Here is a 56,609-nt window from a genome sequence, read left to right on the forward strand (position 1 = left end):
ATCGCGGTGAGTCGGCGGCGCCAGGAGCGTCCCTCCCCGCCGACCGGCGGAGACGACTCCCGCTCGTACCTCTCAACGGAGCCGGGCTCTGAAGAACTGCCCATGAGACACCCACCTGTTCTGGACGGTCGGCCCGATGCCGTACCGGCCGGCAGAGACGGCAAGCACCCCCGGCCACCGCCGTACGCGGGAGAGGCAGGGAACGCCGTGGACGTGACAGCCCGTCACCGTGCGGTGGTCTGGTCGTCAGCCGCCCTGGCAGCGGTCCGTCAGCCGCCGACCTTAGGGAGCGCCCCTGTGCCTGCCGTGCACCACGCCACCGGGCGGCCCGGCAGCCACCCCAACGGCAGGGGGGCGGCCTCGCCGGACCGAGCGCGTCCGGGACGCCAGGGGTCAGACGTTTCCCGGCGGACCTCCCGTATGCCGACATGCCGACGTTGTGACTGAGCGTCGGTGGGCCGCACTGAACACCTGAGTCGGCTGCACCCCCGTGCAGCGGACAAGTGGTCGTCGTTCGCAGGGAGTAGGACCAGCGCCCCAGGCATCGAGCACGGATGCTGGCTAGCGTCAGCGTCATGGAACCCCCACGAATGGCTCGTCGTGCGATGGCCGAGCGCAGGCGCGACACACTGGAACGGCTCGATGGAGAGCGGGACGTATGGGTGTCGACGGCTCATCCTGATCACGGCCCGCACCAGGTGCCCCTGTGGTTCTCCTGGGACGGACGGGCGTTGTGGATGTGTACGGGCGAGACTTCCGTGACCGCGCGCAACGTACGCGAGGAGCCGCGCGTGCGCCTGGCGTTGCCGGACACCTTCGATGTGGTGCTACTGCAAGGGGAGGCGGAGTGCTTTCCCGACCGGGACGTCCCGGAGGCCGCCGCAGATGCATTCGCCGGCAAGTTCGGATGGGACCCGCGCACGGAGGAGGGCCCTTATCTGTACGTGCGCGTGGTGCCGAGGACCGTACGCGCCTGGCGCGGTGAGCCGGAACTGCTGGGGCGAGTCATCATGCGCGAAGGAGCGTGGCTGTAGTGGCCGCAGTCGTCCTGGCCGGGCGCTCTCTCCTGTGATGCCGATGAGCAAGGTCTTTGCTGAGCACCGAAGGACCAACTGACCCGCGGAGCCCGCCCCGCAGCGGCGGCACGTACGCCGGTGCACTGATTCGCTTCGCGCATTCCGCCACCTCGCGAACCGCATGGCGCCGGGTCCCCGCATTCCCTACGAGACCACCCCCCCGGCCCGGCTGCCTCCATCGGGTTGTCACCAGTGGGACACCGGGGGACCGGCACACGCTCGATGATGCGCAGGAGGATCAGCGCAACCGTGCCTCGGTCTCCCCCGCGCCGTCGATCCGGCTCTTGATGGCGTCCGCCGCGTGGGGGGCGTCGGTGGAGACGATGGTCTTCCCGGCGCTGTCGTAGACGGTGACGTTACGCAGGAAGGCCTTGGGGTGTTTGTCGTCGCCGGGTTCGGGCTTGGTGATGGGGGATTGGGAGTACCAGGCGCCCCAGCCGGGGTTTCCGGCCAGAGTTACCACGGTGCCCTGGGTGGTGCCGCTGAGTGTACGAATCCGAACCCCGGCCGGGTCGCCGTCGCCGACGTAGCCGCCGGACAGCCATGCCCGGTGGTCGCCTTCGTCGAGGCCGGCCAGGTTCGCGCCGGTCTTGCCTCCGGACAGTTTGTTGCACCAGGGCGTGGGCTCGAAAGAATGCTGCAGGCACTGCTTGCCGTCCTTGGTGAGCCACATCGTCAGATTCGGCGCCACCGTGACCCTCTCACCCGGCGCCACCACCTTGACGGATCCCTTCTTCGCTGTGCCCGCAACGGCCTTGCCCGCGTGCGTCGTGGTCGCGGCAGGAGAGGCCCACGCAAAGGCCGCAGTCGGCACACCGGCCATGAGGCTCACCGCACACGCGGTAACCAGGTACTTCTTCATCCCGTTCATGGATGAACACTCCTTGCTGACGAGGTCCGATCAAGCGGAGGGGCGCCTCTCCACCCCCTACAACGCCATGTCGGTCCCTCCCGGGTGACACGTGTCCCCAGGTTTCTTGCAGTCGCCTTCCGCAGGCAGGTCAGGGTGGGCAGCGAGACTCCATGCCGGAGGTACGGCCGCCGGCCGTACACCAGGGCAAGCCCCACCCGGCCCACCGGCCTCTACGGCGCCGACGCGGTCACCGGGGCCGGCCTTCACCACCGCGGGCATGCGTCCCGCCGGGACCCCGGCGAGGGTCGTTGATGGCCTGCATGAGGACGCGCCCCAGGAAGGCCGTACGCATGGTGCGTACGGCCTTCCCATGCCCGGGTGTTCGGGGATGTCACATTCGGGGGTTGCCGTCTCGTTGTACGAGGTACAGGCAACTCTCGATCAAGGAGTGGATGATGAACCTCGCGCTGTGGATCGCCGCCGGACTGCTGGCCGCAGTAGCCCTGACCGGTGGCATCAGCAAGGCATTCGTGCCCAAGGAGAAGCTGGCTGCGGCCAAGGGCGGGGGATGGACCGAGGACGCCGACGTCCGCTTCGTCAAGACCCTCGGCGTCCTCGAGCTCCTGGCCGCGGCGGGCCTGATCCTGCCAGCCGCGCTCGACATCGCACCGTTCATGGTGCCGGTGACTGCCGTCTGCTGGATCCTGCTGATGGTCGGAGCGATGATCACCCACGGCCGACGCGGCGAATTCACCTTTGTGGTGCTGAACCTGGTCTATCTGGCGCTGGCGGCATTCGTTGCGTGGGGCCGCTTCGGCCCAGAGTCCTTCACCGGCTGACCCTTAAGGTCGGTCCACCGGTCCCCGGCTCGACAATCCTGTGTCGTTCACGCGGGCACGCACGGCCTTTCGCGGCCGGCCGCGTCGAGTAGCAGATTCGCGGTCGCTGTCGCCGCGCCGGTGGGCATCGTGTCGGCCAAGGTCCTCGCTCGTGCTCAGGTCTCGGGGGTCAGGGTCGTGGTGAGCGCGGCCGACAGGGAGTCGTAGGTCGGAGTCGGTCCGTCGTGTGCCGCGCCGATGCCCAGCTCGGGACGGCCCGCGCGGCCCAGGAGCTGGTCCGCGACTCGGGTACCACCGCCTGAGGCGCGCCGGCCGGAGCAGCCGTCGTCGAGGTGCCGGCGCTGCCGTGGTGCACGACGGCAGCCACCCGGCGGCGCTGTGGACGACAGCCTCCTCGCGAAGCGGCGCCCGGCGCGTACGCCTGCACGTCGGGCAGAACTATCTCCGCCTGGGCGCGCGCCGCCTCAGGGCTGAGGCAAAGTTCGGCCATTCACTCCGGATGCCGGGCAGTCGGATTCGTTCGCCGCAGGCCCTCATCGGTCAATTCGACGCTCTCGAAGCGTTCGTGAAGGTTCCATTCCATCGCATCCTGAACGTCAGGTTCGTTGATCGCGATGCCGTCCCGGTCGAAATCAAAGAACAGCGATACGGGCGTCATGTCCTCGACCCCGAAGAACGACACATGGCCGCTACCGTCACATTCTTTGGCGGATGCCCCCGCGAAGATCAGCGGAAGGCGGTAGTCGCAGAATGCGTCATAGTCGCGAAAGGATCCATTCACGACGATGTCGCCATGGTCGCTCAGCGACAGTCGGTTGACCTCGAGGAGGTCGGGTGCCGGATTGACGCGTAGGTGGTCCAGCAGAGCACTGACCTGCGAGTCCCGCCTCAGCTTCCGGGCCTCCAGAAGATGGACGCCCGGGGTTCCCTCGTCATCCACCGCCTGCCTCCACTCCACGATGTCCTCGGCTGCGATCTCGTAACCGACACTGCGCAGTTGATCCAGCGCCTCTTCAAGAGTCGAGGTGTCCTCGATGATCAGATCCGTCAGCAAATCCTCGTCGAACTCGTCAAAGTTCTCCGAAAAGGAGGGGAGGAGTTCGAGTTGCGCCCGTTGCTGAATGAGGACTTTCTCTTTCCATGCCTTGAAGTCCCCGCTGGAAGTAAATTTCACCTGCATTTGGAATTCTATGTTGAATGCCATGGTCTCATTCCTGAGAAGGTTCGGTCGGGTCGGACCTCTTCCGGTCCTCATCCCGCAGTCGGCAAAAGAGCATGAGTTCATCGGTCTTCGGGGCGATGCGCAGCTGACCGTGCCCAGCACCCTGGCGAGGGGATGGGGCCGGCGGGCGTGTTGGTTCCCCTCGACGGAGAAGTCCTCCAAGTCGCCCCACTGTTGCCGGGTCCGCAGAGCAAGCTGAGCGACAACTGGGCAACAGTCCCGCAACCCCCGCTGGTCTCGGCACGGCACGGGGTGTGAGGGTGAGGTGCATGAAGTCTCGCACCGCCTTGTCCTTGCCCACCTTCGCCGTCTGCGCTGTCTGTGTCGTGCTCGCTCCACTCTCCGGATGCGGCAGTGGGGGATCGGACCACGAGCCGTCCTCCTCGGGGGGCGGGACTTCGGCTGCCGGGGTGCCCGGCGCACCCACCGGAAGCCGGTCGCCGGCCCCCGGGAAAGGGTCCAAGGACCCCGAGGACATCAACGCCGACGGGTACCGCGACCTCGTGATACCCGTCGGCGTCGGCGGCGACCCGGTCAACCCGGGCGGCGACCAACGGATCGCTGTGATCTACGGCTCGGCAATGGGACCCGACCCCTCGACGCGTACGGTCTACGGGCGCCGCGACCTGGGCTTGCCCGAGCCGGCGGAGGGAACGGCCCGGCGTGACGCAGTCCCCGCGGATGGGATGGTCACCGCCGATCTGGACGGTGACGGCTTCCCGGACTTCGTCACGACCGTCGAGGGCAAGCACGTGGACGACGAGCAGGTCTCCGCTCCACGCACCGTCCCGTACGTGACCTGGGGCGGACCCAACGGGCCCAAGGAAGGCACCGAGGCGGCCCCGGTGGGGCTGCCGTCGAGCGCGTCGAAGCTGGGCCTGGAGTCCGTGGTGAGCGGCGACTTCGACGGGGACGGGCATCACGACCTCGCGTCGCTCGCGCAGAACCACTCGTCCATGGTGCTGCTGTACGGCCCGTTCTCGCGGTCCGGTGCGCCGACGCGTACCGACACCGGACTGCCATGGTCGGACGGTGAGCTCGTCGCGGACGACATCGACCCGTCCGGCAGCCCGCGGGTAACCTCCCTGCTGCTCCACGGCACCAGCGACGGTGAGCAGTCCGGCAACACCCTCTACCCGGCCCGCCGCGGCAGCGGCCCGTCCCCGAACGGGAAACGGTTGCGCCCCGGGAACGCGCACGCATTCGGTGACTTCGACGGCGACGAGCTCCGCGACGTGGCCGTCGGGGACGATGGCAGCCGCAACGACGAGCCCGGCTACGAGACCGAGGCTCCTGACGTCGACGGGTCGCTCTCCGTGTATCCCGGCGGTGGCGGCAAACCGTTCACGCACCGGCTGCCCGACGTACCCAAGGGCGCAGGCAACGACTACGGGCCCGGCCGATTCGCGGCCGCCGATCCGGACGGAGACGGCCGCGACGGCATCCTGGTCGCCACGTACAAGGGCGCCACACTCATCGACGGCGACAAGCGCACCACGGTTCTGCGCGAAGGGCCCGCGAAGGCGGGCGGCAAGAAGACGGCCGCGAAATGGCGGCACGCCCGGCCCGCGGGAGCCGCCGACTTCGACGGTGATGGCAAGGACGAACTGATCCTGCACTGGGCGCCAGGCCCCATGTTCGGTCTCTACGGTGAACGGCCGACGCACTGGTGGATCACCGACGGTACGACGTCTCGCGACAAGGCGTCCTTCACCACGAAGGGGTTCGTTCGACGCGCGTCCTGAGTGCTGCCCCGGCCGGTCACGAGCGAAGCCGAAGACGGAGGGCAGCAACAGTCGCGGTTCGGGAGCCTTGCGCTCGTTGGTCAACGCGGATGGCACCGGTCCGGAAGCGTTTGGGCGCATGAGCCGTTCGCTCGACTTCGTACGCGTCGCTCGTTGAATCTGCGGCGTTTCGCGGGGTGTTGGAGTCCGGGGCGATGAGCCGTTTCGGAGATCGCCAGGGACAAGGGCTGGAACGGCAGAGGGTCCGCACGTACCTGGTCGGCCCCGGGCCCCGGGCTCCCCGGGGCCCTTCGGAAAGAGTCCCGGGGATGTGGTGTCCGGCGTCGGCTTCTCCCGTCCGTCGGGCGACCCGCGCGCCCAGTCGCCTCGGCGATCGAGTCCTCGTTCAACTGCCCGCAGAACGGCCCCCGCTGCCGTAACGGCGGGGGCCTGTGACGATGACTTGCCGAGCGGCAACGATCCTTGGCTGTCCGCACCGCACTCCCCGGTGAAGGCCTTCCGGCCGGCCGCGCGCCCGGTCCTTCTCACTCCTGTGAGGTGGCTTCCGGGCCGACGTCGGCGTCGATGCCCGATGCGTGTGTCTGTCCGGCGTGGCGGGAGTGGGCGACGATGTTCTGCAGGGCTTCCACATGCTGCTCAAGAGCCTTCAGGCCGTCGTCGGCCAAGTTGAGCCAGGTCCGCGGGCGCTTGCCGACATACCCCCGCTTGATGTCCACGTAGCCCTTGTCGCCGAGTTTGCTGATCTGCTTGGACAAGGCGGAGTCGGACAGGCCGACCGTGTCCCGGACGAAACCGAACTCCACCCAGCGGGTGGACGAGAGCAGCGACACGATCGACAGCCGGGTCGGGTCCACCAGCAGCGGATCGAGATCGGCATCGGACACTACAGACCCTGCTTCCGGGTCCGCGTACGATCCAGCAGCCACAGTTGCAACTTCTGGCCCAATCGGGCGAAGGGGAACGCCAGGGCGGTCAGCACCAGACCCAGCAGGCTGTGCCAGTAGGGCACATGGTCGTGAAGAAACCCGGTGCTCCGCGATCCGATGTAGCCGCCGGCGACCATCACGACGGTGAAGATGCCGAGAACGATCGCAATGTAGGCCCCGGGCAGGTTCCGCAAGCCCGTGGACCGGTGGCCCAGCAGCGCTGCGCCCTTGCGGGTCCGGGACGCCAGCAGGTATGTCCACATCACCCCCGCGAAGACCAAGTACGGGATCGGGCCCGGGTCTTGGAACACGTCGTACGACGCGAACCACGCCACCGCCAGGACCGCAAACATGATCTGCACCCAGCGCGCCTCCTGCCGCCCGGCAAGCGCCTCACCCTGCCGCTGCCGTATGCCCTGCAATGCCTGAGCAGCCTGGTCCTGGGTCGGTCGATCGGACACGAACGCCTCCTGATTTTCCAAAGAGGAAGTCTCTTTCCTGACGGGAAAGATAGTCTCTCGTTTCCTGTCAGGCAAGTACTTGCCGGAGTCGCTCTTGACGCGGATCGCCTGGGGTTCCGGCTCGCTCGGCGCCGCTGGTTGGGCCCCGTCATTCACGTTCGGCGGCGTTCGGCGGTTGTGCGTTGGCTTCCGGTAGGCCCGTGTTCCGTGGTGGTCGCGGGGGTCAGTTCTGGTGGAACGTGATCGCGGGCAGGGTGGACCATCGGGGAATCGGCCAGGCCACGGCGACGGCCCGGCCGATCTCGGGTACCTTGAATCGGCTGCGGGCATGGAGCGTCATGGCGAACCGGATCCGTCGACCGGCGATGGCGTGCACGGCCGGACATCTTCCTCCGGTCCGGCTCGGATGATCCGTAGGAACCGCCGGGCATCGCACCGGAAGGAGATGGATGAGCCGGTCGGCCTCCGGCCCTGTGCGGTCGTGCGGTCGTGGGTGCGGTCCGGCCTCGTGACCGCGAGCCGGTACTGAGCACGGAGCTTGCGGGAGGCCCCCGGCGAGCCACTGCAACGCCGGGGGCCGCCGCGCCAATGGGGTCCGGTGCGAGCCACACTCAATGCCGGCTGCGCCTCGAGAGTGTGTGTACCAGGCCGATCATCCGGTCAGCAGCGTTGTGGGGTGGCGGGGTCACTGCCACCCGTTGACTCGTCGTCGTTCCTTTCGCGACAGCCCTGAGAGGTATCGCGTGGACAGGCGGGACGGTGATGTGTGGTTCACGGTTCGTCTCCCTCCTTGAGGGGTGATACGCCGGAACCATAGGTGTGCCGACCCGTCAGGTCCTGGGGACCGGCTACTCAGATTCCCGCAACGCCGCAGGTCCGCGTCCGCACCGTGACATGGCACTGCGCTCGTCACGCCGACCTGCTCAACGTCGCAATACATCGAGGTGAACCCGTCACGCTGGACGCCTGGCCCGACTTCCACCGTGCAACGCTCGCGTTGAAGTGCACGGGACTCGGCGACCGTCAGCTGTGCCTGGCGGCGCCGTCACCGCGTCACCGATGGGCGGGCCGGGTGGGCAGGTCATGGGCGGCGCCGATGAACGTATCGTCGACCGTGATGTGACGTGGAAGGCGCAGGCCCCGCATGCCGTCGAGCGCGGCCTCCGCCTGGAGCTCTTGAGCGCCGGCTGATGAGGTTGCTCGCACCGGGACAGCCGACAGTCGTTGAGCCTCAGGAGGATGCCCACGGAGATCACGACCCGGCGAGTTCGCGCACCACCGCCATGTCGCTGAAGGGGAGCAGTTCCTCGCCCACGATCTGGTACGGCTCGCTGCCTTTCCCTGCGACGAGGACGATGTCGTCCGGCCCCGCGGTGGAGAGGGCGAAGGCGATCGCCTGGCGGCGGTCGGTGAACCGCTCGAACGGTGTGCCGGTCGCGGTGAGTCCGGGGGTGATCTGGTCCAGAATCGTCTCGGGGTCTTCCGTGCGCGGATTGTCCGAGGTGAGGACGCACAGGTCGGAATGAGTACCGGCGATTTCCCCCATCTCGGCGCGCTTGGTGATGTCCCGGTCCCCGCCACAGCCGAAGACGGTGATGATGCGGCCCGAGGCGAAGCCGCGGATGGTGGCCAGGACCTTGTCCAGGGAGTCGGGGGAGTGGGCGTAGTCCACGATCACGGACGTGCCGCGCGGGGTCTCGAAGCGTTCGAACCGGCCGGGGATCGCAGGCATCCGGCCGAGTGCCGCCACCAGTCCCGCCAGGTCGTGCCCGAGGGTGTGGCAGGCCGCCACGGTGGCCAGTGCGTTGGACACGGAGAAGCGGCCCGGGATGGGGATCGCCGCCGCGTACTCGCGGCCGTCGTGGAGCAGGGTGAAGCGTGTGCCGGAGGCGTCGACGAAGAGGTCCGTCGCCCGGTAGTCCGCCTCGGTGTCGAGGGCGTACGTGGTCACCGCGCCGGGCATCATCGCCTGGATTCCGGCGCCAACCGGGTCGTCGGCGTTGACGACCGCGTGTCGGCACAGGCCGTCGAAGAGGCGCAACTTGGCGTCCCGGTAGTTCTCCATCGTTCCGTGGTCGTCCAGGTGATCCTGCGTCAGGTTGGTGAAGACGCCGACATCGATGAAGGAGCGGTCGACGCGGTGAGTCAGCAGGCCCATGGACGTGGCCTCCAGCACGACGCTCTTGGCACCGCGGTCACGCATGCACCCCAGCAGGTACTGGAGGTCCGGCGACTCCGGCGTGGTCAGTACCGACCTCGGCATCGGGATCATTTCGTCCCCGATCCGGCTGCCGGCCGTTCCGATGACCCCGACTTCGGCGCCCTCGGCGATCCGCAGGACGGACTCGACCATGTAGGACACCGACGTCTTTCCGTTGGTGCCGGTGATCGCGACCATGTCCATCTGCCGCCCCGGCTCGCCGTGGTAGCGGGAGGCGACGATCGCGGCCGCGGTCCGCGCGTCCGGCACGCGTACGGCGCACACGTCCGCGGCCGACGCCCATACCGACGCCGGAAGATCCGGCGCTCCTCCGTCGACGAGCACGGCCGCCGCACCGCGTGCGAGGGCCGGTCCCACGGAATCGGGGCCGCCCCCACGGTGGCCGGGCACCGCGATGAACAGTGAACCCGGCGACACTCGGTGGGCGTCGAAGCATGCTCCCGCGGTGATCCTCGTCTCCGCACTGCCCTGCAGAACGTGGTGGTCGTGCCCGGCCAGCAGCTCGCTCAGCTTCATGTGATCCCTTAGAACGTGGCTCGACCGACGTGCGGCCGTTGCCTGGCGGCAGCGCCGACGGCGTGCCGGCAGCTGCGGTGGTGGTGGTGGTGGTGGTGGTGCTGATCTGCCGCGGTGGTCTGCGGAGTTGATGTCGGAAGTTCGGCGGGGGCATCCGACACAAGCGGGACGCGATGCCCTGCAGGCAGGGTCATGCGGCGTTCACGGAAGACGAGCCGGCCACCAGGAACGAGGGCACGGGCGGGGGTGCCCCGGACAGGAGCGCGGCAGGGTCGGGAGCCGGGCCGACCCCGGGCCGGGGCAGGAGCAGGGGCCTGGGGGAGAGGTCAGGGGCAGAGGCCTGGACGGTGACCGGAACAGGGCCCGGGGAGGCGGTTGAGGGTCGCTAGCCGTGGCCGTGCAACGCCGTGCGGCCGGTCTCAGGCGCCTCGACCTCGACTGCACTCGACGGAGCGACGGCTACGGCACCGGCGGCAGCGGGGCACCGTACGCAGGAGGTCTGCCGCACATACTCCCTGATCGCACCTGTGCAGCCCATGGGGTGAGTGTACGGGTCGCCTCCCACATCTGACGGGCGAGCCCTCTTCCCCCTCTCCCGTGGCGTGCTTTCCCGGACCGAGAGGGGTCTCACGCCCGGGGCGCGACCCGCCGACGTGACAGGCAGCGTGAAGCCGGTGTGACACACCGCGGCGGGGTGAGGGCGGGTGCCACCGGCGGATCACGCAACCGCCCCTGCGGCGCGATGCCGTCATCCGTGACCGCCTGCGTTCCGGCCCGGCACGTCCAGTGCACCGCCCCCAGGGGGCTCGGCTCATTGGACGGCGGGTGGACGGCGCGTTGGGTGCCGGGGGATGACCGGCCCAAACGGGACATATCCCCTCCGCGATAGGAATGGGACAGCCGCGCCCTGCCGTCCGGGTAGACAGAGCGACTCCTCGCCGAGGGCGACCTCTGCGTCTCGAAACGGGCGGTCGGCTGCGCGGGGCATGCCCACGGCTCTGCCGATTGCCCGGATCCCCGGGTGGCCCGGTGCGCGGCGAGCGCCTGAACTCGTCAACCGGTTCGGCGAACCCTCCACCCAAGTTGTCGGAATCCAGCCGGAGTCGTGCGGCCGTGATTCCGCAACATCATGGAGCGGTGGGTTCAGGCTCCGGGATCGACAGCGCCCAGGTGGCCATGGATTCGAGCACGTCTCGCAGGCCCTCGCCGAGCGGGGTGAGCCGGTACTCGACGCGTGGGGGGATCTCCGGGAAGGCGGTACGGGTGACGATGCCGTTGGCCTCGAACTGGCGCAGCCGACTGGTCAGGGTATGCGGGCTGATGCCTGGCAGGGCGTCGCGGAGTTCGGTGAAGCGGCGGGGGCCGGGCAGGAGTTCGCGCACGATCAGGGTGGCCCACGGGCCGCCGAGCAGCGTGAGGAACCTGGCGACGCCGCATTCGGGGAGTGGAGTGGTCACGGTGTGAACCTATCCTATTAGTGCAGTTGAAGTAACTGGTGCACCTCGTGCACTAATTGGGCTCATGAGCTACGTGATCCATGGCGCCACCGGCGCCCAAGGTGCCCCTGTTGTTTCCGCCCTCGCCGCCGCGGGCAAGCCCACGGTTGCCCTCACCCGCAACGCGGACGCCGTCGTGGACCGCGCACACGTCGTGGCCGCCGACTACTCCTCCACCGCGGAGCTGGCCGAGGCCTATCGCGGCGCCGAGGGCGTGTTCGTACATCTGCCGTTGGGCGCGGAAGAGGACCGTCGGCGCTACGCCCGCAATGTCGCCGCCGCGGTCCGCGAGGCCCGGCCCTCGCGCGTGGTGATCTCCACCAGCGGTGCTGACGGCAGCTCACGTCAGGATCCGACCGGCAGTGCGGTCTCGACGCTGATCAGCGGGCTGGACGACAGCGGGGTGTCCTACGCGGTCATCGCACCCCGGCTGTTTCTGGAGAACCTGCTCCTTCCGCCCGTCATCGAGGCGGCCCGCGAGCAGGGCGCGCTGCGCTACCCGCTGCGGGCCGATTTCCCGGTCTCGTGGGCCTCACACCTGGACATCGCCGACGTCGCGGCTGCCCTGTTCGACCGCCCGGATGTCACCGGAGTGGTCGCCGTCGGGCAGTACCCGGCCATCACAGGACCGGACCTGGCCGAGGCGTTCAGCGCCCGGCTCGGACGAGACGTGGCCTACGAGGCGATCACCCCCGCAGCCTTCGGTGAGTCCATCGCACCCCTGATCGGTGAAGGTGCCGCAGCCGGCGTCGCGGGTCTCTACCAGGCCCTCGGCGCGCTTCAGGACAACGCGATCGCCCCCGAAGGCTCCGCCCAGAAGTTGCTCGGTGTGACTCCCCGGACCACGAGCCAGTGGCTGGCCGACGTAGGCCTGTGAGAACGCCTGACGGAATGATCCTGGAAGCGGGTGCTGTCCCCGCCGGTCCCCGGCTCGACGATTCCGTGTGGTTCACACGGACACGGGTGGCGCGTTGTTGTCGATCAACTCGTCCCGGGGGCGCAGCAGTTCCTTCTGGCCGTCCAGAAGTCCCTTGCGCGCCGTGCTCTCTCGGTAGGTGAGGCGGCCGATGTCGGCCATCAGACGGACGGACGGACGAGCCGGAGCCGGGTGTGGTTCGCGATCATCAGCCAGGTCTTCCGGTCGCCCGCTTCCGGCTCCCGCAGCCGGGGGCGGGGGTCCAGCCCAGCGTCCGCTTGAACAGTCGGAGTGTGTGCTCCAGGTCGAACCTGCGGTACGGCCTGCCAGGTCTGGTGGACGTCCGCGTTGGTTGCGCCGGTCTTCGATGGCCACGAACCACACCGCCGGCGCCTCCCGGTCCTTCGACAGGTGCTCGACCTGTCGCCGGATCAACGTGCCATGAGCCAGCGGAAGTTCGCCTCCATGGTCGAACCAGGCGGGCCCTGGATCAGCCGGGTCAGTCGGGTTCGACCCGGTTACACGCCTTTCGGGGCGGTCGGTTCGGGCCCTAGGTCCGGCTTGGCGAAGCGGAACTCCGGGCCGTGCGTGGGCGGTGGGCCGCCCTCGGGGCGTAGACCCGCCAGGGCTTCGGCAACCGCGTCACGCGTTCGCCGCGGATCCGTCCGACCAGCTCGACCGGCAGGTCTTGCAGGGCCCAGGCCAGGCGGGTGATGTCACAGCCGGCCTTGGTCACGATGATGATGCCCCGGTTCCCGGGCTGCCGCCGACCCGAAAGCGTGATGCTTCGGCGAACGCTCCCCCCGGAACAACATCAGGCAGCGCATGCACCCTCACCGTCTTCGTCTTGATCGGTGCGCCTCGGTCGGCGTGCATGATCAGGCGAAGGTCGCCTCAATGTCAGGTGAATGCCCAGGTGAGCGGGCTGGTTCGAGGCTCATGCCGGCACCGGAGGTCGAAGAACAAGCTCATCCCGCCTCGGCCCTCCGCTCGCCGCCACCCCCGAGTACGCGCTCGACCGCGGCCTGCGAGGCTCCGTACTCGATGAGCACGTCCGCCACCACGCCTGGGCCGGTGGCGAGCGCCAACAGGATGTGCTCGTCGCCGATGTGGCGGTCGCCTCGGGCGAGCGCGGCCCGCAAGGAGCGCTCCAGCACGGCTTTCGCCTCGCGGGTGAAAGGGCGGTGTCCGGCGGGCCGCCAGCGCCTGGGCCTCAGGCCGGTGGCCAGTGCGCCGGGCCCATGGGCGTACTCGGCGCGGGCGACGATCTCCGCGACGTCGATGCCGAGACCGGCCAGCGCCTCGGCGTCCGCCCGCGAGATCCCGCCGCGTCGACGGGCCTCCCCGAGCGCCTCCTCCAGCGCCTCGCGGCGCCGGTCCACGCCGAGCGCGGCCAGGGCGAAGGTTGCCTTGGTCCCTTCCAGGTCGAGCAGCGACAGCAGCAGATGTTCATCGGTCACCGTCTCGGCCCCGGCCCGCTCGGAGTACCCGACCGCGCCTTCCACCACGTCGCGTGCGCTTCTGGTGAACCTCTCGAACATCGTCAATGCCTCCCGTACTTCTTGTGCACGGCTTGCCTGCTGACGCCGAGCTCGCCGGCGATCTCCTGCCACGACCAGCCCTGGACGCGGGCGCTTCTCACTTGCACGGCCTCAAGCTGTTCCAGCAGCCGCCGCAGCGCGGCGACAGCCCGCAGCCCGACCCGCGGGTCACGGTCGCCCGCCCGCTCGGCGAGATCGGTTGCCTTGGTCATGCCTGTCAACCTACATTGACATGCTGCGAGCGTCAACCTCGGTTGACAGGGGTGGGGCATCTGCCAGGCGGGCCTGACGGCCCTGACTCCGGGAGGCTCTGTGAGGAGGCCATCGACAGCGACCGGGCTGGGGTCGAAGAACCGCGTCAGCGTCGAGCGCCGCACATACGACCCGCCGAGTCCCGGACCAGATGTCTCGACCGGGCCGTCCCGGCCGAGCGGTGCCCGGGGTGGGTCGCCCACGACAGCGCCAAGGAATTGCGCCAGCTCTCCCGAAGGGGCGTGTCAGTCGGCCGGTTGGAAGGAGCTGAGAAAGGCTGCCAGCGCGCGCTGATTGGCGCGAGAGTCCCAATCGGCCTCCGGAACGCTCCACTTGATCGCGTACCCGTGTCCGGCATCCACCACGAAGCCCCGATTCAGGGTGCGGTAGCGGATGTGGTCGTAGACGAAGGTCCACTCCCAGTCGGCGGCTTTCCAGCCCCGGTAGTCCACGGCTCTGATGCCGCCGATCCTGCGGTATCCCGGGATGCCCGCACGAACGCGCGCCTCCTGCTTGACCCATGCCGCCTGCGGATCGGCGCCGGGGGTGTGGGTCCAGTCCACGAGGAGCCTGCGGGGATCGCCGGGGGCGCCGAACCTGGAGCCCGAGGACTGCCCGTTGTTGCCGATCCGCTGCCAGCCTTCCGGCAAGGCGATGGAGAAGCCCTCCGGATCGGTACGGCGCGAGAATCCCTCGGGAAGCCCCGGTGATTCACCAGCCGGCGGCGACGAGGCGCTCGGCCCGGGGGACGGAGTGCCGACCGGGGGCCGCTGTGCTGCGCCACCGCGGCGGCCGTCGTCGGATCCGTCGTTCCTGAGCAGGAAGGGGATCGAGGCCACCGTGATGAGGACGACGCCCGCCGCAAGAGCCCCGAGGACACGGTTTCTGTGCCGGGAGCGTCCGGTCATCGCGGACTTCAGCGCGTGAAGACGAGACACAGGCGCAGCGGTACCCGGAGGCGCGGCCACAGCAGTACCGGGTGGCGCGGCCGGATCGGTACCCGGGGGTGCAGCCGGTGAACCCTTCTCTCCGGCGGTTGGCCAACTCGACACCCCCGCCCCGGCTTCCGAGCTGCTCTGCTGCTGCCGTTCGGCTTCATCGACAAGTCGGCGCAGGACTTTGCAGACCACGTCCTGTGTCAGGCGTTCGGCCGGATCGTCCCGCAGCAGCCCCTCGATCGCCAGCGCCAACGAGCCCTCTCGCCGAGGCGAGGGCACCGCTCCGACGCTGGGCCCGCCGTCCTGGACCTCACGTCCCTTGATCATGGTCGCGAGGAGCGCACCCACGGCCCACAGATCGGAGGAGGCACAGGGCGACTGCCCGCGGGCCTGCTCCGGCGCCCGGGGAAAGGTCGTTCCGAAGTCGCCCCGTGCGGAGTCGGGCGACCATTCGGCGGCTGCCGCCGCAACGCCGAACTCGGTGAGCACTGCACGCCCGTCCGGCCGGACGAGGACACACGACGCGTCCACCCCGCCGTGGACAACGCCTTGTCGGTGAGCGGCCCCGAGCATGTCCATCACTGCGAGCGCTGTCCGGGCCACGCGGACGGTGTCCAGGGGGACTTGCTCCTGCAGCAACTCCTCGATCGATCGCGCCCGGTACCTCTCGGTGACGATCCAGAGGCAGCCGTCCTGACAGGCCGTTTCGTAGACCTCCGGGATGCCGTCGTGGCCCAGCCGGTTGACCGCGAGGGAAGTGCTCAGAACCTCCACGGCGAAGTGGCGCTGGTCCTCCTCGGCCAGGCCGGGCGGAAGGGGAATTCTCCGCGCGGTCACCCACCGCCGGAGATGGATGTCCTGGGCGAGCCAGAGCCTTCGCGCCCCGTCCTGGTCCACCGGTTTGAGCAGCTGGTACCGCCCGGCGAGCGGTGTGCGTGTGAAGGTTTGAGGGCTAGTCATGCCTACCCCAGAACGCGTGATGGGCGCCGGATGACGCATACGTACCGTATGAGAACAAGCCAGTCCCCGAAAGGCTTCGAGGTACCCATCTGCTACCCGGACATGGGGACTTCACGGGTTGGTGTCGTGGTGATCAGCAGTCACAGCAGCAGCTTGACGGCACACATCGAGTCCTGACATCCGTCGTGGCCCTCGGCGCACTCGTCATCGCGGCGATCCACTTCGCCCGTTCGTACGCCGCGGTGCGAGAGCTCGCCGAGGAGAAGGCTTCGACGCCTTCGCCATCTTCCCCATCGGCATCGACGCCGGAATCGTCGTCCTGCTCGCCCCGCTCGGGACCGTGCGCACCGACGCTGTGCGGTGACGTGGGGGGAGCCCATCCGCAGCTCGAAGCAGGGCGCCGGTGTCGTCGGCGCGTGCGGTCGAGAGATCGTGTCGTTCTGCTTCGTGCCGAGTCGATGCATGAGGTCTCGCCCCGACGTCCGGGTCGACGTCCGGTCCGCGGCTCCGCAGGTGCGACCGCGGAGAATCATGGTGAATACGGCGGCCCCGCACGGTCAGACGAGCGGGCGCTCGTAAACGAGGAAGCCTTCGTGGCGGGCCAGTCGGTCGTAGAGAGAACGCGCTGTGGCATTGCCCGCGTGCGTCTGCCAGTACAGCTTCTCCGCCCCGGCTTTCCTGCCCGCCTCCGCCGTCGCTTCGATCAGCGCCCTGCCCACGCCACGCCCTCTGGCGGGGGGCGAGGTGAAGAGGTCCTCGAGGTAGCAGTAGGTCCCTTCGGCCCAGGTCGACCGGTGCAGGACGTAGTGGCACATCCCGACCAGCTTGCCGTCGGCCCAGGCCCCCAGCCCGCCCATGGGCTCCGCCGGGTCGCAAAGGCGATTCCACGTCAGGTCGATGATGCGGGTAGGCAGAGCATGGTCGTAGAAGTCCAGGTAGCCCTGCCACAGCGGGTCCCAGGCGTCCCGGTCCCCGGATGACAGGGGAAGCACGTCCAGGCTGGAATGAGTCGGCATGGTTCCTCGCGGTTCGGTGGCAGCGGCCGTTCAGAGAAATCGCGCTCTTGGCCAGCGACGATGGAAATCTCAGCGACCGGAGTCCTAAGAGACTCGGGGGGTTTGTTGGCGGATGTGGTCGCGGAGTTGGCGGCGGTTGGTGAACTGGAACTTGGCGTAGATGTGGCCGAGGTGGTACTCGACGGTTCTGCTGCTGATGTAGAGGCGTGCGGCGATTTCTTTGTTGGTCAGGCCCTCGCCGACCAGGTGTGCGATGTCGTGTTCGCGGCCGGTGAGCTCGACTTGGCTGAGGACCGTGGCCGGACGCGTGGTGGTGGTCTGAGCCCCCATGGCGTCCAGGTCACTCTGGCAGCGCTCCATGAAGGGAAGGGCCTCCAGGGCCGCGTAGCGCTCGCGGGCATGCTCGAGCCAGGTGCGGGCCTGCGCGGTCTGGTCGGTGGCCGCCAGGAACCGGCCGTAGGCCTGCTCCAAGAACGCTCGGTGCACAGCGTGGTCGTCCGGTGTGGCCGACAGAGTGAGACCTGCCTTGTAGTGACGGTGTGCGGCAGGCAGGTCGCCACGGGCGTGGGCGTGTTCGGCCGACAGCCAGGCCAGGCACAACCGCAGAGAAGGATAGGTGTCCGCCATGGCGGACAGCTCGGTCAGGGCGATGGCTGCCTGATCGAGGCGACCGGTGCGGAGGAGAGCTTCCACCTGCAGAGGCTTCCACAGCACCTCGCGGAAGAGTCCTGACAGCTCCATCCCCTCGTCGACGGCCTTGAGCATGGCCGGCCAGTCGGCGCGGGCCTGGGCCTCTACCGCCCAGCCGAGGAATACCTCGTCTTTGGAGTAGGGCAGTGCGTGTTTTCCGGCGGTTCTCAGTAGCTCCTGGGCACGCGCGGCGTCTCCTCGGCCGGCCGGTACCCAGGCGGCGTAGGCGGAGATGGGTCCAAGGGCGTAAGTGCGCCGACTTGTGATGGCGGTGGTAATGGCGAAGTCGGCTTGGACGGCGGCCTCGTCCCATGCGCCGCTCCAGTAGTAGGCCATGGCCAGGTAGCTGAGGGCGAGTCCCTCCAGTCCCTGACTGACCCCGCCTTGGCTCAGGCGGAGGACATGCGTCAAGTCGTCCCTGCCGGCGGTGGGCATTCCGCACAGCACCCGCGTGAGGCCCCTGATGATCAGCAGCCAGGCGTTCGCTGCGGTCACCTGGGCTGCGGGAGGTAGCGGAGCGATGCGCTCCAGTTCCTGCAGCCCGGCCCACGCTCCGTCGAGGCGGGCACGCCCCGCGGCAATGTTGCTCTTGACGATGTAGTCCACGATCGGGTCCGGCTCGTCGAGAGCGAGGACCTGCCGAGCGATCCTCAGATGTTCTTGGTGGTTGCCGCTGAAGAGGTGGGTCATCAACAGGTATGCCCCGGCGAAGGCGGCTGTCTTTCGCTCGGCCGGATCGTTCACGGTGGCCTCGAACGCCGAGGTGAGCTCTGCCTCGGCGTGGTCCAAGGCCCCGGACAGCAGGGAGTAGGTACCCATGGCTACGGAACGCAAAGGGCTTGGTGAGCACGCTTTGATGCGCGGGAGCAAGCTCTGCACCGGCACGACTTGCTCGGCGAAGAGAAGTCTTACCGCTGCGGTCAGGAGCAGGCGTTCGTGCTCCGCGCGTGTGCCGGCCAGGTCCGAGGCCCACAGCAAGAGGGTGGCGGCACGTTCAGTGGCACCCGTGACAAGGTACCCCTGCGCTGCGTCCGCCAGCTGACGGGCGAGGTCGTCGTCAGGGCCATCGGCCGCGGCCACCTTGTGCCGCCAAGCCGCGGCCTCACCCACCAGACCAGCGGCGTGGTGATGCAGTTCCCGTCGGCGTTGGGGAGCAAGCGCTTCGATGACCGCATCCCGCTGCAGGGCATGGGTGATCATCACCGGAGTGGTTGGTTCGTTCGGCCACCAGCGCATGAGGTTCGCTGCCAAAGCCGCCTGAAGGACGGTGGCAGGCCCATCCACACCCGCGAGCCGGCCGACCGTACTCAAAGGGACCCGGGTGTCGAGCACGGCCGCGGCCTCCACCAGTGCCCGGGACTGGGCGGGAAGTGCACGAAGCTGATCGTGGATACTGGCTGCCAGGGAGGTGGGTACCGGCCAGGCCGCCTTGTCGGGCTGATCGCTGCGCAGCAGGTCGGGCGGGATCTCGGCCAGCAGGCTCTGGAGGTAGAGCGGGTTGCCGTCCGTGTGTTCTCGAAGCCGGGCCACCACACTGGCGTCCGCCTCTGTTCCGGTCATGCGCCGGACCAGCTCGGCTATGGGTTCGTCCTTGAGCCCGGACAGCCGCATGTTCAGCCCCCACCGCTGATCCTCGGCGAGTTTACGAAGCTCCTCCGGCACGGGGCTGCGGGCGGTCAGCACAGTGAGAACGTGATCGGCTTCCAGCCGGCGCAGGACAAACCTCAACACTTGGAGCGAGGCCTGATCCACCCACTGGACATCCTCCACGATCACCGCGACCGACCCGCCGCTGAGCTGCAGATCATCCAACAGCCCCAACAGCTGCCCACCCACCTGAATCGGCGATGCCGCCGCCGGCGGACCCCCATCCCGCAACAGGGGATACGGCTCCCGCCGCCGTTGCGGCACCCCCGCAAGCAACTGGCTCACCGAGCCGAACGCCAGATCTGAATCCGATGCATCAGCAAAGCTACGCAACAACGACCCGGCGATGGCCCTCCGACCAGCCAGCCACTGCCGCACCAAGGCGGTCTTACCCACCCCCGCGACGCCCTGAATGAGCACCACCCACGGCTGCCCCGACCGCACCAGCCGAGCACACTCTCCCAGGCGCTCCATCTCCGCCTCGCGGCCCACAAGCAGCCGCTCCCCCCCGAGCCCCGGCGTCGAACCCATCTCGCCTCCCGGCAGGCGATCAACAGATGCATTCAGCTTACGACGTCCGCCCCATTACAGCGCGTGGCAGCTACAGCGTGTAGCAGTGGCCCTTGATCAAGCGGCAGTTGCCTGCTTCTTTGATACGGACCGTGACGAGCAGGATCTCCGTCGAGGACCGGAAGATCATCAACGGCATGGTCCGGAATCTCCTGGCGGGACCCGCCGGCCCAGGGCCCCCTGGAAGGGGTGTACACCCGCACCCGCCGCTACGCCGCATCCGGCGGGATTCCTTTGCGCAACCCTCAGCGCAACCACCGCAGAGCTGCGTCGGCGCAATCCTCGGGGCTGCTGTTGAAGGCGATGGCCGCATCGGGTGCGTGCTGCCGGACCAGGTTGACGATCTTCTCGAAGAGTTCGAGCAGCGGCTCGTGCTTGCGGATGCCGCCTCCGATCACTACGCACTCGTAGCCTGTGCGCGTCAGCGCCGCCACGATCGCCCCTTCGGGGTTCTCGTCGAGCGACAACAGGCACCAGTCGGCCTCGATACCGTGATCGTCGAAACGGGCCTGACCGCGTGCCATCGCAGCCTGGACCGGCTCCGGGTCCCAGCCCTGGAGCTTGGCGGGATCGAGACCGACCACCAGTACTCGTGCCACTGTCATCTGTTCTCCTTGTCGCGGAACGTTCCACGCGGGCGCGGTCGTTGCAGGTGCCTGCTTCCTCTCCATCGTCGCCGAGTCGCTCCTGGACCGGCTGATCAACACCAGCCACCAGGTCATCAAGCACGGCTCCAGCTACCGGCCAAACAAGTGCCGCACGAACCCCACCGACAAGCCACAGATCAACTAGTGCCGCATCAGGCAGCGTTCGCCCACATGCCGCCCTGTGGCATCGGTTCGTGCGGAGTGGCGCGCTCTACTCAGCGTCGAGTTGGTGATCGGCCCAGACGTAGCTTTCGGGGAGCAGGTCGGTGACGGAGACAGTTCGGAGGCGGTCGCCTGCGCCGACAATGACCTTCAGGACGGGGAAGTAGTCGAGAAGGACCTGACGGCACCGGCCGCACGGGGGAACAACCCCCCGGTCGCGGTCGCCCACGGCGACAATCGTGTCCAGGACGTAGACGCCCTGGGCTGCCGCCGTGCCGATGAGGACCAGCTCTGCGCAGGGACCTCCGGTGAAGTGGTAGGCATTCACCGCGGTGACGATCCGGCCGTCCGGGGCACGGGCTGCGGCCGCCATGGTGTGGTTGTCGCCCCGGCAGCGAGTGCGCGCAACATTGGCCGCGGCATGGATGAGTTCGTGGTCAACGTGGCTGGTCTGCCTGGCCATTCTCTCTGCTTTCGACGGTGTCAGGCGACGTTGGCCCGAGTGACGAGGGTGCGCAAGCGAATATCGGCAGAGTGCCTGTTCCGTCAGATGATGCAGCGGCGGATCATGTTGCCCTCCTTCTCGTGGCCGGCGCGGTCGATGCCGTCGGCGTGCAGTCGAGCTCGACGTTGTTGGCCGCGGCTCAGTTGCCGACCTGGGTGCCCTATTCGTGGGCAGGTACGGAGAGAAGGTGTTGAGAGCGATCGCGAACTGGATCCTCGCGGGGGAGAACCTGCGCAGGTAGCGGCGGAACTCTGGAAACCTCGTCCGGTTCTTCTTCGGCTTGATGTGGCCGGAGGGCCTGTCCCTACCCAGGTCGTAGGAGGCGAACAGATGACGCGGACCCCGTGCGGGCGAGTGCAGGTCGCCCGCAGGCCGAGGCCTGGGCTCCCGCACTGAGCCCTGTGCTTCCCGCCGCGCTCGGCCCACTGCCGCCAGGGTGGGCCGGAGACTCCAGGGGGCGGAATTCGTCGAGACAGAACACCACATCCGGCTCTCCGTCCTCGGGTATGGCCTTGCCGTCCGCGCGACCGCGTACGGGCGCTCGTCGCGGGCCGTTTGGCCGCGCAGTCGGGGTCGCGGGCGGACTTCCAGGCCGTAAGCTGGTATGAATTTCCGCCGATATCTGGGCGTGCGCGCATGACGGACATGAGTCATAACCAATTGTTCGTGGGCCGCCACAGTGAGTTGTTGAGGCTCCAAGAGTGTGCGAGGGAGGCACAAGGGGGCCGACCTCGGGTGGTGCTGCTGGAGGGCGGCCCGGGGATGGGCAAGACCGCTCTGGTGCGTCAGTGGTTGGACGACGAGGACCGCGGGGCGATTACGCTGCTGCGCGCGTACGGTGACTCCTCGGAGTCGGACCTGGATTTCGGGATTGTCGCGCAATTGATCGCCGGCGTGCCTCGGGAGCGAGAGGAGCGTTTTCCATCGCTGCGCGACGGCGTTCCGGCGGCCGGAGCGTCCTCGTTGCAGGTGGGCGGGCATTTGCTGGGTCTGCTGGACGACCTCGAGGCCCGTGGGCCGATCGGGGTGGTCGTGGAGGATGTGCACTGGGCGGACCAGGCGTCTCTGCAGGCCCTGGCGTTCGTGCTGCGCCGCTTGGAGGCGGACCGCGTCCTGGCCGTGCTCACCGCTCGTGGTCCTGTCCCCGAGGAGATCCGCAAGCTTGCCGTGGACCGGGAAGGGGGGCTTCACCTCACGCTCACGGGGCTGCAGGAGGATCCGATCGCCCAGCTGGTGCACCACGCCACTGGAAAACCCGCCGACGCACAGACGGCGGCCCGGTTGCGGGAACACACCGACGGCAACCCCCTCTACCTGCGCACTCTGCTGGCTGAACTGCCGGTCGAGTTGCTGAGCGGGGGACAGTCGCCGGAGCCGGGGGAGTCCTGGCCCGTCCCCGCCACGCTCGCGGATGCCGTCAGCCGTCAGCTCTGTACCTTGCCTCCCGCCTCTCGAGCTCTGGTCGAGGCCGCCGCCGTCCTGGCCGTACGCGCTCCACTGTCCACTGTTGGCCGACTGGCCGGGGTCCAGGATGCGGCCGGCGCTCTGCAGCCGGCCCTCGCGGCGAATCTGCTGCGCTGGTGGCCGAACGAGCCCACCACGCCCGTCATGATCACCCACGCCCTGCAACGTCATGCGGTCATCGAAGCCTTGGCCCCCACCCGGCGGCGGGATCTGCACCGCCGTGCCGCCGGCCTGGTCGACGCCGCTGCGACGTGGCGGCATCTGGTCGCTGCCGCCGACGGTCCCGATGATCACCTCGCCGCCCAACTGGAACAGGCCGCCGAAGGTTACCTGGCCGACTGGGCCACTGAACGCGCCGCCACCTTTCTGCTGTGGGCATCCGACCTCGCCACCACTGGCGCCGAGCGTGAACGCCTTCTCCTCACCGCAGCGGCCCGTCTTCTCTATGTCACTCGAATCGCCCGCGTCCAGCCCCTTCTCCCCACCATCCAGGCCTGCACGCCCGGCCCTCTGCGCTCGCTGGTGACGGGGGCATACGCCTTGCTCTCGGGGGATCTGGGAAAGGCCGAACAGGACTTCGCCTCGATCCTTGAAACGGCCCGAGGGGACTCTGCAGGAGACTGGGTCGCCGCCATGGCAGGGATCGGTGCGGCACTCGTGCCCTATTTCCGGGGCACCGATGGGGACGAAATGATCCGACTCTCCCAGCAGGTTCTCGCTCTGGAGAGCCTCGATCCCGCGCTCGCTTACATGCCCAAGAGCAGCCTCATACTGGGCAGAATGTTTGTTGACGGCCCTGAGGCTGCGCTCCAGGAATGCAACAGAGTCTTTCCGCTCCCTCCGGCACACCGCGTATCCCCTGCTGACGCATGGCCACTTGCGCACCGCGGAACCAGCCAACTTTGCTGCGGGATGGTCACGGCGGCACAGGAAGACATGTACCAATCGTTGCGCCTGGGGGAGGGCGGGGTCAGTCAGGGGCGGGAGGAGCAGGCTTACATGTACCTCACCGTCGCGTGCTATTGGGTCGGGGAATGGAACGATGCCGCGATCAACGCCGACCTTGCTCTCACCGCTGTCAGGACGGAACAACGCCTCTATTCGTTCGCGGATATCTACAGCTATGCGTCCTGGGTGCCTTCGAGTCGGGGCGAATACCGCCTGGCAGCGGAACTCCTGCAAGTCGCCGAACAGTACACACTGCCGTACAACGAATGTCTCCTGCACATGAGTCGGGCGGTCGAGGCCCAGGGCCGTTCCGATTACAACGCCATGCTCAAGGCTGTCGAGCGCATGCTTGAGTCGCCCCCGGGGCGGGTCGTAGGGCAACAAATGCTGTGGAGGCCCCTGCAGGTCGAGGCCCTCATCCGCACCAGACACCTCAACAGAGCCGCTCTCGCCCTCAAGCAACTCACAACGTTCGCGGAATCACTGCCTTCCTTGCACCTTTCCGTGGCATGGCTGTCCGGCGAGCTTGCCCAGGCGCACGGACATACTGCCGCCGCCCAACTCCACTATGAGGATGGGCTGGCACTTCCAACCAGCCCCGACGAAAACGCACTCCACCATGCCTTCCTCGAGCATGCCTACGGGCGGCTCCTGGCCGCTCAGAGCCAACCCGAGCGGGCACTCAAATGGCTGGAGCGAGCCCGCGACCGTTTCACGGCGTTGCAGGCCCAACCCTTCCTCGGCCGCTGTCAGGCCGACCTCGCCACAGCCGGAGGAGCCACTTCCGGCGCGCGCGGCACGCAGAGCCCGACCGTTCTGACCGGCCGGGAACGCGACATCGCCCACCTTGTCGGCCAGGGCCTGACCAACAAGGAAATCGCGGGTCAACTCTTCATCAGCAGCAGGACCGTCGAATATCACCTGGGCCACATCTACGCCAAGCTCAGCCTGGCCAACCGCCGCGAACTCCGTGACCACATACGTCACCACCAGGCCGCGTAACCGAGTTCAGCCGGACCGAATGGTCTGGGCGGATGAATCCGGAACCGACGGCGATGGGCAGGGCTCAGGGCGGAGTTCGCGAAGCGAGGGACTGACACGAATTCGCCGCGTGGACGGGTCGGTCAGGCTGGGATCGGTTCGCAGTGGGGGAGGGGCAGGCCGAGGTAGTTGGGTTCATCATTTGGGTTCATCAATAGGCGGGTAACCGAGTGACGTTCCGTGCCCCGGAAGCCTCGGAGCAGGGTCCGCCGCGCTGGAACTGGGCTGCGGAAGAGGAGACAACCGCGCGCACGTCGCGACACCGGGCGCGCGCCACCGGCGTGGACCTGTCCCTCGCCCAGTTGCGGCGGGGTGACCGAGCGGGGGCCGAATGAGGCGGACGACTTCCGGGGGCGGGGCGGCGTCACCGTCGTTGGCCGGGTGGGACGCCGCCCCTGGTGCCGACCGGCGCGTCAGAAGACGAACGGGCCGGGGTTCTGCGGAGTGGTCGCGTTGCAGGTCGCCGTGATGCCGAAGACGACGACGGTGAGGGAGGTCGCCTCAAGGCTGTCACCGGCGGCGACTGTGCCGTTCAGCGGCCCGGTGGAGACGGCGCTGCCGGCCGGGATCGCGGGGTTGGCGTTGCCGGTGAACGTGGTAGTGCCGGATCCGTTCGTGGTCAGGGTGAGAGTGGACTCGACGGAGTTCGCCGAGATGGGGATGGGGGCGGTGATGGCATCGGTGGAGACGGTGATCGTCGCTGCCGTACCGTCCTGGGTGGCCGTGAGGGTCGCTTCCCCGGAGCCGAACGAGCCGCAGTCGAATGCCAACGTGGCCGTCGTGGGATCGACCGCGTGGGCCGCGGGCGCCATGGCGAGGGTGCCGGCGGCGAGGGTGCCTATGAGGAAGGTGGCCGTGCGGAGGGTGCCGTGCTTCATTGGGGGTCCCGCCTTCTTGTGTGGGGTTCACGGGATGCCGTCGTCGCTGCCAACAGGGGGGCTGATGGGCAGTCAGTGACGGTTGTCATTGGGGCGTCAACACCCCGAGAAAACAAGTCGGTTGACCGTGATTGTTGAGGTGTAACGGTCATTCCTATTTTCGGAAGAGCTCGGAGCCGGCAGGCTCCGTACGCCGGCCCCCCGGGTACCACGATCGCTCCTTGATGGAGCCTGGCCGGCGTGCCCGGAGACCTCGCGACGTCATGGTTCGGCGCTGTGGACCGCAGCCCTTGAGTGGCACCCGACGCGATCGTCCCCAATCGTCGGGGGTGCGATCATGGACGGTGCGCCATGCGTGGGCCAGTGAGTTGAGCCCCTCGTATGAGCCGGCCTCCCCAGCAGGTCAGCGCGCAGCACAGCCCGGGAGCGTGACCCAGTCCCACTGAGGGGTCTCCCCGAGCGACTCTCCTCAAGATCCTCGCGACCCACGGACCGGCCGTCGCGACGCTTGGTCACACGTCCGCACCACGGCGAGCGGCCAGGTCGCTTCAATCGACTCTGGCAGGCCCGGCGTGCTCTCCAGTCGTAAGCGACGTGAGATCCCCGACGGCCGGTTGGTATCGGGTGCCGTGTTCTGGGGGAGTAGCGGCACGAGCGTGAGCGCGAGTCTTCCTACCGGTCGTGCTGTCGGCGCACCATCTCGGTGATCCAGATGGGCGCGAACGGAGACGTGCAGCCCGGCGAAGTCGGGTAGTCCTTGAGCACCTCCAGGCGCTCACCGATGTCGATTGCCCGGGTGCGGTGCTCGGCGTGCTCGATCCCGATCTGAGCGAGGCAGTGGTTCATCGCCCACTGCAGGCGATCCGGGGCGTCTTTCATCTCCGCCTCGATGACGTCGATCAGTCCTGCGAGGTCGAGGCCGTCGGGCTTCTTCGCCACGCGTTCGGTGGTCAGCGCCCAGCCGGCACTCGCGACCACGGGATCCGAATCGGCGGACCAGGCCGAGCGGAGCTCTTCGGAGTGCGGGTTCTTCTTCACCACGTAGTTCACGAGCCAGTCGTGCACCTTGGGGGTGCGCGCGTCGCGCAACATGACGTCCAACTCGTCACGCTCGAACGCCTTCGGGCGACAGATGAGGATAGCCAGCAGTCTCGCCGCGGTGTCATCCGTCTCCCAGAGCCGGCACGCGAGTTCCTGCTGCGTTTTGAGCCGCTTCGCGAGTGCGCGGAGCTTGCTGAGGTTCACACCGTGATCGTCACCGTGTTTCTCGTTCACCTCGCGAGTCTTCGGGTCCTCGAGCTCGGCCAACTCGGCCATCACCTCGGCCACCGTCGTCTCGGTCAGCGTCGTCTCGGCCACCTCAGCCTCCTGTCCATCACGTGCGAGATGCAGCCTACGACGGAAGTCGGCCTCCTGTCGTACACGCTGGCTCGGCGGCAGCCACCGACACGAAGTCCCAGGTCTCCACACATGTGCAGCACTGCTCGGCACTGGCCGTCCCCGATAGATTCCAGAGCATGAGCGTTGAGACCGAGGCCGTTCACGAGGCGACTGGCGAAGTGGTGGAGGCGTTTGCTCGACTCCTTCCGCAGCTGTCGTCCAAGGCCAAGCCCCTGGATGAGGAAGCAGTGGGGCGACTGGTGGCTGCCAGTACCAACACGCTGCTGGTGGCCCGTGTCGAGGGCGTGATCGTCGGGGCGTTGACGTTGGTGATGTCCCCCTTGCCGTCCGGCCTGCGGGCTCACATCGAGGACGTGGTGGTCGATGCTGCCGCACGTGGCCACGGGGTCGGCAGAGTCCTGATCGACAAGGCCCTTGCCCTGGCCGCGGACGCAGGAGCCCGAAGCGTCGACCTCACATCGCGGCCTTCGCGAGAGGCCGCGAATCGCTTGTATGAGCGGGCGGGTTTCCAACGGAGAGAGTCGACTGTCTATCGAGTCGCCCTGAGCTGAAGTGCGGGCTCACTCTCGGACCGGATCAGCGCCGGACCACAAGGACGTGCCCCAACGAGCACGTCGCGCCCTCGTCCTGTTGGGCGCTGTGGTGCTGCCGGTGTTCTGCCTGTCCTCGTGCAGCCGTGGATCGCCGGTGAGGAGTCGTGGCGTCGGCGGCTCGCCGGAGCAATGGCTCAGGGCACCTGCCCGTAGGTGATGGGTGTGCTGGGGCCGGTCGCGGCGAGGTCGAAGTCCTCGCGTTTCGGCAGGAGTTGCCGCGCTGGTACGGCCTTCGATTCCCACAGTCCGGTGGTCCGTGCGTAGCCGAGGATCACCGAGGCCATGGCGAGAATGAGCAGGGGTCCGAACAGCCACGGATGGTTGGCCATCTCCAGCGGAAGATAGCGGTATGCCACCAGGAGTGCTGTGAAGACCGTTGCGCCGTAGGCGACCAGCTGGATTCCTGACCGGTCCCAGCCGCGTGCGAGCGAGCGCATCGCTGCCTCGATCGTGAGCGTGAACACCACGCCGGCAACGAGATCAACGCCGTAGTGGTAGCCGAAGCCCAGCGTTGCGCCGAGCGTGGCGATCAGCCAGAACGTGCCTGCGAATCGCAGAATGCGTGGCCCCTTGCGGGAATGAATGAAGATCGCGGTGGCCCATGCCGTATGCAGGCTGGGCATGCAGTTGCGTGGGGTGATCTCGTCGAATGGCATCTCGTGGGGGATGGTGATCGGCGGCGGCGTGTTCGGCCACAGGTTGGCCATGGCCAGGTGCCCGCCGTCGGCGCCGTAGGCAAAGATCGGTCCGACCACCGGGAAGATCATGTAGATGCCCGGTCCCAGGAGGCCGATGGCCAGGAAGGTGCGTACCAGATGGTGGCGCGGAAAACGGCGCTCGACCGCCACGTGACGCATTTGGTACAGCGCGACGATGACCGCGGCCACCGCAAGCTGAATGTAGACGTAGTCGAGAACATGGGCGCCGATCGGGCCTGTGGCTTTGACGATCCGGCCCACCATCCACGACGGGTTGCCGAGCGCGTGATCGGCGGTTGCCAGGTACTGGTCGAGCACCGTAGGGCGGGTCTTCGACGTGATGAGCAGCCAGGTGTCGCCGGTCTTGCGGCCGGCCACCAGCAGCAGGCCCAGCCCTACGCCCTTCAGTAGCAGGTCACGTTCCCGGCCGGTGCGGCGCGTGATGGCGATGACCGCAAAGCCCAGAATCACCCACAAAGCGCCATTGCCGAAGGGGTGGCGGCCGTCGGTCGTATGTGCGTCGACCGCCCACCGCACCAGAAAGAAGGCGATGTCGATGCCGATCGCGACGCCGGCTGCGATGAACCGTTGCCGCCAGGAGAGCACCACCATCATCAACGCCATACTGGCGTACAGCAGCGGCCCTGATTTGGGGGCGAATATCACCTCTTGGGCCTGGTTGGTGATCGGCCCCGGCTGCCCGTAGCGACGTGCGGCGATCTCCAGCGCGATGAGGAATCCCAGGGCCACCACACCCGCTGCGGCCCACAAAATCGCCCGTGGTTGACGCCATGTGGCAGGCGTAATTCTGCTGTTTATTCGCGAGAACACCCGCGATGATGTCGATGTCAATTGTTTGACCGTTTTGTTAGATATTGGCTAAGTGGCTCACTCTTCGTGCGGGATGGCATGGTTTTCCGGTGAAGGGTGAACGATCAGGGTGATCGTCATAGGTCGATCATGTTATCGGAGAGGCGTGGGTGGGCCTCCGTCGGACCGGCTGGTGCGAAGGTCGGTCGATCCTGCGCTCGTTGGTCCAGCGCCCACCGGTAGCGGTTACCGGTCCCGTACGGGATGGGTGAGTTACGGATCACCGCGGCGCGTGGGGGGCCGGGGTGGGCCGTTCGGACCCGTTCCGCGCGGACATCGGGCGGGGGCCTTCGTGGGGAGGCTCCCGCCTGCCGTGCGGGGTTCGACCCGCGTGGGCGTGGCCGGTGATCAACACGAACCCGCCTGCCTGGTTGTCGCGAAGGCAGGTGCGTTGTCATGACGGTTCGGGCACGAGCCGGTAGGCGTCCCCGTGGGTGATCACGTGGCCGGCAGTGGGCGGCGCGAAGTGGGTACCCAGCACGAGGGTGCCCGTTCCGGCCAGGGACTCGAGCAACATGCGTCGTGTGGCCTCGGACTGTCCGGGGTCGATGTCGACGCAGGAACCGATGGCCGGATGGGCGAACTGGACCGGGTGGTGGATGCAGTCGCCTGTGATCAGCGCTGTTTCGCCGTGGCTGCTCATCTGGACGGCGACGTGTCCGGGGGTGTGGCCGGGTGTGGGCAGCAGGCGCAGACCAGGAGCGACCTCGGCACCTTCGGCAGGGACGTCGACGAGGTCGAACAGTCCCGCCTCTTCGATGGGGATCACGGAATCGCGGAACATCTGCATGCGCGCCTCGTCCATGTCGTACCCGCGCCAGAACTCCCGCTCGGTGCGGGAGGTCACGTAGCGGGCATGGGGGAACGTGGGCGCCCAAGTGCCATCGACTTCCCTGGTGTTCCAGCCGACGTGGTCGGCGTGCAGATGGGTCAGGACGACCAGGTCGACCGAGTCCGGGGGGAACCCGGCGGCCGCCAGGCGCTCGAGGTAGTCGGTCCGCAGGTTGTGCCAGGCCGGGTTGGCCCGTGACTTGCCGTTGCCGACGCCGGTGTCGACCAGGACGCGCATCCCGTCGACGACGATGGCGAAACTGTGGCTGTCGATGTGGAGGATGCCCTGAGGGTCGGCGAAGTCGGGTTGCAGCCAGTCCTGCCCGGCAACGATGTCGGGGGTTGCCCCCGGCAGCAGCCACGGCCCGGTCTCGGGCGGCAGGAGGACTTCGTCGATGCGGTGGACGGTGACATCACCCACGGTCCAGGAGGGGAGGGCGGTGGAGTTGTCGGCCGCTGAAGCGTTCATGAAGCGCGTTCCCTTTGGTCTCTCCACCCGGAGGCGGTCGTCTGCTGCGTGGGGTGCCTTGCGATCACGGTGAGTGCTGCCAGGGCCTTCGTGGTGCGTGCAGGCTGCGGCACTTCCTCTGCACCGGGGCCCTCGCCATGGTCAAGCCCGGCCGCTGTCAACAATGCTTGTGATCAACGCAGTTCGGGGGAGGTGCATTCCTCCGTCGCGCCAGGCGGTTGGGGGTGCCCTCCTCACGTCGCCGTCCGTGGAGGCCTCGCCCAGCCGCCCCCGGGGATCGTTCATCCGCGGGAGCTTGCCGGCCGGTGAGGTTGCCCGCGCACTGTCTCGGAGTTCGACAGAGGCGCTCCGAGCAACAGGGGTCTCCTGGCGGAGCCGTCGAACAAGCCGACCCAGTTTTCTTCGCGGAGAAACCCTATTGGGGGTGGAAGCGGGGTCGGCCGCCGATTGACCTCGCCTGTGGGGCGTTCTGGCAGCAGTGTTGACGCTTGGATACTTCCGCCGTAGAACTAATCCCTGTAGTCCAGCCGTGCCCGCCACGCGTTGCGCCCTCACCCCGGCACTTGGGGATTGGGCTCCTCATGTCCAGGCTGCTGGTGCCCCTCACGTCCCTTCGGCTCGTGGCAGGGCAACTGTCCGGGCGGTCGTGGCCGCTGCGTCCTCCACCGCCGTACCCAGGAGTTGCTCGATGGCCCCTGCAGAGCAGGACCTCACCGGACGTCGTGTCCCGCCCGTACGCCGTACCGCGCGCATCGCTGCCATGGTCGCCCTCGGCATCACCGCCGGGCTGCTGCCCGTGAGTCCCGTCGCCGGCGCGAGCACGGCAACCGCCACCGCCCGCGAAGGGGACGGCGACGCGCCCGGCGGCCCCGGTGCCGACGCAACCTGGACCACCGGCGACAAGGAAGGTGTCGGCACGGCGCTCTCCGAGCGTTCCAAGGTCTGGTACACGCTGACCGGCGGCGGCATGAGCGAGGTCTACTACCCGAGCGCGGACACGCCCAACGTCCGGCAGATGCAGTTCGCCGTCACCGACGGCAACTCGTTCACCCAGCGCGAGGACCAGCACACCGAGCACACCGTACGGCTCGTCGACTCCGACTCGCTCACCTACCGTCAGACCACCACCGACAAGGCGGGCCGCTGGCGGCTGACGAAGACCTACGTCACCGATCCCGACCGGTCGTCCGTGCTGGTCAACGTCCGGTTCAAAGCCCTCAAGGGCGGCCCGTACCAGCTCTACGTGCTCTTCGACCCGTCGCTCGCCGGCGACTCGGGCAACGACATCGGGCGCAGCTCGGGTGACGCGCTGGTCACCACCGACAGCCACAAGGACGGCGCCCCGGTGGCAGGGGCGTTGGCCGTCTCCACCGGCTTCTCCGGCACCACCACCGGCTATGTCGGCAGCAGCAGCGACGGCTGGACCGATCTGGACCGGCACCACAAGCTGACCGCGACCCACTCCCGGGCGGGTGCCGGCAACATCAACCAGGTCGGCCGGATACCGGTCGCCGCCGGCGGCACCACCGACGTCACCCTCGCCCTCGGCTTCGGCGGTAACGGCAAAGACGCACTGAGCACCGCCCGCGCCAGCCTGGCCCGGCCCTTCGACACCACCGCCCGGCGGTACCGGAGCGGCTGGCAGCAGTACCTCGCCGGGCTCCGCGCCGTACCCCGGCAGCTCAGGGGCACGGACATGGAGAAGCAGTACCGGGCCTCGGTGATGACCGTACGGGCACACGAGGACAAGACCTACCCGGGCGCCTTCAGCGCTTCCCTCACCATTCCGTGGGGCCAGAGTGTGAAGGCGGACGGAGGTGGAGGCGGCGGAGGCGGCTACCACTTCGTCTGGGCACGCGACGAGTACCAGCAGGTGACCGGTCTCCTCGCGGCGGGCGACACCGCGGCGGCCCGGCGCGCGGTGAAGTGGCTCTTCACCCGCCAGCAACTCCCCGACGGGCACTTCCCGCAGACCTCGCACACCGACGGCACCCCCGACCAGACGAACATCCAGCTGGACGAGACCGCGTTCCCGATCCTGCTCGCCTGGCAGGTCGGGCGGCATGACCGGGCCTTCTACCGCGACCACGTCCGCAAGGCCGCCGACTATCTCGTCGCCCACGGCCCCAGCACCCCGCAGGAGCGCTGGGAGGAGACCGGCGGATACTCGCCCTCAACACTCGCCGACATGATCGCTGCCCTCACAGCCGCCGCGGACATCGCGCGCCGCAACGGTGACGGCGCCGGCGCCGCCGTCTACCAGGCCACCGCCGACTCCTGGCAGCGGCAGGTCGAGAAGTGGACCTACACCACCAACGGGCCGATCGGTGACGGAAAGTACTACCTCCGCATCAGCGGCAGCGGGGACCCCAACGACGGTGCCGTCCGCAACTGGGCCAACGGGGCCGGCCCGCACCCCGAGAACGCGCTCACCGACGCCGGCTTCCTCGAACTCGTACGACTCGGGGTGAAGTCCCCGCACGACCCGTACGTGGCGCACTCCCTCGCCGCCGTCGACGCGTCCCTGAAGGTCCGCACCCCCAGCGGCGAGCTGTGGCGGCGGTACACCTACGACGGCTACGGCGAGACAGCGGACGGCGCGCCCTGGACGGGCAAGGGCGTCGGACGGCCGTGGCCCCTGCTGTCGGGGGAGCGCGGGGAGTACGAACTCGCCCGCGGCGGCGACGCGATGACCCATCTGCGGACCATGGCCGCGACCGCCAACGACGGCTACATGATCCCCGAGCAGGTGTGGGACCGGCCGGAGCCCACGGACCACGGCCATGTCTTCGGCAAGGGCACCGGGTCGGCCGCCCCGCTCGCCTGGGCGATGTCACAGTACGTGCGGCTGGCGCAGGGCATCCGTGCGGGCGCGCCTGTGGAGACGCCGCGGGTCGTGGCCCGCCGGTACGCGACCGGGCAGACGCCCGCGGCCCCGGAGCTGACCGTCACCAGTCCCGCGAACCTGTCCACCGTCGACAGCCGCACCGTCCGCGTCACCGGCACGACCTCGGCACGACGGGTGTACGTGTCCGCCGACGGGAGGAAGAAGGAAGTGCCCGTCCATGACGGGAAGTTCGACGCCCGCCTCCACCTACAGGGGATCAGCACCAAGGTGACCATCGCCGCTGTCGGTCGCGACGGCGGAACGGCCGAAGCGGTGCGCACGGTGATGTCTCTTGGAAAACACCTCGGCGGGCTCAAGGACCCGGCCGGTGACGACCACGGCCCCGGCAGCTACACCCTGCCGACGGACACGGCGTTCGTTCCGGGGGTCTTCGATCTGCGGGCGTTCGACGTCTACCGCGACGGCGAACTCGTACGGCTGGTCGCGCGGATCGACGGGCAGATCACCAACCCCTGGGGCGGTGACGGCATCAGCCTGCAGCGCCTCAACGTCTACGTCCGCGATCCGCAGGCGGAGAAGACGACGAGCCACGCCCTTCCCGGCACCAATGCCGACACCGACGGTGCATGGCAACTCGCAGTCGTCGGGGAGGGCCGCCACCACACGAGCCGCTTCGGCCTCGGTGCCTACGGTCCCGGTCTGAAGCGCTCGGCAAAGGTGGAGCTGGGGGTGATCCCCGCCGGGCACCGGATTGTTCTCACGCTGCCCGCCACCGCGTTCGGGGCGCTCGACCCGGCGAAGGCCGAGTACCAGGTGTCGATGCTCGGCGAGAGCGACGACGGCGAGGGCATCGGCAACGTTCGTCCGGTCTACAGCCTCGACCACTGGAACAACGGCCCGTCGTGGGTGAAGCAGTTCCGGTTCGGCGGCGGAGCCGGCGAGACGGACAGCTCGCAGGAGAGTCAGGACACCGACACGTCCGACCCCAACACCATCGACATCATCACCGGACCGGGACAGGCACAGAAGGAGATCCTGGACTGGAAGGCGAACGCTCCCGTGCAGTTGCCGTTCGCGGGCGTCACAGTTGATCAAGCCAGGTTGAACGGTGGGGGAGCTTCCCGGGAGCGTAGGTAGTTCCGGGCCTCCTGCTCCGGGACGGGCACGCCGTCCAGATACCACTCGACATGACGGCCGCGCTCGATTCGACGGACGGTCGAGCCACCGAGGTAGGTGAGCTGGGTGTCGCTGTTCACTCGACGGAACAGGCGGATCACGGGCGTCGTTCCTTGAGGTGGCCCGGGTGTTCGGCGTAAGGCGCTGACCCTTCGCCGCACTGGGGTTCTTCGGACTCAGGGTCTCGGGACAGTCAGTGCGTGTGGAACGGCGGTGTCAACCGGCCGGCGTGGTGCTCCACGTGGCTCTGACCTGATGCTGTCGGGCCATGGTTCCTCGGAGACCAGGGAGAAATGGCCGGGCCTGCTGGTCCACGTTCGACAGCTCCACGGTGACCATTCTGATTCCGGTCCCTGACAACGCACTGGAAGGATCGACCAGTTCCGGAGCACCTCTCCCGGTGGTTGCGGAGAGCCACAGCGAAGGCCACGCAGAAGACAACCGCCAAGAGGCCGGCGAAGAAGACGACGGCTGGGGCGCGGGAAGGCGGGCGCCAGGGCCTGACCGAGGGGCAGGGTTTCGGAGGGGTCCTTGTGTTCCGTCCGGCGGATCGTCGGTGGGAGCCGGAATGTGATGGTGTCGTGGTGACCCGGCCGATCGTGGGCGCGGACGGCGTCGGCTGCCTGCACGGAGAGCATGCGTCAGAGCCTGGCGATATCGGCATGCGGATGTGCCTAGAGGGGACGGCCCGCCGTCTGTTTGCATAGCCCCTGGACAAGCAATTCAGGAGGTGACGGACACATGGTGCCCGTAGAGAGCATTCTCGTGTTCGCGGCGATGTCGCTGCTGGTGATCGTGGTTCCGGGGCCGAGCGTCCTGTTCGTGATCGGCAGAGCCCTCGCGCACGGTCGTCGCACGGCGCTCGCGACGGTCCTGGGCAACCTGGTCGGTTCGTACATCCTCGTGATTGCTGTGGCGTGGGGCCTCGGCGCGCTGGTGGAGAAATCGGCGACGGTGTTCCTGGGCGTGAAGCTGGCAGGGGCGGTGTATCTCGTCTACCTCGGCGTACAGGCATTCCGGCACCGCAAGGAGCTGCGCGCGGCGGACATGGAGGTCCCGGCGAGTGAGCGGCGCGGTGATCTGCGCACGGTCCTGGACGGCATTTTCGTGGGGGTCACCAACCCGAAGGGCATCGTCTTCTTCGCGGCGGTGCTGCCGCAGTTCGTGGATCACGCGGCTGGCCATGTCCCCGTCCAGATGATGGTGTTGGGCCTGGTCCCGGTCGCTATCGGCATGATGACGGACACCCTGTGGGGCCTGGGAGCCTCGGCGGCCCGTTCCTGGTTCGCCCGCTCGGACCGTCGTCTGTCGATGGTCGGCGGGGCGGGCGGATTCGCAATGATCGGCCTGGGCGTAACGGTGGCGGCGACGGGCCGTGCCGACTAGGCCGTTTCGCTTGGATCGGCGAGCTGGTGGTCCGCACGATCGTGGAGTCCACGGAGACGACCCAGTTCGGGTCATCTTCCGCATCGGCCTTGGGCAACCAGCGCAGTGAACGCCCCCCTCCCAGGTGCCGTCGGCGGACCACATCCGTAGCCGGTTGGAGACACCTCGCCAGTTGCTGTACTTCTCCGCCAGGTGCACCCACTGTGATGCCGTCTGGAACTTCCATGCGATCGCGTCGATCACCTCTCGGTGGTCCCGCCACCGGCCACCTGCTTCGGCATCCGATCTGGGAGTAGGGATGCGATGCGCGCCCACTGCGCGTCCGTCAACGGCACACCTTGACCCGGCCCAGGGTGCCACCCGGAAGCGCCTGCCGGTCACTCGCCCCCATCTTGATCAAAACGAAACTGCCTAGGTGTATTGAGCGATTGGTTGTGTGACCAGGTCGACGATTGCATCGTTCTGGCCGCTGTGGGGCGGGGTGATCAGTCGGATCAGGAATGCGCTCGGCTGGAGTCGCACTTGCCGAATCCCCCGCCCGGGCGGCGGGCATCCGCGCACGCGCCCCGATCATCGAGGGAACGATCAACGCCCTCACGCTTCCGCGCAGTGGCCACCCGATTCGACAAGAGGGCGTACATCTTCCGCGGTATTCACAGCGGTCGTGAACGGAAACAAGACAGCGGAGCTGGAGCAGCGGCGGGTGGAGCTGCTGCTGCGGGACGACGGGAGCGATGGTGCGCCGCCCCGCTCCAGCATCGACCTCACCAGTGCACCGCGCTCTTCGTGCCTTGCTGCCCACCCCCGAGGAACGAAGAACCTCGCTCTCCACCTTGTCAGGGCCATGAGCGGAGGAATTCGCCTGGCTATCGTGGGAGTAACCCCGAGTGGCGCGCTCCAAGCAGGGTGCTCTTCCTGCTCCTCGCCCGGCGGTGGGCGTGCATGCGCGGGCGGCGGAGGGAGACGATGGGGTTGCCGGGCCACGGACGCCGGCACGGGTCCGGTCCGGCGGACGGCAGTCTGACCGGCGGCCGGAAGGAGCCTGGGTATGGGTGCGACCGAACCCTATCGGGGCGATCCCGGCACGGAAGGGCTCGTTCCAACCGGGCCGGGTGGCCTGCTGGATGTGCTGAACGTGGCCGCCGTCCTTCTCGATGCCGAGGGCAGAATTGATCTCTGGAGCCCGCAGGCCGAGATCCTTTTCGGCTACAGCGCCGAGGAGGCCCTGGGCACATACGCGGCGCACCTGCTGATCGACAAGGAGCACCTGGACGCGGTGCTGGCGTTGTTCGCCCAGGTCATGCAAGGCGGCGAGAGCTGGGCAGGTGTCTTCCCCGTCCGGCACAAGGACGGCAGTACGCGGCTGGTGGAGTTTCGCAACATGCGGTTGCAGGACGACCAGCACGACTACTACGCGCTGGGCCTGGCCACCGACCAGGCGACGCTGCGGCAGGTGGAACGGAACCTGGCCCTGTCCGCCCAGCTGGTGTCCCAGTCGCCGATCGGGCTGGGATTGCTGGACACCCACCTCCGGTACATCTCCGTCAACCCCGCGGAGGAACGGATGAACGGCGTGCCCGCGGCCGAGCATGTCGGCCGCCACGTCCATGAGGTGCTGCCCTTCCTCGATCAGTCCTTCGAAGCAGCCATGCGCGACGTCCTGGCCACCGGGGACCCGATCCTGGACCAGTACACCGTCGGCCGCACCCCGGCCGACCCGGACAACGATCACGCCTGGTCGATCTCGTTCTACCGGCTCGAGACGCCGAACGGGACAGTGCTGGGAGTGGCCACATCCAGTGTCGACGTCACCGACCGGCACCGCGCCGTGGAAGAACAGCGCCGCACCGCGCTCACCCTTCAGCGCAGCCTGCTGCCCCACCCTCCTCCACAGCGACCTGGTCTCGACGTCGCATTTCGCTACCGCCCCGCACAGGCCACGATCGAGATCGGCGGCGACTGGTTCGACGTCATCCCCCTGACCGGCGACAAGACAGCCCTCGTCGTCGGCGACGTCATGGGCAGCGGCGTCGCGGCCGCAGCCACCATGGGACAGCTGCGCACCGCCACGAGAACCCTGGCTGATCTCGATCTTGCCCCCGCCCAGGTTCTGCACCACCTCGATCACATCACGGACGGTCTCGACACCATCGCGACCTGCGTCTATGCCGTCTTCAACCCCCACACCGCGCAATGCCACGTCTCCCTGGCCGGGCACCTGCCGCCCGTCCTCCTTCGCTCGGACGGCACCCGCGAGCTCCTCGACCTGCCCACCGGAGCGCCCCTGGGCGGATGCGGCATTCCCTTCAACACCGACTCCATCGGCATCGGGCCGGGCGACCAGCTCATCCTCTACACCGACGGCCTCGTCGAGACCCGCGCTCAGCCGATCGACGACCGCCTGGACGCTCTTCTCGACATCCTCGACGACCCCGACCGCTCACTGAACGCCACCTGTGACCTGCTTCTGCACACACTGCGTGACGAGGGTGACCATGACGACGTCGCCCTGCTCATCGCCCGAGCCGGTCACGGCCCTGCGGGCGAGGAGATCAGTGGAGCATGAGGAATTGAGGGATCGTTCAGCGCTGCGGAGGGCTGGCGCCGACCGCACGAACGAGCGCTGCACGCACCCGCCCGCTGACGGCCCGTGGCCGCCTGCAGGTCACTGCGGATACGGCGGCAAAGCGGTGCGACGACGGGCAAATACGGCCATATGGCGGATATAGTCGGAACGGAGACATGCGCAGTCTCAAGGAGAACGGAGACATGCGCAGTCTCAAGGAGCAGGGATCGCGCACCGCTTCCGGGAAGACGTGCCGTGGCTCCCTTATTGCCAGCGCATGACCGGCCCGCGATGTGCATCTTTTTGAGAATGCCTCGCCGTGCGACCAGGCGACGGTCAACCCGCCGCATGGCGCACGGCACCGGTCCGCGAGGGGCCACTCGGCGCGGGGGCAGATCCGTCGCCGCCCGCGGTCGCCCGCTCGCTGGTACGTGACGAGGCCCAGGATGCCGTTCAGGACTGACTGGTCAAGGGCGTTTCGAGAGACGCAACCAGCTCCGGTCCCTGGTGAGTGAAAGGAAAGGAGTGGACCACGTGACCGTCAGCTGGCACGACGTCACCGCCCTCTCCGAAGCCCACGAGCGGCTCCTGGCGGGCATGCCGGTTGGGTCGGTGGTGCGCGATCCCATCCAGGCCTCCTGGCGACGGTGCCGGTCCCTGGGCCTTGAGCCGGACCACCGCGGGGACATCCCCTACCAGCAGGACCTGGACGACGTCTGCAGTCTCGCCGACGCCGCCCGCCCCGTACTCGAAAACCTGGAGTCCCGCCTTTCGGGCATCCGGATGACCGTGCTCCTCAGCGACGAGCACGCCCGGGTGCTCCAGCGCCGGGTAGGCGAGCCACCGCTCAACCGGTATCTCGACTCCATTCAGCTCGCACCGGGATTCGCCATCCCCGAGGAGGTCATCGGTACCAACGGCATCGGCACCGCCCTGGCAACGCGGCGGCCGGCCTTCGTATGCGGCCGCGAGCACTACTCGGACCACTGGCGAGACATCGCCTGTGCGGGCGCGCCCGTACGCGACCCGCTGAGCGGGCACGTCATCGGGGTGCTCGACCTGACGTGTCTGCGCGTTCACTCCCAGTCCTCCATGCTGGCCATGGCTCTCGATGCGGCCCACGACATCGAACAGCAGCTGCTGCGACGCGCCACGTCCCGCGAACGCGCCCTGCTCCAGGCGGTCCACGACGCCCGCCGCCGGACGGCGGCCGGCGGACCGGTCAGGGCAGGCATTCCGGCGACCGACATGCTCGACAGCCACGACCAGCGGATTCTGGAGGAAAGCGCGGCTGGGCTGATCTCCTCGGGGCGGGCCGGTCTCGCCGAAGTGCAGCTCCCGCGCGGGCGTACGGCTGTCCTCCTCTGCCGGCCGGTCACCAGCCCCTCCGGCGTCACGGGCTTCGCCGTCGAGGCCGTCTTCCCTCCCGGTGTCATGCATCGCCTCACCCCGACGGATCCCGAGGCCGCACCACCGGTCACCGCACCACCGGGCACCGCACCACCTGTCACTACCCCGCCGTTCCCCTCGCCCCGCGGCAGGCCCGTTGTCGTGGAATCACCTGAGATGGCGGCTTCCCCCGCGACCGGCCCACTCACCGAGCCTGCCACTCGCACCGACCCGTGGCTGCTCGCGGTGGGCGAGCCCGGCATCGTGCGGCTCGCCGTACGAGCCCGCGAGCGTCTGGGGCTCCTCTATGACGCCAGTGCCTGTGTCGGCACCACACTGGACGTGACCCGGACCGCCGAGGAGCTGACCGAACTGGTCGCCCCCCGGTTCGCCGACTTCGCCGCCGTCGACCTGCCGCCGGCGGTCCTGCTCGGCGAGGAACCGATCCGCGTGGACGGCCCGCTGCGCCGGGCAGCGATCACCGGCATCCACGAGGACTCCCCCCTTTACGCCGTGGGCGACCTGGTCACCTTCGCCGCGAACACACCGCAGGCCAGGTCCCTCACGAGCGAGGATCCCGTCCTGGAGCCGGAGTTGGGCAGGGCCGCGGGCTGGCTCGCTCAGGATCCATACGGCGGCGAGAAGGTCCTGGACGCCGGCGTCCACTCACTCATCACCGTGCCCATGCGGGCCCGCGGAACGGTGCTCGGCGTGGTCAGCTTCTACCGTTCCCGCCTCCAGGAGCCCTTCGATGACGACGACCTCTCACTGGCCGAGGAATTTGTCGGACGGGCAGCGCTGTGCATCGACAATGCCCGCCGCTTCACCCGCGAGCACGCCGTGGCCCTCGCTCTGCAGCGCAGCCTGCTGCCGCGTGGGCTACCCGCACAGCGCGCCGTGGAGGCAGCCCACCGCTACCTACCTGCACGGTCCGGGGTCGGCGGCGACTGGTTCGACGTCATCCCGCTGTCCGGCGCGCGGGTGGCGCTGGTCGTCGGCGACGTCGTCGGCCACGGCCTGCACGCCGCCGCCACCATGGGCCGGCTGCGCACCGCGGTCCACAACTTCTCCTCCCTCGATCTCGCCGTCGACGAGGTCCTCGCCCACCTCGACGACCTGGTCGCGCGCCTCCAACTCGACCAGCTGGAGGCGGAGAAGGGCAGCCAGGAGGAAACCGCCGGCCAGGAGATCATCGGCGGGAGCTGCCTGTACGCCGTCTACGACCCGACCACGCGGCGCTGCACCTTGGCCCGCGCCGGCCACCCGCCGCCGGCCCTGGTCCTGCCCGACGGCACCGTGGAGTACCTGGAGCTGCCCGCGGGACCCCCACTCGGTCTGGGCGGCCACCCCTTCGAGACCGCTGAGGTCGAAGTGCCCGAAGACAGCCTGCTGGTCCTCTACACGGACGGGCTGCTCGAGCACATCGGCGAACGGGACGTCGCGCTGGGGCTCGATCAGCTGCGCAGGCTGCTCGCCCAACCGGCCCGGACTCCGGAGCAGACCTGCCGGGCACTGGACGCACTGATGACCATGCACCCCGACGACGACGTCGCCGTGCTCGTGGCCCGCACCAGGGCGCTGGACGCCGACCACGTCGCCACCTGGGACGTGCCCGCCGAGCCCGCCATCGTCTCCCGGATCCGCAGCGAGGTGATCTCACAACTGACCCGGTGGGGCCTGGAAGAGCTGGCGTACACCACCGCGCTCACCACCAGCGAGCTGGTCACCAACGCCATCCGCTACGGCGGAGAGCCCATCACACTGCGTCTCGTGCGCGACCGCACACTGATCTGCGAGGTCTCCGACGGCAGCAGTACCTCCCCCCATCTCCGCCGCGCCCACACCACCGACGAGGGCGGTCGCGGGCTCTACCTGGTCGCCCAGCTCGTGCAGCGCTGGGGCACCCGCTACGGTGCCCACGGCAAGGTCATCTGGACCGAGCAGCCCCTGACACCGCTGTGCGATCGCCCGGGCGGTTTCGACGCCTCGTTGCCGATAGAAGCGATCTGAGCGAGGCGGCGGAACCTGGCAAAGTCCCATGCGACAGCTGGGAAAACCGCGCCCTACACGGCGAGTTGCCCGTAGTTCTGGGCATGGGGGTGCAGTGGGGTGGATCGTTGCGGAGGGCCTGCGGAAGATCGCCCCAGTCCGTTGTTGCCGCTGGTTCGCGTGCGACCGCAAGGCGGTTGGATCGCCGATATCGATGACGAGGCGGTCTGGCCCCGATCATCTACGTACTGGTCAGCGGCTGTGCCTGGAGGGCCTTGCCACCTCGCTGTGGGGCAGCGATGTCGACTGTGCATCGCCGCTTGCCATCTGGTCCCGTGCGGCGGTCCGGGGGCGGCTGCACGAGAAGGTTCGCCAACTCCTGGATGAGCAGGACCTGGTCGACCTCTCCCGCATGGATCTCGACCGCAAACGGTGGACGTACATCTCGGTCGCATCGACCGCGCGTTGGACATCGACGCCGTCAACGACAGGTGCCGTGCAGCCCCCGGCAAGCGTCGGCACTCTGGCCCCGACCGGGAACTCGGCGCCGACGCTGGCCCCTTCGCGGCTTCGACATCCACTACCACGCCGAAACCGGCGAGAACCAGGGCGCTTCTTCCGGATCATCGAGCCGACCAGATGAAGATGCCGGCGAGGTGGAGTGCGGCCAGGTATCTGGCAGGTATGTGGAGGGGAGCCCATGAGCCGGGTAGCCGGGCGGGTGTTGATTGCCTGCCGAAGGTGAGTGGGATGTTGAAGCCGTGGCCTGCGCTCAGTGTTGGACCGCGCCAGGTGAAGTCGTAGAGCCAGGTGTGCTGCATCGATGACCACCTCGGCACCAGGCATCCCGGGGTGTTGCTGGTGCCACCCCGCGATCTGGGTGGTGGCACCAGTGCGGCGCGCGGCATGTTCCCGGAAGAGTGGTTGGCGGGGACGAACCGGTCCCGCTGAACCAAGGGGGACTCATGGCGAACGGATGCCGTGACTGCAGGACGTGTACGAAGCCCGGTCTGATCCGGATGGTGCAGGACTGGACGCTGGGGGTGGTGTATCTGTGCACCGCGGGGCTCATCTTCGTGATGAAGCGCGGGTTCTTGAGGCACTGCCCGCAGTGCAAGCACCGGCTGGGCGCCCACCGCCGACGTATCGACGGCTCGTTCCAGGACTGACCCGCGCGGGTTGGATGAGCGGGGGTCGTCGGACCCCACCGACGAGGAATGACTCATGAGCACGGTCGCCGGAACCGCGTCCGCTCCTATGGCCATCAGCCTCTGCAACGTACCGGGTGTACCGGGCTCAACGACGCGCCCCAGGTGCGCAGGGTCCACTGCATGATCCTCGACGCGCCCTCGCTGGTGGCCCGGACGGAACGCTTCAAGTCCGGCGCCGAACAAGCGCTCGCCCAGGCACTGCACGAAACGGCAGAAACTCCGGAACTCACCGCGCGGCTTGCTGCCGTCCAAATCGTCGCGGTCCACTGGGCACTGGCACAGGACAACGCCGAACGCCTGGCGTACGCGGATCCGGCCGACGAGCGCTATGAGCGAGCGGTGGCCGACGCGGAACACGCGTTCGCGCTGCTGGAGAACGGATTGCGACACCTGACCTCGCAGCAGTGACTCCAGGGCCCGAGCATCGAGCGTCGGCGTCGCCAGTGCCCTTCAGTCGGCGGGCCGGCTAGGGACGTCTCGGCTGTCACCACAACGGAGACCCGGGCCCTCATCCCGTTCTGTGCGCGGCAGATCGCCTCGCCGCCGCCATGTACCGGCTTGCGAGCGCTTCCTGCGGAACGCCACCGCCACAGCGGCCGGTTGAACATGCCCGCAGCCCACCCAGGTCAACGTTGTGCGCAAGGCCTCGTGGGTCCGCCGCCCGGCAAGAGTGCAGGAACACAAGATCGCCGCAGCGGTCGCGATCGTCCTCGCCGTGGGCGGGTGAACCTCCGTGGGCTGGAAACCGCGTTCGCGTCCGGCGGCGGGGAGGATGTCACCAGGGCCATCGGACGCAGGACCCTGGAATCAACCGCCTGAAGAGGCATCGAGCCGTAGCAACGCGACACGACGAACTCGCCGTTCACGACGTAGCAACCGCTGGTCGCGACCCTTAACCAGTGGATATGACTCGCCCCGCCACGTACCCAGTCACTAACCTCGGCTGCCATGAACCAGCGGCAGCAGAAGAAGCTCTCCCGACGTCTCTTCGAAGCAATACCGGTGGGCGACGCCGCCGTCGTGAAGGTGGTACTGCGTGCTGGGGGCGACCCGGAGCGAGCCGACAGCGAGGGCACCACCCCTCTGTATTCGGCATCCGTGAACGGAGAAGCGGAGATCGCCCGACTGCTCCTGGCAGCCGGTGCTTCCCCTGACGCCGAGAGCAGCGGGCTCGGCGCCGAAGGCACGCCGCTGTGCGCGGCCGCATGCTGGGGGCACACCGAGACAGTGCGCGAGCTGTTGGCGCACGGCGCCGACCCGAACGTGCGGGAAGATCACGGCGCAGGCTGGTCGCCCCTGGACTGGGCGAACAACGGCCCCCATCCCGAAACTGCCGCTCTTCTCACCACAGCGGGTGCGACCACCAGCTAGGGCATGCGTAGCAGCGCCGTCCATCATCACAAATCCCACCAGTCGGCTATGGGCCTAAAGAGCCACTCTCGCAACAGGCCCTGGCTCCGTTTCAGCTGTCAGAGCGTGCTGCCGGGTCGGGCAGAGGGCCCGCACCGCAGGTGGCGGGCTTCGGGAACGGGGCCCTACTGCTTGCACAAGCACGGAGCTCGGTGGGTCGAGGGGGCGACCTCGGCATCGGGCGCGCGCCGAGGACGGTAATGGACGCTTCCAGGTGCCCGGGAGACATCCGTGAGGCCGGTCGCGAGGGCGTCGAGCACAGTCCTGTCGTGGCGGTGCCCCGCCAGGCGCAGCAGCGCCGCTCTTACCAAACGGCCATCAATCAACGAGGCCGGCGCACTTGCTCTACCGCAGTTCTTCGAGAACCCCCATTGGGGGCGATGTACGGCTCGGACGCTCGCGTTGGTGCAGGGGTTGGGGCATGCTGATTTTCTCCAGTTCCGGGTTGGGATCTGGCTGACAAGGGCGGCCCCGTATCGACCAGCGTCTGGGTGGGGCCGCCCTTGGTTGAGCTGCGGCGAAAAGGGAGTGGGAGCCGGCCACTGGCGCAGCACTTCTCTGCACCGGCGGGAAACCAGGGCCTCATTCGGCCGTACGTCGCCCGGCCGTCCTCTTGAGAGCAGCAGCTTCAGTGGGAACGGCCGTGCAAGAACGCCGGCTTTACTCACCTCACGCAAACATCTGTTCGGATTGTGAAGTCATCGGTGTATTCGGTCGAACGGATGATATTGCGTGCGGAGACGGCGCGGACGGCCCAAGGGGGGTTAGAGACGTACGTCGGCGGAGGTAGGCGTGACTTCGTTCTTCAATCCGGAGAAGGGCTGAGAAGGAGAAGCAAGTGCGTACTTTCATCAAGGCGTCAATCACCACTGTTGCTGCGGCTGGTTTGATCTGCGGTTCCGCGGCAGCCGCGACGGCCGGCGAGCGGGGCCACCAGCCGCGTGACAACCATGACCAGATCAACGTGTGCGGGAATGTCGAGCAGCAGCAGAGTGGCGGCCTCCTCGGCGAACTCCTCGGTGACGCCGAGCAGGAAGCAGAAGGTCCCGTGATCTGCCAGAACGGCGTGGAGAACTCGGTGGACGACCACAGTGTTCGGTTCACGCTCCTCGACCTCGGCGGGCTCGGGGTGCCGCTGGTCTGAAGCGACCGCTGAGGCTCAAGACCTGAGAGCTTCGCGCGTCCCTCGGAGAGGGCAATGTGCCCGATGGACGGTGCCGCGCGCTGAAGTCTTGTGCTGGACGCGATCTCTTCTGTGGGGAGGAATACGCCCGCGTCCTGCGGGCGTATTCCTCCCTTTGCCTTGTCACGGAGGTGTCAGGACAGAGGGCAGGCCGGTCCTGGGCGTGCGGCTGCTGATCGTGGCGCGGCGTTCTCGGCCGGTATCGCGGGCCTCGCGGTCGCGGTGGTGGGCGGAACGCGTATCCGATGGTCATGCCGTACGGCGGCCCACTTCGGTTCGGCCCGGCTCAGCACGCCGTCGCTCTGACGGTCTGGACGGGATTCTTGGGTCCGGCTGCGGGTGCCGCGGAGTCATCGGCCGGCATTCGGCTCGGTGCTGCAGGCTGTCCGGGGTGTGGAAGTCGCGCACGTTCCTGCGGACGCGGGCGGGACATCACTGCAGTGCAGGGGTGTGACGTCACGGTCAGCGGGTGCCGAGCGCCTCGGGGGACGCATTGGTCGGTCATCGATCGCTGCGGCGGTTCTGCCCCGTCCCCCGCGAGGACTCTCGGAGCGGGGTCGGTATCCCGCACCTCGGCCGGGGAGGGGCCTGCCCTGCGCGAGAACCCGGGTTGCTGATCCGCGGTCAGAGGCGGCGACAGCACTCAGACCAGAGTCCCCGGCAATGTAAGCATGATCACTTCGAGCGTGCGCTCTCGCAATGGCAACACGCCCGAGCCCGCAGCCCGGCCATCGTCTTCTTGGGTCAGCACTCCATTCGGCGGGCAGGGCTGAGACGTTCTGGCGTGCTCGGCCCCCCGGCCGTCGGGCCGGGGGGCCGAGAGGGGGGAAGCCGAGGGGGTTTACCGGTTCACGGTTCCGATGTTGCGGGAGACGTCGGTGGCCTGGCACTGGGTGGTGTTCCGGGCGCCGGAGAGGGTCAGCACCAGGTTGTTGGGGTTGCCGCAGTTGTTGTTCTGACGGCCCTCCTGGGCGATGTTCTGCTGGAACAGGCTGGCGGTGCTGGAGCCGCCATCCGCCTCGGCGCCCCCGCCGAAGTCCTTGGTGTGGGCGTTGATGGACTTGTCGGTCGTACCGCAGTCGGTCTGGTCCCGGCCACCGGTGATGGTGATGTCGCCGGCGTTGGGGTTGGCGCAGTTGTTGTTCTGCTTGCCTTCCTGGGCGATGTTCTGCTGGAAGGCATCACCGCCGGTGCTGGAGCCGCCATTGGCCTGAGCGCCGCCGCCCTTGACCAGCGTGTCCTGATTGAGGGAGCCGTCCTTGTGGCCGCAGCGACTGCCGGTGCGCCCTCCGGTCACCTCGACGTCAAGGGAGTTGGGGTTGGCACAGTTGTTGTTCTGCCGGCCCTCTTGGGCGATGTTCTGCTGGAACAGGTCCGAGCTGCTGGTGCCGCCGTTGGCCTGGGCACCCCCGCCGATCTCGGTGGTGCGGAGGCTCTTGGAGTGGTCGGCGGTCCAGCAGTCGGCCTCGTCCCGTCCTCCGGTCAGATCGATGTCGGCGTCGCTGGGGTTGGCACAGTTGTTGTTCTGCCGCCCCGACTGGGCAATGTTCTGCTCATCCACGTTCGCTCCCAGGCCGCCGCCCCCGGAGGCTTCCGCGCCGCGGCCCTGGGAGACGGTGTCCTTGGACAGCGAGGCGTCCTTGTTACGGCAGTGCCCCGTCGACCGGCCGCCGGACAAGTCGAGCTCCGTGTCGTTGGCGCTGGCGCAGTTGTTGTTCTGCCGGCCCTCTTGGGCGATGTTCTGCTGATTCAGGCTGAACTCGGTACCGCTGCCCCCGGTCGCGCTGGCGGGACCTCCCCGAGTCTTGGTGTGGAGGTTCACCGAACGATCCTCGTCCGTGCAGAAGCCCTCGGTGCGGCCCCCGGAGACGGTGATGGTCTCGATGGAGTTGGGGCTGGCGCAGTTGTTGTTCTGCCGCCCCTGCTGGGCGGTGTTCTGCTGGCCGAAACTGTCGACACCGGTACCGCCCAGGGCCTCTGCTCCGCCGCTGCGCACCTTGACGGACTTGTTGAACGAGTCGTCGATGGTCTTGCACCGCCCGTCCAAACGGCCCCCCGTCAAGGCCACTGTCTCGCCCTCTTCGGTCTCGCTGTTGGGGTTGGAACAGTTGTTGTTCTGCCGACTGGACTGCGCAGTGTTCTGCTGGAACTGGTCGCCCAGCGTGGCGGAGCCGCCGGATGCCTGGGCGCCCGGACCGTCCGCGGCGAACGCTGCCCCTGCGCCCACTGACGCCCACCCGCCTACCGCCAGGACCACCATCGCCGCAGTCGCAACCTTGTGTCCGCGCTTGTACATTCCGGCCTCCCATTTGTGTCATCAGCCTTTTGGGTAACCGGTCAACGACGGAATTTCCGAGGGGATATGGAATCCGGAGAGACTCCGCCCAAACAGCCCACACTACCCGGCGACGGCGGGAGCCTTTGTCGACTCGTTCTTGCTTTCCCGTGGCCTGAGTTGATTCGGAAACGACCGTAGGGGACGCCGGCGTCGAGGTTTGCGCCCGTGCCAATCCGATGATTCGATTCGCCGGATCAACGCGCTGTGCGAGTTCTCGGATCGGGGCGCAGCAGCTTATTACTTCTCTGCGTGGTGTGAGTTGGGTGGGGTGTGGCCGCGCCGGAGGCGGACGCGGGGCCGGGTTCGAAGCGATGGCAGGAGACACCACGATGGGGCAGGGACGGCACGCGTCACCGAAGGCGACCATGCTGCAGATCCGCCGGGTGGCCGCGGCTGTGCTCACCACTGGGGCCCTGGTCTCGGTCGGCAGCGGCCAGGCATTCGCCGATGTTCTGGACGGCAGCCCGTTCAGCGGCCAGGGGAACCTGGATCAGGTGGGTGAGCAGAACCTCAACTGCGGCCACCCGGGCACCGGCATCGACCTCCCCCTCGGCCAGATCAAGCGCAAGACCCAGTGCGCCACCCAGGACCGCTGCTTCACCCAGGGCCGCTGAACCCGCGCACCAACCGCCACACCACGACGCCCCCAGCGCCGGTGACCACAGTCACCGGCGCCGCGGCACGCCGAGCCAAGGCAACTCGGAGCCTTCGTGGACGGCAACGGCGATGAGCGGTGCCAACGCGCGCAGGTCCGGCTCGAGTAGGCCCCACCTCTTCTGCCTGGGCCGCCTCTGGCGGCAGCTTCGGTCATGCGCCGTGGGGCGATGGCGAGTTGGCGGGGCAAGCCACGGATCAGAGGGGTGTCATCCCGCAGGCGTCCATCGCTGGTGAAGAACACCTCATGCAGCTAATGGTGCGTGCCGCGATGCTGAGGAGGATGGCGGGGGGAGAGGGAAGACAGGTCGTTGGGCCGGTTCGGCAAGCGCCGGCTGGGAGTCCAACCCTCAACTGCGGCAAGGGCTCCGAGGCACGTGCCTTGGGAGGCGTGCCCCGGAGCCCCTGTGGCCTGCAGAGGATGGCCAGACTGCGCACTGTTCCAGCAGAAGGATTCCTTCTCAGTGCACCCTCCTCAACGCGCGAAGACGGGCGACGTTACGTACTTCTGCAAACTCGAAGTCATGGAATATGCATCATGGATATTCAATTCCCGCAAGGGTCGGCCCTGGGGAAACGAACTGCGCCAGTGGCAGGTCTGCGATTGCTCCAGGAGCATGACATCTCATCTTTTCAACCTTCCCCAGATCGCCTCCAAGGGCTCGGTTGCCCCTTTGGGATCCGATCTGGATACGACTCTCAGCAGCAATCCACGGGACCGTTCGGGCGGATTGCACCGTCCTCGCATCCCCCCGAATCGCGAACTCGTTGTCCGGATCGTTCCAACGATTCGGAATTCCTTTCCCGGGAGGCGCGAGTGAAGGTTCAGCGGACTGTGACGGCTGCGATGGTCGTTCTGGCAGTGAGCGGTCTGGTGTCCCTCGGCGCGTGCAGCACCTTCGCGGACGGCCCCCCGGCAACAGCAGGCGGCGGCTCGGCTCCAGGAGGGTGACCTGTTCCAGCGGAACGTCGCGCAGGACGGCCGTCAGAACAACAACTGCTCCAACATTAACGGCGACGAGCCCGTGGACCTGACGGGCAGCCGTCTCACCGGGCGCTGCGTCACCGCTCGCGGTTGTTCAACAAGTCCGCCGAGGTCCAGTACGGCCCCGCCGACGCTGCTGGTGGCGGCGGATTGGAGAGGCTCGTTCAACAGAACATCGCCCAGCGCGGGCGGCGGAACAACAACTGTCTCAACGCCAACACTCTCGCCATTGCGGCGACCGGTAGCCGGCTGGAGGGACACTGCGCGGACCAGGACATCTCCCGTAACGAGCGCACCCAAGTCAAGGGCGGCGGCGCGGCCAACGGTGGCACCGGCGGCGACTTCGACGCCCAGCAGATCGCGCAGTCCGGCCGGCAGAACAACAACTGCGCCAGCCCGCACTACTTCTTCGGCAACACCACCTTCTCCGGCAGCCGCGTCAACGGTTGCTGCGGGAACAAGGACGCCTCCCACCTCAAGCACACCTGGGACGAGAGCGGCGGCGCGGAAGCCGACGGTGGCGAAGCCGATTCGTCGGAATCGCAGGGCGGCTCCTACTGACGAGCTGATCGCCGCAACTGTCGTGTGGAACGGCGTCGCGCCCCATCAGCCGCTCCACTGCCGATCCCACGTGCCACGCACGGGCCGAACACGTTGCGTCCCATGATGAATGCTCTGGCGGCGGTCATCTGGTCGACCTCGGCCCGGTTCTCGTTGGGTGTCGAGTATCCGGGCGGGCAACTTGTCGCCCGAGCCGTCGCCGCCGTGGTCGCCGAACGGGCGTCCCTCGGCCTGATGGAGCCCGGCCGGGTACCCGTCGGTCGAAAACGTGATGTCGCAGATTACCCAGGCTTCGGGGTAGTCGGGTGGCGCCCGATGTGTGCTCGAGCGAGACCGACTTCGACAAGATCAAGATGGTTCGCGCGCGAACGCCATACCGTGGGGCGGCGGCGTCCGCCACGGCGCGAAACCGCCGCCCATCCTCCGTCCCAGCCCTTGCTCAATCTATCGAAATTCGATAGATTTCCATCGTGACTCGATGGAGGGATGGGCCGTGGGAAAACTGACAGTGCGCGCGCTGCGCGCCGTGCTCGTGGTGGTGCTGGCCGGCACCGTGTTCGTACAGGCAGGGATGGTGTGGGCGTTGGTCAGCGGGAGCGACCCGGAGGACGGGTCACTCCCGCTGACCCCGCTGCGCGTGATCACGATCCTGGGCATGGTGTCGGCCCAGGTCGCCCTGGTCTGCGTATGGCTCCTGGTGACGATGGTGCGACGCGGCACCGTGTTCTCCCACACCGCCTTCCGGTACGTGGACGTCATGATCGGCGCGATCGTGGCGGCTGCTCTCGTGTGGTTCGCGGTCACCGGCCTCAATGCGCCGGGCCAGCGGGCCGACCCGGGCGTCACCGTCATCATGGGCGGGGTCGGCGTGGCCATCCTGGGGGTCGCGCTCATCGTGCTCGTGCTGCGGATGCTGCTCGCCCAGGCCGTCGCGCGCGACGTCGAAGCGGCGCAGATGCAGGCCGAGTTGGACGAGGTGATCTGATGCCGATCGCCGTCGACATCGACGTGATGCTGGCCAGGCGGAAGATGTCCGTGGGCGAGCTCGCGGACCGCGTAGGGATCACGCCCGCCAATCTGGCGGTACTCAAGAACGGCCGCGCCAAGGCCGTACGCTTCGCGACGCTCGCCGCGCTCTGCGAGGTGCTCAAGTGCCAGCCGGGCGACCTGCTGCGCTTGGAGGCCGAGGACGCCACGGGAGGATGACGTGCCCCAGGGTGGGCGTGAAAACGCCTGGCACCACCGGCCTGTGTCACGGCACGTGGACCGCATGGACGTGGATCACCGACGCTCCGCCGCCCGGCGGATCGCCGCAGCGGATCGAAGGCCGCGCTTGAGAGCGACGTGCAGCGTGCTTGCGCGCGTGACCTGAGCGGCTACACCGTCAGCCAAGGAGAAGGCGAGCCACTGCCGCAGGACGCCGACCCTCCGCCCGTGCGGACGCCGGGACGGCTGCCTGAGTCCGCACGTCCGGCGTCCACCCCGTGCGCATCCCATAAGCCCGCAACGTCATCCCTCCCACGGTGAGTCGAGGGCCTCGTGGCTGGGGCTGCCCGTCCGCGCCGGCGAAGCGGAACTTCCGGCGGCCGGAAGGCGTTGGCAGGAAGGACGCGCAGCAAGCGTGGTGACGAGCGAAACGCCATGGGTAGAAGTCGAGGTGGCACGAGTGGCGATGTGGGATCGGATCAAGGACCAGGCCAAGAATCTGCAGCAGCAGCAGCAGCAGTCGCAGGGCACGCGGGGCTCCGGCGGGCACGGGCGGCCGGGTGCGGGGTCCGCCGGCGGATCGCGGGCTCAGCTGGTGAACACGCTCAAGTCCCAGCTCACCTCCCTCAAGACGGAGTTGAAGAGCGGCGCCTACCGGGACGCCAGTATGGCGATGTGCGCCCTGGTCGCGGCCGCCGACGGCCATGTCGATCCGGCCGAGCGGCAGCATGTGGAGGGGCTGATCCTGAACAACGACGTCCTGCAGAACTTCCCGTCCGAGCAACTGCGTCAGCGGTTCAACAAGCACGTCGACCAGCTGGCGTTCAACTTCCAGCAGGGCAAGGCCGAAGTCATGCAGGAAATCGCCAAGGCGGCGAAGAAGCCGACGGAGGCCAGGGCGGTTGTGCAGACCGGTTTTGTCGTCGCCGGTGCAGACGGATTCGTCGCACCGGCCGAGGAGCAGGTCCTGCGAGAGGCGTGCTCTGTGCTTGGCCTGTCCCCGAACGAGTTCGGTCTCTGACCATCTGCCCCGCCACCTGTCGTAGTCGGTAACCGGCGGTGCCCTGTCGTGGCTCTCGCACGCGAAGGCTTGCCGGAAGGAGCCTCACGCGTGCGGGTCACGCCCCCCGCATACGCGGAGGAAGGGCCCGCATCGGACCGTCCAGTGCGCGGGATGCACAACGTCCAGCGCTGCTCGTAGGACCCAGCCGTCGCCGCCGTCGTCAGGTTCTCCTGAACCGCGTGTCGGCTGTGTCCTACACCATCCCAGCTCGCGGAGTCTCCTTTGGGGGCTGCTGGCGGTATGGCCTGTGGAGTGTGACTTGGCCCGAGGGCGAGTCGGCTGCGACGATCAGGGTATGGAGGATGAAGCCACCCGTGATGCGATCGACATGTTCTTCGCTGCCATCAACACCTCGAACTCGGTCCGCACGTCCGAGTTCCTTGCTCAGGCCCTCACCTCTGATGTGGAGTTCTGGGGACCATTGGGTCCAAGCGGCGGCATCGAAGCAGTGGAGCAGTTCATTGCTCACATGCGTCAGCACCCTGATGGGCCGGGAGTCATGGAACGGACCACCGGCGTGGATATTCCTGGCGAGTGGGCCCGATACGGCTGGCGTTACCGGTCGCCGCTGGGGGAGGACCTCCTCAGTGGTACAGACGTCGTGCACCTGAGAAAAGGCCGGATCGACCGGATCGTGGTCTTCGCCGGTGAAATGCCGCCTCTCACATAGCGTAAGGGGGGCTGTATTCGTTCTTGATCCCACATGGAGAGGCACCGGACGAACGAAGGCGATGCGCCCCTCGACGGTCACACGGGTGGGACTTGGCCCCGGGCGTCGGCGCGGCAGCGGAGGTCGCGACCTCCCGGCATGTGACGGCGCAACAGCCATGCGCAGACGCAGACCATGCGTGAGGCGGGCAGCGTGCACGACTCCCAACGATGTCGCCCAAGGCAGGGCAGAGATACACCTTCACCACCAAGCCCGCACCGAACTCCGGGGGTTGTGCACTGCCACGTGCTGGAGTTGGTACGCAATGAAGCGTGCTGATCGTTGACGCTCCGGCGAAGCGCACCGTGTGATTGATGGGCCGTGCCTTCGGCCCGCCTCCGAGCCGCCGGACACATCCGCACTCACTCCGATGTACCGAAGAACGGCGCCCAAGCCCCTGGCCATCGGCCCGAGAAGGGGGCGATGGCCTGGGCGGTCATTGGGCACATATCGGTGCGCTGCTGGCGGCGGGAGGGCAAGGCTGTCCCGGCGGGCCGTTCTATGGCAGAGGCACGTGCAGCTCCGAGACCGGGGGTCTTAGGCCGCCGCATCGAAGGAGGACTGCCGCGCGGTCACGCGCCGGGCAGCCGAAGCAGGGCTGCGTCGACCGCGTGAGGACGCGCTGCGCTTACGCCGCTCGGCAACCGGCGTGGTGATCCTCACGGGGATGCCGGAGGGGGGCTGGGCGCCGGTGATCCGGCTGAGTGCCTCTCCGCCGGAGCGGACCTGGGTGGTCTGGGGCACGATGCCGGCGGCCGTCATGAGGCGGGTCATGTCGCGGCGCTGGTTGGGGGTGACCAGGGTGACGACGCTGCCGGACTCGCCCGCCCGCGCGGTACGTCCGCCGCGGTGGAGGTAGTCCTTGTGGTCGGTCGGAGGGTCGACGTTGACGACGAGGTCGAGGTTGTCGACGTGGATGCCGCGCGCCGCGACGTTCGTCGCCACGAGCACGGTGACGTGCCCGGTCTTGAATTGGGCCAGGGTCCGGGTGCGCTGCGGCTGTGACTTACCGCCGTGGAGGGCGGCCGCCCGCACGCCGCTGTTCAGCAGGTCTTGCGTCAGCCGGTCGACGGCGTGCTTGGTGTCCAGGAACATGATCACCCGGCCTTCGCGCGCCGCGATCTCCGTCGTCGTCCGGTGCTTGTCGGCCCCGTGAACGTGCAGTACGTGATGCTCCATCGTGGTGACCGCACCTGCGGACGGGTCGACGGAGTGCACGACCGGGTCGGTGAGGTAGCGGCGGACCAGAAGATCGACGTTGCGGTCGAGGGTCGCGGAGAACAGCATCCGCTGGCCCTCGGGGCGGACCTGGTCCAGGAGCGCGGTGACCTGGGGCATGAAGCCCATGTCGGCCATCTGGTCGGCCTCGTCCAGGACGGTGATCGCGACCTGGTCAAGCCGGCAGTCACCGCGGTCAATGAGGTCCTTGAGGCGGCCCGGCGTCGCGACGACGACCTCGGCACCACCGCGCAGCGCACTGACCTGCCTGCCGATCGACGTTCCGCCGAAGACGGGGGCCATGCGCAACTGCACCGAACGGGCGTAGGGGGCCAGAGCGTCGGTTACCTGCTGCGCCAGCTCACGCGTCGGCACGAGGACCAGGGCCAGCGGCTGGCGGGGCTCGGCGCGCTGTCCGGCGGTTCGGGCCAGCAGGGCCAGGCCGAAGGCGAGGGTCTTGCCGGAGCCGGTGCGCCCGCGTCCGAGGACGTCGCGGCCCGCGATGGTGTTGGGCAGAGTCGCGCCCTGGATCGGGAACGGGACGCTCACGCCTTGCGCGGTCAGCGCGGCCAACAGCCGCTCGGGCATGTCGAGGTCGGCGAATGCCTCGACGGCGGGAAGCGCGGGAGTGATCGTCTTCGGCAGAGCGAACTCGCCCTGGACCGCTGCGGGCCGCCGGCGGTGGCCGTCCGAGCGGCGCGGGCCCCCAGAACGGCTCGGGGTGGGCGAGTTGAAGCGGCTGCCCCGGCCCGTACCGGCGGCGGAGCCGAAAGCGCGGCCGCCGGTGCGGCTGCGGGTGCGAGAGGAGCGGCCGTTCGTACGTGTGGGGTTCATTCAGAACCTTTCCTTGATACGGCACGTATCAAGGAATTCCCGCAGCAGAAGAGCAGCGCGGGGAATCGCAAGAACGGGCCGAATGGAATGCGAATCTGGCCTGCAGTGAATCCGGTGCGGGTCCAGGTGTTGCAATTGGGTGACGTCATGTGGACGTGAAATCCCGGACGTCGACGGGTGCAGCTCCGAAGATCCCGCATCCCTGGAGAAGGTCTGCGGGCGGTGGTTGTCCCGTAGGTGAAACCACTGCGAAGAATGCCCGCAGCTGGGGCCCACACCCCGAGGGATGCGGGCCCCAGCTGCAAAGTGCGCGTAAGCGTCAGGCAGGAACGATGTTCTCTGCCGTCGGGCCCTTCTGGCCCGGCACGATGTCGAAGGTGACCTTCTGGCCCTCAAGCAGCTCACGGCAGCCCTGGGCGGCGATGTTCGAGAAGTGGGCGAACACGTCAGCGCCGCCGCCGTCCTGCTCGATGAAGCCGAAACCCTTGGCTGCGTTGAACCACTTCACGGTGCCAAATGCCATGCCATATCTCCTTTGGGGCAGTACGCCGGGACCCGCAATGCACGGATACCGGGTCGCCGCGATGATGCCCCGCCCGGAAACGTTCCGGAAATACAAAAACGCTTCCAGTGGCAGAAAAATACCGCCGAAGACGTTGGAAGTTTTGGGAACCAAGACTGCAACTGAGATCGACAGTAGCATGCGGTAGTGGCCAACGTTCGCCAAATGGTTCCACTCTGTTCGCTGCGGTAAGAACACTCCCCGCCCGGCGGGTTAAACCCTCACTTCGCGGTCATAGATATTGATCCACCCGGAGCGCAAAGTTTCAGGAATAGTGGTCATCGTTCACGGTCCTGTTCTCGCGTAACTACGGCCCGGTGACATGTAACGCCGAGTAACTGCTCGGGGCCGCGGTCGCGTTGTTGGAGGGCGTCGAAGTCGGCGGTGTCGCCGTTCAGGCCGGGCCGGGGGTGCGGGTACGGGTCCGCATGCGCGGCCCGGCGAGCTCGGGGCGTCGACCGCTTCCTCGGCGAGATCGGGGTGGGCGGCCAGGCGGAGGGTGTAGGTGCCGCCGCCGTGGTGTAGGGCGTTGGTGAGGAGTTCAGAGACGACCAGGACGACAGTGTCGACTGCGTCTGAGTCGACGGCCGGCTGCCAGAGGGCTTCGAGTGGGCCCGCGTGGTCTCGTGCGCGTCGGCGACGGCGGTCGCGGGGCGGATGGTCGTGGTGTCGACGCACATCGTCCATCAGATTCACCCGGGTCTCTGGCTCGTCAATGCCCGGTCTGCCTACCCGCCCCCCCCGCGCCCGACCAGCGCCCCGCAACCCGGCGGGGCTCGATTACCTCACCGTCGAACACATGGAAATCTATGCTGGCCGGAGTAGACATTGGGCGGTGGCGTGGCTATGGTTTCTCTCGTAGCCCAGAGAGACAGCAGGGCCTGGCAGAGACGAACTGCCGGCAGCAGTACATGCAGTTGCAGTGCGCA

Annotated in this window: 43 protein-coding genes and 4 pseudogenes (1 of these 47 running past the window's edge); 23 read left to right on the forward strand and 24 right to left on the reverse strand. The window is 68.0% G+C overall.

Translation table 11 applies throughout. The features are described 5' to 3' along the window. Positions 1–104: the 5' portion of an SMP-30/gluconolactonase/LRE family protein gene (locus tag ACGFNH_RS30140; protein WP_393659125.1), read on the reverse strand. The gene continues 1,477 nt to the left of window position 1, outside the view; the window shows 104 of its 1,581 coding nt (coding positions 1–104); it begins with the start codon at positions 102–104; its stop codon lies beyond the left edge, outside the window. A 471-nt stretch (positions 105–575) separates the two neighbouring features. Between ACGFNH_RS30140 and ACGFNH_RS30145 the strand changes: the two genes are divergently transcribed. Beyond that, positions 576–1,034, forward strand: coding sequence for a pyridoxamine 5'-phosphate oxidase family protein (locus ACGFNH_RS30145; RefSeq protein WP_393659127.1), 459 nt, complete (start codon positions 576–578; stop codon positions 1,032–1,034). Positions 1,035–1,314: 280 nt separating this feature from the next. Here the strand turns inward: ACGFNH_RS30145 and ACGFNH_RS30150 are convergent, their stop codons facing one another. Next, positions 1,315–1,947 carry a hypothetical protein gene (locus tag ACGFNH_RS30150; RefSeq protein WP_393659129.1) on the reverse strand — a complete coding sequence of 211 codons (633 nt, stop codon included), beginning with the start codon at positions 1,945–1,947 and terminating at the stop codon, positions 1,315–1,317. A 437-nt stretch (positions 1,948–2,384) separates the two neighbouring features. Between ACGFNH_RS30150 and ACGFNH_RS30155 the strand changes: the two genes are divergently transcribed. Continuing rightward, positions 2,385–2,768 (forward strand): DoxX family protein, encoded by a 384-nt coding sequence (locus ACGFNH_RS30155; RefSeq protein WP_393659131.1) that lies wholly within the window; start codon positions 2,385–2,387, stop codon positions 2,766–2,768. A gap of 490 nt (positions 2,769–3,258) precedes the next feature. Here ACGFNH_RS30155 and ACGFNH_RS30160 read toward each other — a convergent pair whose 3' ends face one another. Beyond that, a complete protein-coding gene (locus ACGFNH_RS30160) occupies positions 3,259–3,972 on the reverse strand; it encodes a hypothetical protein (RefSeq protein ID WP_393659133.1) in 714 nt (237 codons plus the stop codon). Between the two features lie 428 nt (positions 3,973–4,400). Between ACGFNH_RS30160 and ACGFNH_RS30165 the strand changes: the two genes are divergently transcribed. After that, positions 4,401–5,735: an FG-GAP repeat domain-containing protein gene (locus ACGFNH_RS30165; RefSeq protein ID WP_393659135.1), complete on the forward strand. Its 1,335-nt coding sequence runs from the start codon at positions 4,401–4,403 to the stop codon at positions 5,733–5,735. 524 nt (positions 5,736–6,259) lie between these two features. Here ACGFNH_RS30165 and ACGFNH_RS30170 read toward each other — a convergent pair. From ACGFNH_RS30170 to ACGFNH_RS30190, 5 genes are all read right to left on the reverse strand, one after another. Next, positions 6,260–6,619, reverse strand: coding sequence for a winged helix-turn-helix domain-containing protein (locus ACGFNH_RS30170; RefSeq protein WP_393659137.1), 360 nt, complete (start codon positions 6,617–6,619; stop codon positions 6,260–6,262). Further along, on the reverse strand, positions 6,619–7,122 hold the full coding sequence (locus tag ACGFNH_RS30175; RefSeq protein ID WP_393659138.1) for a hypothetical protein: 504 nt from the start codon (positions 7,120–7,122) through the stop codon (positions 6,619–6,621). Before ACGFNH_RS30175 ends, ACGFNH_RS30170 begins: the two co-directional genes overlap by 1 nt. A 223-nt stretch (positions 7,123–7,345) precedes the next feature. Then, positions 7,346–7,498, reverse strand: a complete 153-nt coding sequence (locus ACGFNH_RS30180; RefSeq protein ID WP_393659140.1) for a hypothetical protein — start codon at positions 7,496–7,498, stop codon at positions 7,346–7,348. A gap of 876 nt (positions 7,499–8,374) precedes the next feature. Beyond that, positions 8,375–9,859 carry a UDP-N-acetylmuramoyl-L-alanyl-D-glutamate--2,6-diaminopimelate ligase gene (locus ACGFNH_RS30185; protein ID WP_393659142.1) on the reverse strand — a complete coding sequence of 495 codons (1,485 nt, stop codon included), beginning with the start codon at positions 9,857–9,859 and terminating at the stop codon, positions 8,375–8,377. Between the two features lie 1,127 nt (positions 9,860–10,986). Further along, positions 10,987–11,316, reverse strand: coding sequence for a winged helix-turn-helix transcriptional regulator (locus ACGFNH_RS30190; RefSeq protein ID WP_393659144.1), 330 nt, complete (start codon positions 11,314–11,316; stop codon positions 10,987–10,989). A gap of 64 nt (positions 11,317–11,380) precedes the next feature. On the opposite strand from ACGFNH_RS30190, the gene ACGFNH_RS30195 reads away from it, so the two are divergent. Then, positions 11,381–12,232 carry an NmrA family NAD(P)-binding protein gene (locus tag ACGFNH_RS30195; RefSeq protein ID WP_393659146.1) on the forward strand — a complete coding sequence of 284 codons (852 nt, stop codon included), beginning with the start codon at positions 11,381–11,383 and terminating at the stop codon, positions 12,230–12,232. Between the two features lie 72 nt (positions 12,233–12,304). On the opposite strand, the gene ACGFNH_RS30200 is transcribed toward ACGFNH_RS30195, so the two are convergent. The 4 genes from ACGFNH_RS30200 to ACGFNH_RS30215 all read right to left on the reverse strand — a co-directional run bounded on the left by ACGFNH_RS30200 (position 12,305) and on the right by ACGFNH_RS30215 (position 15,962). Beyond that, positions 12,305–12,433 carry a hypothetical protein gene (locus ACGFNH_RS30200; protein ID WP_393659148.1) on the reverse strand — a complete coding sequence of 43 codons (129 nt, stop codon included), beginning with the start codon at positions 12,431–12,433 and terminating at the stop codon, positions 12,305–12,307. 806 nt (positions 12,434–13,239) lie between these two features. Further along, complete coding sequence (locus tag ACGFNH_RS30205) at positions 13,240–13,812, reverse strand: Clp protease N-terminal domain-containing protein (protein ID WP_393659150.1); 573 nt, start codon at positions 13,810–13,812, stop codon at positions 13,240–13,242. 2 nt (positions 13,813–13,814) lie between these two features. Beyond that, positions 13,815–14,024, reverse strand: a complete 210-nt coding sequence (locus ACGFNH_RS30210; protein ID WP_393659152.1) for a helix-turn-helix domain-containing protein — start codon at positions 14,022–14,024, stop codon at positions 13,815–13,817. Positions 14,025–14,309: 285 nt separating this feature from the next. Further along, positions 14,310–15,962, reverse strand: a complete 1,653-nt coding sequence (locus ACGFNH_RS30215; RefSeq protein WP_393659153.1) for a serine/threonine protein kinase — start codon at positions 15,960–15,962, stop codon at positions 14,310–14,312. 173 nt (positions 15,963–16,135) lie between these two features. Here ACGFNH_RS30215 and ACGFNH_RS30220 point away from each other — a divergent pair. Next, positions 16,136–16,290: pseudogene (locus tag ACGFNH_RS30220) on the forward strand (DUF2637 domain-containing protein); the annotation flags it as partial. Between the two features lie 229 nt (positions 16,291–16,519). On the opposite strand, the gene ACGFNH_RS30225 reads toward ACGFNH_RS30220, so the two are convergent. From ACGFNH_RS30225 to ACGFNH_RS30240, 4 genes are all read right to left on the reverse strand, one after another. Further along, complete coding sequence (locus ACGFNH_RS30225; RefSeq protein WP_393659155.1) at positions 16,520–16,978, reverse strand: GNAT family N-acetyltransferase; 459 nt, start codon at positions 16,976–16,978, stop codon at positions 16,520–16,522. A gap of 84 nt (positions 16,979–17,062) precedes the next feature. Further along, positions 17,063–19,846, reverse strand: a complete 2,784-nt coding sequence (locus ACGFNH_RS30230; RefSeq protein WP_393659157.1) for an AAA family ATPase — start codon at positions 19,844–19,846, stop codon at positions 17,063–17,065. Between the two features lie 284 nt (positions 19,847–20,130). Continuing rightward, positions 20,131–20,490, reverse strand: coding sequence for a hypothetical protein (locus ACGFNH_RS30235; RefSeq protein WP_393659159.1), 360 nt, complete (start codon positions 20,488–20,490; stop codon positions 20,131–20,133). 253 nt (positions 20,491–20,743) lie between these two features. After that, positions 20,744–21,157, reverse strand: a complete 414-nt coding sequence (locus ACGFNH_RS30240; RefSeq protein WP_393659161.1) for a cytidine deaminase family protein — start codon at positions 21,155–21,157, stop codon at positions 20,744–20,746. A 687-nt stretch (positions 21,158–21,844) separates the two neighbouring features. On the opposite strand from ACGFNH_RS30240, the gene ACGFNH_RS30245 reads away from it, so the two are divergent. After that, positions 21,845–24,613, forward strand: a complete 2,769-nt coding sequence (locus ACGFNH_RS30245) for an ATP-binding protein (RefSeq protein ID WP_393659219.1) — start codon at positions 21,845–21,847, stop codon at positions 24,611–24,613. Positions 24,614–25,065: 452 nt separating this feature from the next. On the opposite strand, the gene ACGFNH_RS30250 is transcribed toward ACGFNH_RS30245, so the two are convergent. Then, a complete protein-coding gene (locus ACGFNH_RS30250) occupies positions 25,066–25,530 on the reverse strand; it encodes a hypothetical protein (RefSeq protein ID WP_393659163.1) in 465 nt (154 codons plus the stop codon). A gap of 672 nt (positions 25,531–26,202) precedes the next feature. Next, positions 26,203–26,847, reverse strand: a complete 645-nt coding sequence (locus ACGFNH_RS30255; protein WP_393659221.1) for a DNA alkylation repair protein — start codon at positions 26,845–26,847, stop codon at positions 26,203–26,205. Positions 26,848–27,047: 200 nt separating this feature from the next. Here ACGFNH_RS30255 and ACGFNH_RS30260 point away from each other — a divergent pair, with 200 nt between their 5' ends. After that, on the forward strand, positions 27,048–27,482 hold the full coding sequence (locus tag ACGFNH_RS30260) for a GNAT family N-acetyltransferase (RefSeq protein ID WP_393659165.1): 435 nt from the start codon (positions 27,048–27,050) through the stop codon (positions 27,480–27,482). Between the two features lie 176 nt (positions 27,483–27,658). On the opposite strand, the gene ACGFNH_RS30265 is transcribed toward ACGFNH_RS30260, so the two are convergent. Together ACGFNH_RS30265 and ACGFNH_RS30270 are read right to left on the reverse strand one after the other, a co-directional pair. Beyond that, positions 27,659–29,053, reverse strand: coding sequence for a phosphatase PAP2 family protein (locus tag ACGFNH_RS30265; protein ID WP_393659222.1), 1,395 nt, complete (start codon positions 29,051–29,053; stop codon positions 27,659–27,661). A 433-nt stretch (positions 29,054–29,486) separates the two neighbouring features. Continuing rightward, a complete protein-coding gene (locus tag ACGFNH_RS30270) occupies positions 29,487–30,392 on the reverse strand; it encodes an MBL fold metallo-hydrolase (RefSeq protein ID WP_393659167.1) in 906 nt (301 codons plus the stop codon). Between the two features lie 688 nt (positions 30,393–31,080). Here ACGFNH_RS30270 and ACGFNH_RS30275 point away from each other — a divergent pair. Beyond that, a complete protein-coding gene (locus tag ACGFNH_RS30275) occupies positions 31,081–34,377 on the forward strand; it encodes a glucan 1,4-alpha-glucosidase (protein WP_393659169.1) in 3,297 nt (1,098 codons plus the stop codon). A gap of 780 nt (positions 34,378–35,157) precedes the next feature. Beyond that, complete coding sequence (locus ACGFNH_RS30280; RefSeq protein ID WP_393659171.1) at positions 35,158–35,802, forward strand: LysE family translocator; 645 nt, start codon at positions 35,158–35,160, stop codon at positions 35,800–35,802. 129 nt (positions 35,803–35,931) lie between these two features. Here ACGFNH_RS30280 and ACGFNH_RS30285 read toward each other — a convergent pair. Beyond that, positions 35,932–36,183: pseudogene (locus ACGFNH_RS30285) on the reverse strand (transposase); the annotation flags it as partial. Positions 36,184–36,466: 283 nt separating this feature from the next. On the opposite strand from ACGFNH_RS30285, the gene ACGFNH_RS30290 reads away from it, so the two are divergent. The 8 genes and pseudogenes from ACGFNH_RS30290 (at position 36,467) to ACGFNH_RS30325 (ending at position 45,511) form a co-directional block, all read left to right on the forward strand. After that, the gene (locus ACGFNH_RS30290) at positions 36,467–36,826 is read left to right on the forward strand and encodes a DUF6191 domain-containing protein (RefSeq protein ID WP_393659173.1); all 360 of its coding nucleotides are present in this window, start codon (positions 36,467–36,469) and stop codon (positions 36,824–36,826) included. Positions 36,827–36,850: 24 nt separating this feature from the next. Then, on the forward strand, positions 36,851–38,368 hold the full coding sequence (locus ACGFNH_RS30295; protein ID WP_393659174.1) for a SpoIIE family protein phosphatase: 1,518 nt from the start codon (positions 36,851–36,853) through the stop codon (positions 38,366–38,368). Between the two features lie 534 nt (positions 38,369–38,902). Further along, positions 38,903–41,767: a SpoIIE family protein phosphatase gene (locus ACGFNH_RS30300; RefSeq protein WP_393659176.1), complete on the forward strand. Its 2,865-nt coding sequence runs from the start codon at positions 38,903–38,905 to the stop codon at positions 41,765–41,767. 94 nt (positions 41,768–41,861) lie between these two features. After that, positions 41,862–42,170 (forward strand): annotated as a pseudogene (locus ACGFNH_RS30305) (transposase); the annotation flags it as partial. Positions 42,171–42,711: 541 nt separating this feature from the next. After that, a complete protein-coding gene (locus ACGFNH_RS30310; RefSeq protein WP_393659178.1) occupies positions 42,712–42,915 on the forward strand; it encodes a hypothetical protein in 204 nt (67 codons plus the stop codon). A 105-nt stretch (positions 42,916–43,020) separates the two neighbouring features. Then, positions 43,021–43,365, forward strand: a pseudogene (locus ACGFNH_RS30315) (TetR family transcriptional regulator); the annotation flags it as partial. A gap of 540 nt (positions 43,366–43,905) precedes the next feature. Further along, entirely contained in the window at positions 43,906–44,328 is a 423-nt protein-coding gene (locus tag ACGFNH_RS30320) for an ankyrin repeat domain-containing protein (protein WP_393659180.1), read from the forward strand. A gap of 877 nt (positions 44,329–45,205) precedes the next feature. Then, positions 45,206–45,511 (forward strand): hypothetical protein, encoded by a 306-nt coding sequence (locus tag ACGFNH_RS30325; RefSeq protein ID WP_393659182.1) that lies wholly within the window; start codon positions 45,206–45,208, stop codon positions 45,509–45,511. An 880-nt stretch (positions 45,512–46,391) separates the two neighbouring features. Here ACGFNH_RS30325 and ACGFNH_RS30330 read toward each other — a convergent pair. Next, positions 46,392–47,777, reverse strand: coding sequence for a hypothetical protein (locus ACGFNH_RS30330; protein WP_393659184.1), 1,386 nt, complete (start codon positions 47,775–47,777; stop codon positions 46,392–46,394). A 422-nt stretch (positions 47,778–48,199) separates the two neighbouring features. Here ACGFNH_RS30330 and ACGFNH_RS30335 point away from each other — a divergent pair, with 422 nt between their 5' ends. The 6 genes from ACGFNH_RS30335 (at position 48,200) to ACGFNH_RS30360 (ending at position 53,027) form a co-directional block, all read left to right on the forward strand. Next, entirely contained in the window at positions 48,200–48,502 is a 303-nt protein-coding gene (locus ACGFNH_RS30335; protein WP_393659185.1) for a hypothetical protein, read from the forward strand. 1,115 nt (positions 48,503–49,617) lie between these two features. After that, entirely contained in the window at positions 49,618–50,088 is a 471-nt protein-coding gene (locus ACGFNH_RS30340) for a hypothetical protein (RefSeq protein ID WP_393659187.1), read from the forward strand. Between the two features lie 493 nt (positions 50,089–50,581). Then, a complete protein-coding gene (locus ACGFNH_RS30345; RefSeq protein ID WP_393659189.1) occupies positions 50,582–51,073 on the forward strand; it encodes a DUF2975 domain-containing protein in 492 nt (163 codons plus the stop codon). Then, complete coding sequence (locus ACGFNH_RS30350) at positions 51,073–51,294, forward strand: helix-turn-helix domain-containing protein (protein WP_393659191.1); 222 nt, start codon at positions 51,073–51,075, stop codon at positions 51,292–51,294. The genes ACGFNH_RS30345 and ACGFNH_RS30350 overlap by 1 nt, the downstream gene beginning before the upstream one ends. Positions 51,295–51,754: 460 nt before the next feature. Then, positions 51,755–52,315 (forward strand): tellurite resistance TerB family protein, encoded by a 561-nt coding sequence (locus ACGFNH_RS30355; RefSeq protein WP_393659224.1) that lies wholly within the window; start codon positions 51,755–51,757, stop codon positions 52,313–52,315. Positions 52,316–52,652: 337 nt separating this feature from the next. After that, a complete protein-coding gene (locus tag ACGFNH_RS30360) occupies positions 52,653–53,027 on the forward strand; it encodes a nuclear transport factor 2 family protein (RefSeq protein ID WP_393659193.1) in 375 nt (124 codons plus the stop codon). Positions 53,028–53,603: 576 nt separating this feature from the next. Here the strand turns inward: ACGFNH_RS30360 and ACGFNH_RS30365 are convergent. Both ACGFNH_RS30365 and ACGFNH_RS30370 read right to left on the reverse strand, forming a co-directional pair. Beyond that, positions 53,604–55,118 (reverse strand): DEAD/DEAH box helicase, encoded by a 1,515-nt coding sequence (locus ACGFNH_RS30365; protein ID WP_393659195.1) that lies wholly within the window; start codon positions 55,116–55,118, stop codon positions 53,604–53,606. Positions 55,119–55,437: 319 nt separating this feature from the next. Further along, positions 55,438–55,641: a cold-shock protein gene (locus ACGFNH_RS30370; protein ID WP_393659197.1), complete on the reverse strand. Its 204-nt coding sequence runs from the start codon at positions 55,639–55,641 to the stop codon at positions 55,438–55,440. Positions 55,642–56,609: the final 968 nt, after the last annotated feature.

Origin of the sequence: Streptomyces sp. NPDC048639, from assembly GCF_043199075.1 — a bacterium.
GTDB lineage: Bacteria > Actinomycetota > Actinomycetes > Streptomycetales > Streptomycetaceae > Streptomyces.

What these genes read in the sequence shown, in the direction of transcription:
- ACGFNH_RS30205 (WP_393659150.1), bottom strand. Translation starts at nt 13,812, where the DNA reads ATGTTCGAGAGGTTCACCAGAAGCGCACGCGACGTGGTGGAAGGCGCG.
- ACGFNH_RS30255 (WP_393659221.1), bottom strand. Translation starts at nt 26,847, where the DNA reads ATGGCCGAGTTGGCCGAGCTCGAGGACCCGAAGACTCGCGAGGTGAAC.
- ACGFNH_RS30275 (WP_393659169.1), top strand. Translation starts at nt 31,081, where the DNA reads ATGGCCCCTGCAGAGCAGGACCTCACCGGACGTCGTGTCCCGCCCGTA.
- ACGFNH_RS30280 (WP_393659171.1), top strand. Translation starts at nt 35,158, where the DNA reads ATGGTGCCCGTAGAGAGCATTCTCGTGTTCGCGGCGATGTCGCTGCTG.
- ACGFNH_RS30195 (WP_393659146.1), top strand. Translation starts at nt 11,381, where the DNA reads ATGAGCTACGTGATCCATGGCGCCACCGGCGCCCAAGGTGCCCCTGTT.
- ACGFNH_RS30260 (WP_393659165.1), top strand. Translation starts at nt 27,048, where the DNA reads ATGAGCGTTGAGACCGAGGCCGTTCACGAGGCGACTGGCGAAGTGGTG.
- ACGFNH_RS30155 (WP_393659131.1), top strand. Translation starts at nt 2,385, where the DNA reads ATGAACCTCGCGCTGTGGATCGCCGCCGGACTGCTGGCCGCAGTAGCC.
- ACGFNH_RS30210 (WP_393659152.1), bottom strand. Translation starts at nt 14,024, where the DNA reads ATGACCAAGGCAACCGATCTCGCCGAGCGGGCGGGCGACCGTGACCCG.
- ACGFNH_RS30295 (WP_393659174.1), top strand. Translation starts at nt 36,851, where the DNA reads ATGGGTGCGACCGAACCCTATCGGGGCGATCCCGGCACGGAAGGGCTC.
- ACGFNH_RS30270 (WP_393659167.1), bottom strand. Translation starts at nt 30,392, where the DNA reads ATGAACGCTTCAGCGGCCGACAACTCCACCGCCCTCCCCTCCTGGACC.
- ACGFNH_RS30365 (WP_393659195.1), bottom strand. Translation starts at nt 55,118, where the DNA reads ATGAACCCCACACGTACGAACGGCCGCTCCTCTCGCACCCGCAGCCGC.
- ACGFNH_RS30350 (WP_393659191.1), top strand. Translation starts at nt 51,073, where the DNA reads ATGCCGATCGCCGTCGACATCGACGTGATGCTGGCCAGGCGGAAGATG.
- ACGFNH_RS30250 (WP_393659163.1), bottom strand. Translation starts at nt 25,530, where the DNA reads ATGAAGCACGGCACCCTCCGCACGGCCACCTTCCTCATAGGCACCCTC.
- ACGFNH_RS30225 (WP_393659155.1), bottom strand. Translation starts at nt 16,978, where the DNA reads ATGCCGACTCATTCCAGCCTGGACGTGCTTCCCCTGTCATCCGGGGAC.
- ACGFNH_RS30370 (WP_393659197.1), bottom strand. Translation starts at nt 55,641, where the DNA reads ATGGCATTTGGCACCGTGAAGTGGTTCAACGCAGCCAAGGGTTTCGGC.
- ACGFNH_RS30360 (WP_393659193.1), top strand. Translation starts at nt 52,653, where the DNA reads ATGGAGGATGAAGCCACCCGTGATGCGATCGACATGTTCTTCGCTGCC.
- ACGFNH_RS30185 (WP_393659142.1), bottom strand. Translation starts at nt 9,859, where the DNA reads ATGAAGCTGAGCGAGCTGCTGGCCGGGCACGACCACCACGTTCTGCAG.
- ACGFNH_RS30235 (WP_393659159.1), bottom strand. Translation starts at nt 20,490, where the DNA reads ATGACAGTGGCACGAGTACTGGTGGTCGGTCTCGATCCCGCCAAGCTC.
- ACGFNH_RS30320 (WP_393659180.1), top strand. Translation starts at nt 43,906, where the DNA reads ATGAACCAGCGGCAGCAGAAGAAGCTCTCCCGACGTCTCTTCGAAGCA.
- ACGFNH_RS30160 (WP_393659133.1), bottom strand. Translation starts at nt 3,972, where the DNA reads ATGGCATTCAACATAGAATTCCAAATGCAGGTGAAATTTACTTCCAGC.
- ACGFNH_RS30230 (WP_393659157.1), bottom strand. Translation starts at nt 19,846, where the DNA reads ATGGGTTCGACGCCGGGGCTCGGGGGGGAGCGGCTGCTTGTGGGCCGC.
- ACGFNH_RS30240 (WP_393659161.1), bottom strand. Translation starts at nt 21,157, where the DNA reads ATGGCCAGGCAGACCAGCCACGTTGACCACGAACTCATCCATGCCGCG.
- ACGFNH_RS30335 (WP_393659185.1), top strand. Translation starts at nt 48,200, where the DNA reads ATGGCAGGAGACACCACGATGGGGCAGGGACGGCACGCGTCACCGAAG.
- ACGFNH_RS30150 (WP_393659129.1), bottom strand. Translation starts at nt 1,947, where the DNA reads ATGAACGGGATGAAGAAGTACCTGGTTACCGCGTGTGCGGTGAGCCTC.
- ACGFNH_RS30310 (WP_393659178.1), top strand. Translation starts at nt 42,712, where the DNA reads ATGGCGAACGGATGCCGTGACTGCAGGACGTGTACGAAGCCCGGTCTG.
- ACGFNH_RS30145 (WP_393659127.1), top strand. Translation starts at nt 576, where the DNA reads ATGGAACCCCCACGAATGGCTCGTCGTGCGATGGCCGAGCGCAGGCGC.
- ACGFNH_RS30245 (WP_393659219.1), top strand. Translation starts at nt 21,845, where the DNA reads ATGAGTCATAACCAATTGTTCGTGGGCCGCCACAGTGAGTTGTTGAGG.
- ACGFNH_RS30200 (WP_393659148.1), bottom strand. Translation starts at nt 12,433, where the DNA reads ATGGCCGACATCGGCCGCCTCACCTACCGAGAGAGCACGGCGCGCAAG.
- ACGFNH_RS30215 (WP_393659153.1), bottom strand. Translation starts at nt 15,962, where the DNA reads ATGACTAGCCCTCAAACCTTCACACGCACACCGCTCGCCGGGCGGTAC.